The following is a 54,594-nucleotide window of genomic DNA, read 5'->3' as shown; positions in this document are numbered from 1 at the left end:
TATCAAATTAATGAAAAAGTGTTAAATTTAATATGGATAGGTGTTTTATATATGTCTCATTTGGCTAGGTCAGTTCATTCCTTAGCTTTCTTTTTATTAGCAAGCGAACTATCTCTTTACATATGGTATTTGAAAACGGGAGTATGGGATCCAGTAGATTCATTGCCATTTCAGCTATGCTCAATCTCATTGTTTTTAAGTATCATCATGTTGTTAACACGAAAGTTTTTTTTATTTGAAATTACGTATTTCCTAGGCATTGGTGGTGCTCTACAAGCAATGCTTACACCAGAGCTTGCTTATGATTTTCCACATTATCGCTATTTTCATTTTTTTCTAGCACATATCGCCATCATACTAGCGAGCTTGTACATGATTTGGTATGAGAATTGTAGGCCGGCTTTCACATCTATTTGGAAGGCATTTGCTGCTTTAAATGTTATTGCAATAGTTGTCTTTTTTATTAACAAAGCAACAGGTGGAAATTATATGTTTCTCGCACGAAAGCCAATAAATCCAAGCCTAATCGATTTTTTGGGTCCGTACCCTTGGTATATTTTATCCTTGGAAATAGTCGCATTGTTTATGTTTTTTATTCTCTATCTCCCATTTATACGAAAAAAGAATTAAAATGGGTTTGATTTGTACAACAAAGATACGTATAATATAATTTATATGCTTACATAAAATCTGTGTTTTAAAAAGTCGATGCTTATCATTTGGTGACTTTTTAAACATCCTTATATCGTAAAAACAGTGATAGAGACCAGTAACTTTCCACTCACTATCTAGGGAGAAAATGCCGAGACTGCAAGCATTTTTATAGAAGAAGAAAGTGAATTCACCTCTTGAGTTGGCACTGGGACCGTTTTGTCATTCAAAACGTAAAGGTGTACCGGCATTTGCCGTTATCGAAACGAAGTGAACAATTAGTATTTGATAATTGTTAACAAGGGTGGTACCACGAATCTAAACCTCGTCCCTTTTTTGGGATTGAGGTTTTTTATTTTGTCTTGATGTCTAGCTCCAGGCGCCATCGGCTCGAGGTCACAAGCCCATGCCAGGATGGCTAGGATTCCAGTGCTATGCACAGGACGTGTATACTTTTAGCTGGAATTGGGGCGCCTTGTGCTTTTCTAAGAAAAAAGGAGGAATTATGAATGCAAGAAAGATTACTTGAGCTGAAAGAAGAAGCTCTGGCAAAAGTCGAAGCTTCAACGAATCTTAAAGAATTAAACGATATTCGTGTTGCGTATTTAGGAAAAAAAGGACCTATCACTGAAGTACTAAGAGGGATGGGCAAGCTTTCTGCCGAAGAGCGTCCTAAAATGGGTGCGCTTGTGAATGAAGTAAGAGAGCAAATTACTGAAAAATTAACTGCAAAGCAGGAGTTACTTGAAAAAGAAGAAGTTGAAAAAAGACTTGCTTCTGAAACAATCGATGTGACCTTACCTGGAAGACCGATTAAGGTAGGTGGACCTCATCCACTTACTAAGGTAATTGAAGAAATTGAAGATCTTTTCCTTGGTATGGGTTATTCAATCGCTGAGGGGCCAGAAGTCGAGAAAGATTATTACAATTTTGAGGCCTTAAATTTACCGAAGGACCACCCAGCAAGGGACATGCAGGATTCATTTTACATCACTGAGGATATTTTACTTCGTACCCAAACGTCTCCTGTTCAAGCAAGAACAATGGAAAAGCATAAAGGAAAAGGACCTGTAAAAATCATCTGTCCTGGTAAAGTATACCGCCGAGACAACGATGATGCGACACATTCCCATCAATTCACTCAAATTGAAGGATTGGTTGTGGATGAAAACATTCGTATGAGTGACCTTAAAGGTACTTTAAATACGTTTGCAAAGAAAATGTTTGGTGAAGATCGTGAAATCCGTCTACGTCCAAGCTTCTTCCCATTCACTGAGCCTTCAGTAGAGATGGACATCTCATGCTTTAAATGTGGTGGAGATGGCTGTAATGTTTGTAAGAAAACAGGCTGGATTGAAATTTTAGGTGCTGGTATGGTTCATCCAAATGTACTTGAAATGTCTGGATTTGATTCAAAGAAATATACAGGCTTCGCGTTCGGAATGGGCCCAGAGCGTATTGCAATGTTAAAATACGGAATTGATGATATTCGTCATTTATACACAAATGATAATCGTTTCATCAAACAATTTAATCGGGCTTAAGGAGGGAAAAAACATGTTTGTTTCATATAAATGGTTACAAGAATACGTTGATTTATCAGGTGTAACTGCTGAAGAATTAGCAGAGAAAATCACTAGAAGTGGAATTGAAGTTGAAGGTGTCGATCATTTAGGGGAAGGCATTAGCGGAATTGTTGTCGGTCATGTATTAGAATGTGAGCAACATCCCAATGCTGATAAATTAAATAAATGTCAAGTCGATTTAGGTGAAGGTGAACCTGTTCAAATTATTTGTGGTGCACCAAATGTTGCAAAAGGCCAAAAGGTGGTCGTGGCAAAGGTAGGAGCTGTACTTCCAGGTAACTTCAAAATCAAAAAGGCGAAGCTTCGAGGTGAAGAATCAAATGGTATGATTTGTTCCCTACAAGAGCTTGGCATTGAATCAAAACTTGTTTCAAAAGAATATTCAGAAGGTATCTTTGTATTTCCACATGATGTTGAGCCAGGAGCGGACGCGATTGCCCAACTAAATCTTGATGACAAAGTTCTTGAGTTAGGACTAACACCTAATCGTTCTGATGCTATGAGCATGTTGGGGGTTGCTTATGAAGTTGCAGCTATTCTAGGCAGAGAAGTTAAACTTCCACAACCAAAAGTAATAACCTCAGAGGAAAAAGCGGAGGATTATATTTCAATTGCTGTTGATGCAAAGGAAGATAATCCATTATATGTGGCGCGAGTTATAAAGAACGTTAAAATCGGTCCATCACCATTGTGGCTTCAAGCACGCCTGATGGCAGAAGGAATTCGACCACACAATAATGTAGTTGATATTACAAATTATATTTTATTAGAATATGGCCAACCTTTACATGCCTTTGATTATGATCGACTAGGCTCTAATGAAATTCTTGTAAGACGTGCAAATAACGGAGAAAAGATTACAACATTAGACGATGTAGAGCGTACATTAACGAACGAACACCTTGTTATTACAAATGGAACGGTGCCAGTTGCCCTTGCAGGTGTAATGGGTGGAGCAAATTCTGAAGTAAAAAATGACACAACAACAGTATTAATAGAGTCTGCTTATTTTACAGGAAGTACAATCCGTAAGTCTTCTAAGGATCACGGATTACGCAGTGAGGCAAGTGCTCGCTTTGAAAAAGGAATTGATGCAAATCGTACTCGTGAAGCAGCTGACCGTGCTGCTGAGCTAATGGCAGAGCTTGCTGGCGGTGTGGTTCTTGATGGTGTTGTAGCAGTGGATACTCTTGATATTCAACCTGTAGAAGTATCGGTTTCACTAGAGAGAATTAATAAAGTGTTAGGAACTGAGATAACAAAAGAAAAAGTAGAAGAGATTTTTACAAACCTACAATTCCCATTTACTGTGGATAACAATACGTTCCATGTTACTGCACCAACTCGCAGACCTGACATTACGATTGAAGAGGATTTAATCGAAGAAGTTGCGCGGTTATTCGTTTATGATGAGCTACCAACAACACTCCCAGTTGGCGAATCAAATCCTGGCAGATTAACGGATTACCAAGCTAAGCGTCGTTTAGTTAGAAGATATCTAGAAGGTGTAGGCTTATATCAAAGCACCACATATTCACTTACTAGTGCTGAAAAAGTTACTAAATACGCACTTGAAAAAAGCGAACCTATACGTTTAGCAATGCCAATGAGCGAGGAACGTAGTCTTTTAAGACTTAGTCTTCTTCCTCATTTATTAGAAGTTGTTTCACATAACCTCGCTCGCCAGATTGACAGTGTAGCTACTTATGAAACTGGTGCGGTATTCATTACTAGACCTGGCCAGGAACTACCTGAAGAGAGAGAACATCTTGCGATAGCTCTTACAGGTTCGTGGTTATCACCAACATGGCAGGGTGAGAAAAAAGCAGTGGACTTCTATGTGGTTAAAGGTATTGTAGAAGGTCTATTTGAAAAGTTAGGTCTTGGAAATAGAACATCATTCCTTCAAGCAAGAGTGGAAGATATGCATCCTGGTCGTACAGCTACTGTATTATTAGACAATAAGGAAATCGGATTTATTGGTCAAATTCATCCAAATGTCCAAAAAGACTTAGATTTAACACCGACTTATGTGGTTGAATTATCATTAAAGGATGTCTTGGAAGCAGATGTAGAAGAAATACTCTACCAGCCAATTCCAAGATACCCATCAATGACTCGTGACATCGCACTTGTCGTGGACAATTCAGTTGCTGCAGGTGATATGAAGCAGGTCATTATTGAAGCGGGTGGAAAGTTACTCCGCGATGTTACGATCTTTGACCTATATGAAGGAGAGCGTATGGAGCCTGGTAAAAAATCAGTTGCATACTCGATCAAATACTTTGATCCAGAACGTACTCTAACAGAGGAAGAAGTAACAAAAGCACATGAAAAAGTACTAAAGGCAGTTGCAGAGAAATTTGATGCAACATTGCGTTCATAAAAAAATGGAGTGGGTATTTTATCCCACTCCATTTTTAATTTGTCTAGCTTCAGACGTCGTCGGTTCTATGATCTAAGCCTAATATTTCGGAAGGTTGGGGGCATCTTATGCTTGTCGACCAAAGTTGCCCTCCTTTCTTATCTTATATCCCAGCTATTTTCTTCGCTTTTCCTGTGTTTGCAAAATGTAGTTTGGTATACGTGCGCAGTGCACCAACACCATGCTTTTTTATTAGCTTAGCTGCAACAACATCAACCTGAGCACCGGCCCCTTTTTTTAACTCCAAACCGCACTTCTCACTTAATTTATCAAATTCTTTTATGAATGCATAACGAGCGATAATTGAAGCAGCAGCGACTGATAGGTGTACGCCCTCAGCCTTTGTGCTGAAATAAACCTTATCCTTAATTATTTCCTTTTGACCAGAAAGATGTCTAAAATACACGTCTGGAACAGCGAACTGATCGATTAGAATACCATCGGGTGTGGAGGGTGCAATTTTTTTCAAGACATGTGCGATTGCTTGGTTATGTAATAAGGCCTTCATCTTTCCTTGAGTCATCCCTTTAGCTTGAAGTTCATTGTATTTTTCATTATGTAAAATTAACAGACTATAAGGGATGACATGAATAATCGATTCGGCAATCTCACAAATTTGTTTGTCGTTTAAATCCTTTGAATCTTTAACCCCAAGTTCCTTCAATAGCTCGAACTTATCATTGGAAACAAATGCAGCAACGACTGTCATCGGTCCAAAGTAGTCACCTGTCCCAACTTCATCCGAACCAACCATTGATAATGTTCCGATATTTGCTGGCAAGCCACTATTCTTTGGAACTGGTTTGTTAGTTGTGGTCGTTTTACTGGACGTAACAGAGCTGTCCCATTTTGCAGCTTCACTTAAAGCACTATTTCCTTGAAACAATACTTTCCCAGATTTATAAGCTGTAATTGTACAGCTAGGGAGTTTGGCGACAAATAATCCTCCCTGTGGGACCTTATCTTGCAATTGACTTTTATAATCCGTCTTCATTTTTTCTATCGTTTCGAGGGTACATTTTAATACAGTATTAGACAAAAATAACATCTCCTACTATTTTTGGATAAAATTCTACATGTTCTATCATAACGTTTGTTGAGATTTCTTTCCATAAATATCACGTTCATGGTATTATTATCTGTAGGATTGACTAGAATGGAGGCCAAATACTTGTCACAGCCACAAAAAACAAGAACCACTGTAGATATATATGGACAGCAATACTCAATTATCGGGTCTGAGAGCACAAGTCATATTCGCCTTGTGGCCTCAATTGTCGATGATAAAATGAGAGAAATTAGCGGAAAAAACCCGACACTTGATATTAATAAACTAGCAGTATTAACAGCAGTTAATATTGTTCATGAACATCTAAAGTTAAAAGAAGACTATGAAAACCTTGAAAAACTCTTAGAACAAGCAAAAAATGAAAAGGATTGAAGTGATATGTTCGATTTAGTTTTGATTATTATCCTCTTAATGGGATTCTTAGTTGGTTTAAGAAGAGGGTTTATCCTTCAAATCGTTCATCTTACTGGCTTTATTGTTGCATTTATCGTCGCATATCTCTATTATGATGAACTTATGCCAAAATTAGTATTATGGATTCCATATCCATCATTCGGCGACGCCGAGACAATGAAATTTTTATTTGAAAGTACAAATTTAGAAACGTCTTATTATCGTGCTATTGCTTTTGCAATTATTTTCTTTGTTACAAAGTTCCTATGGCAGATTATAGGATCGATGTTAGATTTCCTTGCAAATCTACCAATTTTAAAACAAATTAACGGGTGGGCTGGCGGCCTACTAGGATTTGTTGAGGTATACCTCATTGTTTTTATTGTGCTTTATATCGGAGCTTTACTACCAGTTGAAATGGTTCAGTCTAATCTCAATGATTCATTTATGGCGAAAATGATCGTACAACACACACCATTCTTCACTGGAAAAATTAAGGACATGTGGATTTGACAAGTAATTAGTAACTGACTCCTCTATTTAGTTAGAGGAGTTTTTTTTGTCAAAAATGAAAAAGCTGATACATTAAGTGACTTTTTTGCAAAAAATCTGTATCATTTTGGATAGTTAATCGTATGGAATGATAGGTAGGTGCTAACAGTGACTATTAATAAAAAAGATGTAATCCGTCTATTAGAGACAATTGCAATATATATGGAGCTAAAAGGGGATAACCCATTTAAAATTTCAGCTTTTCGTAAAGCAGCAGCTGCATTGGAAAATGATGATCGAAGTTTATCTACCATTGAAGACTTCACAACACTCCCTGGTATAGGAAAAGGAACCGCAGCTGTGATTACAGAGTACATAGAAACTGGCAGCTCAAACGTACTAACTGAATTAAAAGAAAAAGTGCCAGAAGGACTCATCCCTTTGTTAGACCTGCCAGGTCTTGGCGGCAAAAAAATAGCTAAGCTTTATCAAGAACTGGCTATTGAAGATATGGAAATGTTAAAACAAGCATGCTTAAACGAAAAAATTCAAAATCTTGCAGGTTTTGGTAAGAAAACAGAAGAAAAAATACTCGCTTCCATCGAGGAATATGGCAAACGACCAGAGCGCTTGCCAATTGCTCTCATGCTAGCGCTCGCTGAAGAAATCGAGGAACAATTAAGTAAGATGGACGGAATCTCAACTTTCTCTCGAGCAGGTAGTCTGCGCAGAATGAGAGAAACGATAAAGGACCTTGATTTCATTATTGCAACAAATGAACCTGAAAAAGTACGGGAACAACTATTAAGTCTTAATGGCATAAGTGGTGTCATTGCAAGCGGAGATACAAAGGTTTCCGTTCAAATTTCGTATAGTTATGATATTTCGGTTGATTTTCGTCTTGTGAAACCACATGAATTTGCAACTACCCTTCATCATTTTACAGGCAGTAAAGATCATAATGTGAGGATGCGGCAATTGGCAAAAGACCGTGGTGAAAAAATAAGTGAATATGGCGTTGAAAATAGTGAAACAGGTGAAATGAAAACTTTTGAAACGGAAGAAGAGTTTTATCAATATTTCGGACTCACCTTTATCCCGCCAGAGCTAAGAGAAGATGGCTCAGAGGTAGAAGCCTTTCAACAGAAAGTTGAACACATACGACTTGAAGATATAAAAGGCGACCTCCATATGCACACATCATGGAGTGACGGGGCTTTCACGATTGAAGAAATGGTCGAAGCATGCAGGAAAAAAGGCTACCGCTATATGGCTATAACAGACCATTCACAATATCTTCGTGTTGCAAACGGGCTTACCCCCGAGCGATTAATAGAACAACACAAAGAAATAAAACGATTAAATGAAAAATATGATGATTTTATGATTTTTACAGGTGTTGAAATGGACATCCTTCCTGATGGTAGACTAGATTATGATGATGAACTTATTCGAGAAGTAGATGTTGTAATTGCATCCATTCATTCAAGCTTTTCACAACCAAGGGAGAAAATCATGCAACGCTTAAAAACAGCATTAGAAAACCTTCATGTTGATATCATCGCACACCCTACTGGAAGAATACTTGGGCGCAGAAAAGGATATGACGTAGACGTTGATATGCTAATTGAGCTAGCCAAAGAAACGAATACAGCTTTGGAATTAAATGCGAACTTGAATAGATTGGACCTTTCTTCAGATTATATTAGAAAGGCACAAGATGCAGGTGTCAAACTAGTGATTAACACAGATGCACATAATATAGACATGCTAGAAGATATGGGTTATGGCATTTCTGCTGCAACAAAAGGTTGGATCAAAAAAGAAAGTGTTATTAACACCTGGGAAAAGGATGAACTATTGGCTTATTTAAAAAGAAATTTATAATTCTATTTATTCTCCTCCTGTAGGGAGATACGTCCATATTAAAGTAGTGGGTAGCAAGAAGGGAGTAACAGCATGCAGCCACGAGTTTTAAAGGTTTTAGAATTTGATAAAGTGAAAGAACTGCTAAAACAGCACGTCTCATCCTCATTAGGAAGAGAAAAAGTTGATCAAATGATTCCTTCTACGAATGTAGAGGAGGTTGTTTTTCTACAAGAGCAAACGGATGAAGCATCGAAGGTATTACGGTTAAAAGGAAATGTTCCTCTTGGGGGATTAACGGATATCCGAGCGGCGGTTAAGCGCGCAAGCATTGGCGGTGGCTTAAATACAATGGAGCTCTTAGACATTGCAGGCACTATCTATGCTGGTAGACAAATGAAGAAGTTTGTTGAAGGCATGATTGAGGACGCGATCGAAGTTCCGATTCTCGGTGAATTAGTTGAACGTATTACCCCTTTATTTGAACTAGAACAAAAAATAAAAAACTGCATCGATGATAATGGAGTTGTCATGGATGGAGCGAGTGACAAATTGCGTGGAATTCGCACCCAACTTCGTAGCAGTGAAGCGAGAATTAGGGAGAAGCTAGAACATATTATTCGCTCTTCTTCCGCTCAAAAAACACTTTCAGATGCAATCATTACAATTCGTAATGATCGTTACGTAATTCCCGTTAAACAGGAATACCGTGGGACTTACGGTGGAATCGTTCATGACCAATCCTCTTCGGGGGCTACATTGTTTATTGAACCACAATCAGTGGTTGACCTTAACAATGTATTACAGGAAGCTAGGGTTAGAGAAAAACAAGAAATTGACCGTATTTTACTAGAACTTTCAAATGCAGTAGCAGAGGAATATGAGCCACTCTATCAAAATGTGGACACGCTTGGGGAACTTGATTTTATGTTCACAAAAGCGAGCTACAGTAAAAAGGTAAAGGGGACAAAGCCGAAAATCAACGGGAATGGCTATGTGTTTATTAAAAAAGGTCGTCATCCTCTAATTGACCCACAAGAAGTAGTGCCAAATGATATTGAGCTTGGCAAAGACTACACTTCTATTGTGATCACGGGTCCAAATACAGGGGGAAAAACAGTCACATTAAAAACAATCGGGTTATTAACGATTATGGCTCAAGCGGGCCTACAAATACCGGCACAGGAAGAGTCAGAGATTGCTGTATTTGAATCGGTATACGCTGATATTGGTGATGAGCAATCTATTGAACAAAGCTTAAGTACGTTTTCTTCCCACATGGTTAACATTGTAGATATTTTAAAACAAGTTGACGAAAACAGTTTAGTTCTTTTCGATGAACTAGGAGCAGGAACTGACCCTCAAGAAGGGGCTGCCCTTGCTATTTCAATTCTTGATGAAGTGTATAGTAGAGGTGCAAGAGTTATTGCTACAACCCATTACCCAGAGTTAAAAGCGTATGGATACAACAGAGAAGGAGTAATCAATGCAAGTGTCGAATTTGATATCGAAACCTTAAGTCCAACATATAAGCTTTTAATCGGAGTTCCTGGACGAAGTAATGCATTTGAAATTTCAAAACGATTGGGGTTATCTGATAGCATTATTCACACTGCCAAAAATCATATTAGTTCTGAAACGAATACGGTCGAAAATATGATCGCCTCCTTGGAGAAAAGTAAAAAGGATGCTGAACAGGAGCTTGAGGAAGCTGAAGATATCCGAAGACAGGCAGAGAAACTTCATAAACAACTTCAAGAGCAAATCATTGAATTTAATGAACAACGTAACAAACTATATGAAAAAGCGGAACAAAAAGCAGCTGAAACAATCAAAAGTGCAACGAGCGAAGCAGAAGAAGTCATTCGAGATTTACGTAAAATGAAGCTTGAACAACAAACCCTTGTTAAGGAACATCAATTGATAGATGCGAAAAAGCGTTTGGAAAATGCAGTACCTCAACTTTCGAACAAGACGAATAAACAATCTGTTTCAACTAAAGCAAAAAGAAATTTCGTACCTGGTGATGAAGTAAAGGTAATTAGCTTAAACCAAAAGGGCCATTTAATCGATAAGGCAGGTAATAACGAATGGCAGGTTCAAATTGGGATCTTAAAAATGAAGGTTAAAGAAAAAGACCTCGAGTTTGTTAGCAGTCCGAAACCAGTAGAAACTAAGCCACTAGCGACAGTAAGGGGTAGAGATTATCACGTAAGTCTAGAATTAGACTTACGAGGTGAACGATACGAAAACGCTTTGGTTCGAGTGGAAAAATACATCGATGATGCTTTACTTGCAGGTTATCCACGTGTATCTATTATCCATGGAAAAGGAACAGGTGCTTTGCGTCAAGGAGTTCAAGAATACTTGAAAAATCACCGCTCCGTAAAATCTACAAGATTTGGGGAAGCCGGAGAAGGTGGAACAGGCGTTACAGTAGTAGAATTAAAATAAATTTGCAAAGAAATGTAATCTCTAACAGGGAGAGAAGATAATGGATCAATTTTGGGATAATGAATTTGTGTTAACGGCTGCTAATTACAGTGTTGTTATTCTGTGTTTAGTTCTGTTTATGGCCATATTTGAATTGGTCACCAAATACAAAAATTGGGAAGAAATCCAAAAAGGAAATCTCTCAGTCGCAATGGCAACCGGAGGGAAAATTTTCGGGATTGCAAATATATTCCGCTATTCCATCCAAAACCACGATACATTATTTGTCATGATTGGCTGGGGAGTATTTGGATTCTTCCTTCTTCTAATTGGCTATTTTATTTTTGAATTCTTAACCCCGAAATTCGACATAGATGTTGAAATACAACAAGATAATCGCGCAGTAGGATTTATATCCATGATTATATCGGTGGGACTCTCATATGTAATCGGCGCAGGGATTGGAAATGGTGGTTTTTAATATGGAAAAGCTAGCTAAAATACTGTTAGTTGTAAGTGGAGTATTTGTTATTGTTGGTATCCTTTATTTAGTGTTATAAGATAATGAGCTGTTGGGAATTAACCAACAGCCTTTTTTATTTGTCATTTGGTAATTTGTCGTAAAACGACATAAACTTCCGCAACAATTCATGAATCTAATTGTCACCGAATATTCTATATAATATAATGAATATAAATGGTTTGAAAATTCAAACTGGTCTTTGGATACGTCTTCGTATTCTTTAGAATGATTTAAAGGGAGGTTATTAGATGGAGTTAGAAAGGCCGTGGTTAGCAAATTATCCTGAGGAAATTCCGCATCAGCTCGAGTATGAAAACATCCCGATTCAAGCATATTTGAAAAGAACTGCTAGTGAATTTCCTCAAAAAATCGCTGTTCATTTTCAAGGAAAAGAATTAACTTTTTCACAAGTGTATGAAGAATCTTTAAAACTTGCAAACTATTTAGTGTCTCAAGGCATCAAAAAAGGTGACCGAGTTGCCATTATGTTGCCAAACTGCCCACAAGGTGTAATTGCTTATTATGGTGTCCTGTTTTCAGGTGCAATCGTGGTACAAACAAATCCATTGTATACAGAAAGAGAACTAGAATATCATTTAAAGGATTCAGGTTCAAAAGCGATTATTACATTAGATATTCTTTTTCCGCGTGTCTCAAAAGTGAAAGCGCTAACAGAACTTGAACATGTTATTGTAACCGAAATTAAAGATTATCTCCCATTCCCAAAAAATTTGATTTATCCTTTTATCCAAAAGAAACAATATGGTATTGTAGTCAAAGTGGAACATGAAGGAACAAATCATTTACTAAGGGAAATCATAAACACATCTGAAGCTAAAGAAATCGATATTGACATTGACCCAGTCGAAGACCTTGCCTTGTTACAATATACAGGTGGAACAACAGGATTTCCAAAAGGAGTAATGCTAACACATCGAAATTTAGTTGCTAATACGATAATGTGTTCAAAATGGATGTATAAATGTAATAAAGGAGAAGAATCCATTTTAGCCATTCTGCCATTTTTCCATGTGTACGGAATGACAACCGTATTAAACTTATCCATTATGATGGCTGCAAAAATGATCCTTATGCCGAAATTCAACGCAGGAGATACACTGAAAACGATTCATAAACAGAAGCCAACCCTGTTTCCAGGTGCACCAACTATGTACATTGGTCTGTTGAATCATCCTGACCTAATGAAATATGATTTATCTTCGATTGAGTCTTGTATAAGTGGTTCGGCGGCTTTGCCACTTGAAGTACAAGAACAATTTGAAAAAGTGACTGGTGGAAAGCTTGTAGAAGGATATGGTTTATCGGAAGCTTCCCCTGTAACACATGCTAATTTAATTTGGGGACATCGCGTGAATGGAAGTATTGGATTACCATGGCCGGATACAGATGCTACGGTGCTTTCAATGGAAACAGGTGAACCTGCAGATATAGGGGAAATTGGAGAAATCGTCGTAAAAGGTCCTCAAGTTATGAAAGGATATTGGAATAAGCCTGAAGAAACTGAAAATACATTACGTGATGGTTGGTTATTAACAGGAGACTTAGGCTACATGGATGAAGATGGATATTTCTATGTGGTGGACCGCAAAAAAGATATGATAATTGCTGGCGGATTTAATGTTTATCCCAGAGAAATTGAGGAAGTATTGTTCGAACACGAAAAAGTACAAGAGGCTGTCGTCGCAGGGATTCCAGATCCGTATCGTGGGGAAACGGTTAAGGCTTATGTCGTCTTAAAAGATGGCCAACAACTCACAGAGGAAGAGCTTGATAAACATTGTCGAAAACATTTAGCAGCATATAAAGTTCCAAGAGTATATGAATTTAGAAAAGAATTACCGAAGACCATTGTAGGCAAAGTTTTGCGCAGGGTATTAGTTGAAGAGGAAAAGGAAAAACTAACAAAAATAAATTAAGCAAAGTAGGATCGATCAGCTCTAAATACATCATTAGCGTTAACATCAGTGAGGAGCCATGATATGAGCCTGTGGCTCTTTTTCTTTCCCTTAATAGAGCAAATGAGAAATTAAGAAGATAATCTTGACAGTATATTGATTAGGTTTTATTATAGAAATATGAATGACTATTCATTCATTTTTCTGAAAGGACGTAAGAACTTGAAAAATACAAAACCAAAATATAAGCAAATCATAGACGCAGCGGTAGTTGTTATCGCGGAGAATGGGTATCATCAATCTCAAGTCTCAAGAATTGCTAAGCAAGCAGGCGTGGCAGACGGAACAATATATCTATATTTTAAAAACAAAGAAGATATTCTTGTATCTTTATTCCACGAAAAAATGGGCGAATTTATTGAAAAAATTGAAGCTGAAATAGCAGGAAAATCGAGTGCGGCAGAGAAGTTATTAACATTGGTAGAAAAACATTTCGAACTTTTAGCAGCTGATCATCATCTTGCAACCGTAACTCAGCTTGAATTAAGACAATCAAATAAAGAATTACGTCATCGGATTAATGAAGTACTTAAAGGGTATTTAGGAACCATCGATTCCATCATTCAATTTGGGAAAGAAAATGGTGAGTTTAATCCAGCCCTGGATGTCCGTTTAGCAAGACAGATGATATTCGGCTCAATCGATGAAACTGCAACCACTTGGGTCATGAACGAACAAAAATATGACTTGCCATCCTTGGCAAAAGAAGTCCATGCTCTATTAGTAAATGGTTGTGGATTGACACACATCTAGTAATTTTTAACTTTATTCAGCGGGTTTCTCATAACATTTTAAGTGGTAGCATAGTGTAAAAGGGTAAACAATCTAATTGAGGAGTCAAACCTTGGCTGAATAAAGTTAAAGCCTCCGGCTGATGCCACGATTTTTCAAACGAAACTTTTCGAGCAATAAAATAAGTTTAAAGACTAAGAACAACGCACATCCTGTGGCAACGTCTTAATGACCCACTTCCTGTGGACCTAAAAATCGGGCTCAAATACGCCGAGGCGCATTTGATTGAGGTGTGTTACATACATATTCTTAATTAGGAGGATGCAGATGGAGTTTTTTAAAGTAAAGATTGCTGAGTACATTGCTACTATTAGCATTAATCGACCTCCAGCGAACGCATTATCAACTGCTGTTTTGAAAGAGCTTACAAGTTTACTAGATGACATTGAGAAGGATGATAATGTAAGAGTTCTAGTAATCCATGGGGAAGGTCGCTTTTTCTCTGCAGGGGCTGATATAAAAGAGTTTACAACCATAAACTCTGGTGAAGAATTTTCAAATCTTGCAAGACAAGGGCAATCTCTATTCGAAAGAATGGAACGATTCCCAAAACCTATTATAGCTAGTATTCACGGTGCTGCCTTAGGTGGCGGTCTTGAACTGGCAATGGCTTGCCATTTCCGCCTCGTTAGCAATAAGGCAAAACTCGGGTTACCTGAGCTACAGCTTGGACTAATCCCTGGATTTGCTGGGACAGCACGCTTGCCTCGCTATGTTGGTGTTGCTAAAGCTGCTCAAATGCTTTGGACAAGTGACCCAATTAGCGGTGATGAGGCTGTACAGTACGGATTAGCAAATCAAGCTTTCCCGGAAGAAAATCTTCACGAAGAAACAATGACAATTGCTAGGAAGATCGCTCAAAAAAGCCCTTTATCTATACAAGCGACCATTGAATTATTAAATTCAATGAAAAATGAACAATATATAGAAACTGTCAAAAGAGAAGCGGTTTTATTTGGAGAAATGTTCATTTCAGAGGATGGACAAGAAGGAATATCAGCCTTCATAGAAAAACGTTCGCCGACATTTAAAGGGAAATAATACTAGATTTGAAGAAAATTAATAGTTTACAAGAAATTGCACAATACCTTTAGGAGGGAAACTCATGAACATCTTTGTTATTTTGAAAAGGACATTTGATACTGAAGAAAAAATTGTAGTAAGCAATGGACAAATCAGTGAAGATGGGGCTGAATTTATTATTAACCCTTATGATGAATATGCGGTTGAAGAAGCAATCCAACTCCGTGATGCGCATGGTGGCGAAGTAACTGTTGTCACAGTTGCCACAACTGATGAAGCTGATAAAGAGTTACGCACCGCTTTAGCAATGGGTGCTGATAAAGCAGTTTTGATTAATACAGAAGATGAACTAGAAGAAGGAGACCAGTTCACAACTGCAAAAATTTTGGCTGAATACCTAAAAGATAAAGAAGCCGATATTATTTTAGGCGGAAATGTTGCAATTGATGGTGGTTCAGGTCAAGTTGGCCCGCGTGTAGCAGAAATTCTAGATATTCCTTATGTAACGACAATTACAAAACTTGATATCGATGGTTCTACAGTAACAGTAGTAAGAGACGTTGAGGGTGACTCTGAAGTTATTGAAACGACTTTACCATTACTTGTTACATGTCAACAAGGGTTGAATGAACCACGCTATCCATCTTTACCTGGAATAATGAAAGCGAAGAAAAAGCCGCTTGATGAGCTTGAGTTAGATGATCTAGATTTGGAAGAAGATGATGTACAAGCAAAAACAAAAACAATTGAAATCTATCTTCCACCAAAAAAAGAGGCTGGACGTGTACTTGAAGGCGATTTAGAAGATCAGGTAAAAGAGTTAGTTTCACTCCTTCATAACGAAGCTAAGGTGGTATAAGTTTTCGGGTAATCTTGTATGCGATTTCAAAATTTTACTAAGGCGAATCTAGGGGGTTACGCATAATGTCAAGAAAAGTAGTAGTTCTAGGAGAAACACGTGATGGTGCTTTACGAAACGTATCTTTTGAAGCAATTGCAGCGGGTAAAATTGTAGCAGAAGGCGGCGAGGTTGTAGCCGTGTTAGTTGGTGAATCTGTAGGTGCGCTAACAAATGATTTAATTCATTACGGAGCAGACCGAGTTGTAACGGTTGAAGATGCAAAATTAGCATCATATACACCAGACGGCTTCTCACAAGCCATTCTTGCAGCAATTGATGCTGAGTCACCAGAAGCTTTAGTTTTTGGTCACACATCATTAGGTAAAGACCTTTCACCTAAAATTGCGAGTAAATTGAATTCTGGTCTAATCTCAGACGTAACAGCAATTGAGGCTGCAGGTGGAAATATTGTCTTTACTCGTCCAATCTATTCAGGAAAAGCATTTGAAAAGAAAATTGTGACAGATGGTTTAATCTTTGCAACCGTACGTCCTAACAATATTACACCACTTGAAAAAGACGAATCACGAACTGGTGAAGTTTCATCACTATCTGTTGAAATTAAAGATTTACGAACAATTGTAAAAGAAGTTGTGCGTAAGGCAACTGAAGGTGTAGATTTATCCGAAGCGAAAGTTGTAATTGCAGGTGGCCGTGGGGTAAAGAGTGCAGATGGTTTTGAACCATTAAAAGAATTAGCGAATGTTCTTGGTGGTGCTGTAGGTGCATCGCGTGGAGCATGTGATGCTGATTATTGTGACTACTCCCTACAAATTGGTCAAACAGGTAAGGTTGTTACGCCAGACCTATATATTGCTTGTGGGATCTCAGGAGCAATCCAGCACTTAGCAGGAATGTCTAACTCGAAAGTAATCGTAGCCATCAACAAAGACCCTGAAGCAAACATCTTCAAGGTTGCAGACTATGGAATCGTTGGTGACTTATTTGATGTAGTTCCAATGCTTACTGAAGAGTTCAAAAAACTAAAAGTAAATGCATAATAGGTTGTCAAATTAATTTATAGAGATTTTTCCATTTTACCTTTGAAAAATTTATGGTATACTAATCAAGCGATGAGCTGAATTGCATAAGTCGAGTTGACACGCCTTTTGGCAAGGCACTATGTGGAGTGCTGTCCTCGCCGCAATACGCAAAAAGACGTCCTTCTGGACGTCTTTTTTTATATGCTACATTTAAAATTAATGTCTATAACCTCTATTAATTTACATACATAACAGCTTAAAAAGTTGGGGAAGATGACTATGTATGAAGTACAGTGTTTAATCTTATCATTTCTAAATTAGTTAACTGTTTTTTTTGAAGCAAAACATTCGTAAAATGACATCTCAGATGGTATACTCTTGGTAGAATTTCAATGTTGTTACTTATTAGGAGGGGTTAAAATGGCTATTACAAATGTAACAGACCAAAATTTCGATTCAGAAACAAAAGATGGATTAGTACTTGCAGACTTCTGGGCACCTTGGTGCGGACCATGTAAAATGATTGCTCCAGTACTAGAAGAATTAGACACTGAGATTGGTGACAAAGTGAAAATCGTGAAACTCGATGTAGATGAAAACCAAGAAACTGCAGCGAAGTTTGGCGTAATGAGCATCCCAACTTTACTTGTAATTAAAAACGGTGAAGTTGTAGATAAAGTAGTCGGTTACCAACCAAAAGAAGCTCTTGCTGACAGACTTGCAAACCACTATTAATCCAAATTTTAAACAGCCTTAATAGGCTGTTTTTTTTGTTTGAACTCATTTCTAAGTGACTTCCTATTTTTACTCGTACAACTTCTTCGTAAAAATGTTACAATATAAGATACGTCAAAATAAAAGAAAAGATTACTTAGACGAATTGATTTTATAGTAGATGGAGTGATTACTATGCACGATCATCTTAAGGAAAAATTATCGATTTTACCAGACCAGCCTGGTTGTTACTTAATGAAAGACAGGCAAGGTACTGTAATATATGTGGGTAAAGCGAAAGTGTTGAAAAACCGTGTTCGATCTTATTTTACAGGGTCACACGATGGTAAAACCTTAAGGCTTGTCAATGAGATTGAGGACTTTGAGTATATTGTAACTTCTTCAAATATTGAAGCACTTCTTCTTGAGATCAATCTTATTAAAAAATATGATCCAAAATACAATATCATGTTAAAGGATGACAAGACGTATCCTTTTATCAAAATTACTGCTGAAAAACATCCACGCTTATTGATTACTCGAAAAGTAAAAAAGGATAAGGGAAAATATTTTGGACCATATCCTAATGTACAAGCAGCAACTGAAACAAAAAAACTATTAGACCGGATATATCCTTTAAGAAAATGTTCAACATTACCAGATAAGGTTTGTTTATATTATCATATCGGTCAATGTCTAGCCCCTTGTGTCAATGATGTTACCGATGAAACCAATAAAAAAATGGTAGACGATATTATCCGCTTTTTAAATGGTGGATATAAAGAAATCAAAGGCGAGTTGACTGAAAAAATGTTAAAGGCCTCTGAAGAACTCGATTTTGAGAGAGCAAAAGAATACCGTGACCAAATCTCAAATATTGAAACGACAATGGAAAAGCAAAAGATGACAATGACAGACTTTATTGATCGTGATGTATTTGGTTATTCCTATGATAAGGGGTGGATGTGTGTTCAAGTCTTTTTTATCCGTCAAGGAAAATTAATAGAGCGGGATGTTTCTTTATTTCCTTTTTATAACGAGCCTGAACAAGACTTCTTAACCTACCTTGGTCAATTTTATTTAAAAGATAATCATTTTAAACCAAAGGAAGTGTTGCTTCCTAGTTCGATAGACCGTCACATTGTTGAGCAATTATTAGAAGTAGCTGTTCAACAGCCTAGTAGAGGGAAGAAAAAACAATTAATTGACCTAGCTACTAAAAATGCAAAAATTGCGCTAAAGGAAAAATTCGCTTTAATTGAACGAGATGAAGAACGTACAATTAAGGCTGTTGAAAATTTAGGACAGAAGTTAGGGATTTATACACCTCATCGAATCGAAGCATTTGATAATTCAAATATTCAAGGAACAGATCCTGTTTCTGCCATGATTGTGTTTACTGATGGAAAACCTGACAAAAAAGAATATCGAAAGTACAAAATTAAGTCAGTTCAAGGTCCGGATGATTATGAATCGATGAGGGAGGTTGTTCGGAGGAGATATAGCCGTGCATTAAAAGAGAACCTTCCATTGCCAGATTTAATCATTATTGACGGAGGTAAAGGTCATCTTGCTGCAGTAAGGGATATTCTTGAAAATGAATTAGGTTTAGAAATTCCACTAGCAGGACTTGCAAAGGATGATAAACACAGAACGTCCGAGCTCTTAATTGGAGACCCACCTGAGATTGTAGAACTACCTAGAAATAGTCAGGAATTTTATCTTCTACAACGAATTCAAGATGAGGTTCACCGTTTTGCGATTACCTTCCATCGTCAAATCCGTGGAAAAAACGCATTTCAATCTGTGCTCGACGATATTCCTGGAGTTGGGGAAAAACGTAAAAAAGCACTATTAAAGCACTTTGGTTCTATCAAGAAGTTGAGAGAAGCAAGTGTTGAGGATATCCTAAAAGCTAATATTCCTAGACCAACAGCTGAAGCAATTTACGAAAAATTAAAAGAATAGTCGTTGCTATTATAAAAATAGTCTGATATAATGCTTAATAATATAATATTACACTTCAATACGTTGAAGTGAAGATAGAGGTGCGATCTTTATCAGTATGCAATTGGAGGGGTATGAGCCCTAATGATCATTGCAAAAAGGAAAGTTCGCCGAAGTGTAAAAAGGCTCATACTTTTTTATGCTGGTCTTATGTTTAAGAGACATAGGATTGTCAAGATGGATGAATCTTGGAGGGCTATCTCACGAAGTGACACGTAGTACGTTTACGTATATCACAGCAATGAGAATCTCTCATTGCTGTTTTTTATTATTCTAAGAGAGGGTTGAGGGCATGGGGATCATCGTTCAAAAGTTTGGAGGCACCTCTGTTGGGTCACCAGATAGAATTAAAAATGTTGCAAGTCGAGTTATTCAAGAGGTGCAAGCGGGAAATCAAGTTGTTGTTGTTGTTTCGGCAATGGGGAAGACAACCGATCAGCTAGTAAGCTTAGCTAATGAAATTACAAGCGCGCCAAGTAAGCGCGAGATGGATATGTTGTTAAGTACAGGTGAACAAGTAACAATTGCATTATTATCTATGGCTTTACAAGAAAAAGGGTATGAATCCGTTTCGTATACAGGCTGGCAGGCTGGTATTGAAACAGAGGCAATACATAGCAATGCCCGAATTGAAAACATTGAGGTATCAAGAGTATATAAAAGCTTAAAAGAAGGAAAAATCGTTGTCGTTGCTGGATTCCAAGGAGTCAGCAGTTCAGGAGACATTACTACTCTTGGTCGTGGAGGTTCCGATACAACTGCTGTCGCACTTGCAGCGGCGTTAAAGGCGGATAAATGTGACATCTACACAGATGTAACAGGTGTATACACAACTGATCCTCGCGTAGTTCCAACTGCACGAAAACTTCATTCCATTTCTTATGATGAAATGCTGGAGCTTGCAAATCTTGGTGCTGGAGTACTTCACCCACGTGCAGTGGAATTTGCGAAAAACTTCGAATTGCCGCTTGAAGTTCGTTCAAGCTTAGAGCTAGAAAATGGAACCATTATTGAGGAGGAAGTTTCAATGGAAAAGAATCTTGTTGTTAGGGGAATTGCTTTTGAAGACCAAATTACAAGGGTAACAGTATCAGGTTTACCAAATGAATTGCACACACTATCAACTATATTTGGCACACTAGCAAAAAATGGTTTAAATGTAGATATCATTATTCAAAATATGACAGATCATAATCATACAAATATTTCATTCTCCGTAAAAACACCTGATTTACGTGACACACTTGCTGTTTTAGAAAATAACAAGGATTTATTGAAATATGAAAGTATCGAACATGAGGATAGATTAGCAAAGGTTTCAATTGTAGGTTCTGGAATGGTTTCAAACCCAGGTGTAGCCGCTGATATGTTCCAAGTGCTTGCAAATGAAAATATTGAAGTAAAAATGGTAAGTACATCTGAAATTAAAGTATCTACAGTTCTTGAACAAGGCAATATGGTTCGAGCAGTTGAAGCTTTGCATGATTCATTTAATTTAGCTGCTGTTGAAGAAGAAAGAGCGAAAGTCAAACTATAATTTTAGTTAAATGGGTGGTTCAAAGGAATTTGGACACCCTTTTTTTTAAATAGAAGGCTCTTTTCTAAAAAAGATTATTGCTTTCTGATAATAAAGGCAAAACTAGTTGATTAGAGCGTAAGGTGGGGACTCCTTGAAAATGTATTCACAATTTCTTCGTGCGTGGGTTATTTCAAAGAAGCAAATTCAATGTCCAGCGGGAAAAGCGTGAGACTTGAGACCCCGCAGGAGCGGTAGCGACGTGTCCGGTTTCAGCGGCTAGAAACTGAGAAATTTCAACTCCTCCCTCAGAGGCAAAATACGCCTCTTTGTCGTAGTCTCCGACGCACAGGACGTGGCGCTTTAGTCGGCCAATTTACTCGTTTCTGTGCAAGCCGCCTCCACATTTCGTTGAGGAGGCTCAAGCCACGCCCGCGAAAAGCGTCCACCTGAAGCGGAAGTCAACGATATAAAAACAACAAAGTTTGCGAAAACAGCCTAATAAAAAAACTGCACGAAATGTGCAGGCTTTTATTCTTCGGTGATGTCTTTTGGGTCCCATTTTACCGTGAATATTATTTTTTGTGCTCTTCTTTTTTGTTGTTCAAAGCTTTCGGTGATTCGATTTTTCTGTTGTTGAATTTGTTGGGCAAGAAAGCCAGATTCAAGCTGGAATGTACAAATATCTTTCCGTTTAAAGCGAGTAGTTACGATCGAACCCTCCAAATGAAATTCAATGGAGTTTTTATCCAAACGTTCTACCTTAAGGTCTCCCCATCCAGCATCGTGAAAGAATGAAATGATTTCTTCCGTCGTAGGTAAGGGGAATTTTCGGGCAAGATTTTTTCCAGCCCAATATAGAATCTGTGGCGTTTCTTTCCCGAGAATATCAGGAATTAAAATTTCTCGTAATAGTTCGTACCCAAATACGGGAACAGACTGTTCACTTGTATTTACATTTTGTTCATTGATGTTAACGTTCTTCACTGCATTCCCCTCTTTCTCCATTCTTTATTATATAACATGAGGGTATAAGAAAAACATGAATTTTTTTGTTTCTTTTTGTCAGGGAGATTTGATTTTTATTTCGTATGACTACAATCATATGTGTACAATTATTATTATTTTTATGAATAAATTGTGGACTTGTTTCCTTGACGCTCTTGCTTTATGGGAGTAAAATGAATTTGTTACATTATACTGATAAAAGAAAATCAGTTGCAGTATTTGTCTATTTATCTACAATAAATAAATTTGTAGATTCCTGCAAAGGTTTTCAGTTGTCAGTTTTTATATCGTCCTTTTACATAATTATACAGGATGAAACATTATAACGGAGTGCCATGTGGGCACGTTTAATTACTAAGGGGGGTTAAAGTATGGCTGGTAATCGTGAATTTTTAAATCGCAGACTTCATTCATTATTAGGTGTAATTCCTGTAGGTTTATTTTTAGTGATGCATTTAGTTGTGAATAATTTTGCGACAAGAGGAGAAGAGGTTTATAACGGTGCTACTCACTTTATGGAAAGTCTTCCGTTTAAACTTTTCTTAGAAATTTTTGTTATTTATTTACCATTATTATTTCATGCAATTTACGGTCTCTATATTGCCTTTACAGCAAAAAACAATGTGAGCAATTATAGCTTTTTCCGTAACTGGATGTTCGCACTACAACGTGTGTCCGGTATAATTACTCTAATTTTTGTTGCATGGCATGTATGGGAAACGAGAATTGCCGCAGCTCTTGGTGCGGAAGTTAACTTTAATATGATGGAGAATATCTTGAGTTCACCTTGGATGATTACATTCTACCTAGTTGGGATAATCTCTACCATCTTCCACTTTGCTAATGGTCTTTGGTCATTTGCAGTAAGTTGGGGATTAACGGTAACTCCTCGTTCTCAAAAAATTGCAACATATGTAACAATGATTATTTTTGTAGCGTTAACATACGTAGGTGTGTCTACAATCCTTGCATTCGTTTAATTTTTCAAAGAAAACTTTCAAGTAAGCTCGATAAAATCGAGCGCAAATATGTCAATGCGTAATTGATCTTTTAAAATTTGACCGTTCACTAGTATGACATTTGAACGATCTCTTTATTGGGGAGTGAGTAACTTTGAGTAAAGGAAAAGTTATCGTAGTTGGTGGTGGACTAGCTGGGTTAATGGCTACCATCAAGGCTGCTGAAGAAGGAACACAAGTTGATTTATTTTCACTCGTACCTGTAAAACGATCTCACTCTGTTTGTGCACAAGGTGGGATAAACGGTGCAGTTAATACAAAAGGTGAAGGGGATTCTCCGTGGATCCACTTTGATGATACAGTATATGGTGGAGACTTCTTAGCTAACCAAAAGCCAGTTAAGGCGATGTGTGAAGCAGCACCTGGAATTATTCACTTAATGGACCGTATGGGTGTTATGTTTAACCGTACACCAGAAGGTTTACTTGATTTCCGTCGTTTCGGGGGAACTCAACACCATCGTACTGCATTCGCTGGTGCAACAACTGGTCAACAATTGCTTTATGCATTAGATGAGCAAGTTCGACGTCACGAAGTAGCAGGATTAGTTACAAAATACGAAGGTTGGGAATTCTTAGGAATTATCCAAGATGACGAAGGAATTTGTCGTGGTGTCGTAGCGCAAAATCTTCAATCAATGGAAATTAAATCATTCCCTGCTGATGCTGTTATTATGGCATCTGGAGGCCCTGGAATTATTTTTGGTAAAACTACAAACTCAGTTATCAACACTGGATCTGCTGCATCAATCGTGTACCAACAAGGTGCATATTATGCGAACGGTGAATTTATCCAAATCCACCCAACAGCAATTCCTGGAGACGACAAACTTCGTCTAATGAGTGAATCCGCTCGTGGTGAAGGTGGACGAGTATGGACATATAAAGATGGAAAGCCTTGGTACTTCTTAGAAGAGAAATATCCTGCATACGGAAACTTAGTTCCTCGTGATATTGCAACACGTGAAATTTTCCATGTATGTGTAGATATGAAACTAGGTATCAATGGTGAAAACATGGTTTATCTAGATCTTTCTCATAAAGATCCAAAAGAACTTGATATTAAATTAGGTGGAATTATTGAGATCTATGAAAAATTCATGGGTGATGATCCACGTAAAGTTCCAATGAAAATCTTCCCTGCAGTTCACTACTCAATGGGTGGATTATGGGTTGATGATCATCAACAAACGAATATCCCTGGATTATTTGCTGCAGGAGAGTGTGATTTTTCACAGCACGGAGCAAACCGCTTAGGTGCTAACTCCCTATTATCAGCTATTTACGGTGGTATGGTTGCTGGTCCAAATGCAGTTAATTACATCAAGGGACTTAAAAAAGGTACAGATTCCATTTCTTCAACTGTTTTCGATAACCATGTAAAACAAGAGCAAGAAAAATGGGATAACATCATGTCAATGGATGGTACTGAAAATGCATACATCCTTCACAAAGAACTTGGTGAGTGGATGACAGATAACGTAACAGTTGTTCGTTACAATGACAAGCTATTAAAGACTGATGAAAAGATTCAAGAGCTTATGGAACGTTACAAAAACATCAACATCAATGACACATCTAAATGGAGCAACCAAGGTGCTACATTTACTCGTCAATTACAAAATATGCTACAACTAGCACGTGTAATTACAATTGGTGCATATAACCGTAACGAGAGCCGTGGAGCACACTATAAACCTGATTTCCCTGATCGTAATGATGAGGACTTCTTAAAAACTACGATGGCTAAATTTACTGGGAAGGATACTGCGCCTGCATTCCATTATGAAGACGTAGATACTTCATTAATCGCACCTCGTAAACGTGACTATACTAAGAATAAGGAGGCAAAGTAAGATGAGTGAAAAAACAGTTGAATTTCATGTAACTCGTCAGGATACTCCAGATTCTGAACCATATGTAATTAAATTCAAGGTTCCTTACCGTAAAAATATGAACGTAATTTCTGCATTAATGGAATTCCGTCGTAATCCGGTAGATATTAATGGAAATCAAGTTGCCCCAATTACTTGGGATATGAACTGTTTGGAAGAGGTTTGTGGTGCATGTTCAATGGTTATCAACGGTAAACCTCGCCAATCATGTTCAGCACTTATTGACCAACTTGAACAACCAATTAAACTTGAACCAATGAAGACATTCCCTATCGTTCGTGACCTACAAATTGACCGTAGTAGAATGTTTGATTCATTGAAAAAAGTAAAAGCTTGGATTCCAATCGATGGAACATACGACTTGGGCCCTGGACCTCGTATGCCAGAGAAAAAGCGTCAATGGGCATATGAATTATCAAAATGCATGACATGTGGTGTTTGTCTTGAAGCATGTCCAAATGTTAACAGCAAATCTGATTTCATTGGTCCAGCACCATTATCACAAGTACGTTTATTCAACGCACATCCAACTGGTGAAATGAATAAAGCTGAACGTTTAGAAACAATTATGGGAGATGGAGGCCTTGCAAACTGCGGTAACTCACAAAACTGTGTACAGTCTTGTCCAAAAGGTATTCCACTCACTACTTCAATTGCAGCACTAAACAGAGATACATCTATCCAAGCATTCAGAAATATGTTTGGTAGTGACCAAGTCTAATAGAAATATTGAAAGCACTCCCTCATGTCATATGGAGGGGTGCTTTTTTTACGAAGAGTTTTTAGAAGTATACCTCTTAATCAGGCATAAAATTTCCCCATTAGAATAACGCACCACTTAACTGCAATTTGAATAATCTTATGTAAGGGAGCTATTGGAATGAAGCATATTACGTATATCGATGAATTTGAGTCTTGGGAGAATACATTTGAATTTTATCAACCAATTCAGGTACGCTTTTCAGAAACAGATATGTTTGGACATTTAAACAACACAGTCCCCTTTGCTTACTTTGAGGAAGCAAGAATTCAATATTTTAACCATGTAGGGTTTATGCAAAGGTGGACTGACAAATCCAGCGACACAATCCCGGTAGTTGCAAACCAACAATGTGATTACTTGAAACAAGTCTATTTCGGAGAACAGCTTAAACTTTATGTAAAAATAAATCAATTAGGCAATTCCTCAATGGATATCCATTATATGGCTAAAGATAAGGAAGGAGCCGTTTGTTTTGTCGGCAGAAGTACGCTTGTTCAAATGTCAAAGCGAACGGGAAAAGGAGAGCCTTGGTCTGAAGAGATGAAACAAATGTTAAATCCAATTAACCTATAATATATGAGTCAAATTAATCAAAAATACCAATATATCTAAAAATAGACGCAAAAAAGTCTACATATCGGCCTTTTAACAGTCACAGCAACACTCTCCTTCTCATATTATATGGTGACTAAATATATACCCATCCAGTAGTTCAGCTCGAACCTTAGCAAGGAGGGTTACAATACTTGAAGGAGAAAGAGTTTCAACCAAAACCGCTACTAACAAAAAGAGAGAGAGAAGTTTTTGAATTACTAGTTCAAGACAAAACAACGAAAGATATCGCAAGTGAACTATTCATAAGCGAAAAAACAGTTCGTAACCACATATCGAATGCGATGCAGAAGCTGGGAGTAAAGGGGCGTTCTCAAGCAGTTGTAGAGCTCCTTCGTATGGGAGAACTTGAACTTTAAGTATGACCGGCTACCCTTTACTCTTGTAAGGTAGCCGGTTACTTATTTAGGGCATTTTACATAATTCCTAAATAACTTCAACTTGCTTTTTACGCGAAAAAAGTAGAAAATAAGAATAATATAGATTTTTTTCTTAAGCGATACGTCTTTACATTTTGCATACAATGAAGCAACTGTAATAGAAGAAAAATCGGTTGGATTTTACCACTAACATTTTACTAGGAGAGGATGTAATGACTGTTAAGGAGAGCAATGAAACAAAAGACTACCAAGTAATCGCAGATATCGAAAAATCACTTCGTTTTATCTCGGGCTTACTTAAACAAAAGGGCCGAGAAATCTTAAGTAACTTTACAATTACAACACCCCAATTTATAGCTCTTCAATGGTTACTTGAACTTGGAGACATGACAATTGGTGAATTATCAAATAAAATGTACTTAGCATGCAGCACGACGACAGATCTTGTAGATCGCATGGAAAAAAATTCGCTAGTAATGCGCGTAAAAGACCCAAAAGATCGTCGTGTCGTTCGAATTCATTTACTTGAAGAAGGTGAACGTATTATCGAAGAGGTAATCAAGAAAAGACAAGATTACCTACATGAAATCATGGAAAACTTCTCTGCTGAAGAAGTTACCCAACTCGAAAAGAGTCTTAGAAAATTACATCAAGAAATGCGAGTAGAATGAGGCGAATCTTTTGAACAGACCAATCGGAGTTATCGATTCAGGGGTTGGCGGTTTAACCGTTGCTCGGGAAATAATTAGACAATTACCAAATGAAGAAATTATATATTTAGGTGATAATGCCCGGTGTCCATATGGACCAAGACCTATAGACGAAGTTCGTCAGTTTACATGGGAGCTGACGAACTATTTATTGTCACATAAAATTAAAATGCTTGTCATAGCATGCAATACGGCGACTGCGCTCGTGTTGGATGAAATTCAAGCTGAACTTTCAATTCCAGTAATCGGTGTCGTTTACCCAGGAGCAAGAACCGCCCTAAAGGTTACAAAAAATAATTATGTAGGAGTTATCGGCACTGTCAACACGATCGAAAGTGGTGCCTATGTTGACGCTCTAAAATCAATCAACAATCAAATCAATGTCGAAAGTCTCGCGTGCCCACGATTTGTTCCAATCGTCGAAGCAGGAGAATTCGCTGGTCCCCATGCCGAACAAATTGTGGCCGAATCCCTAGAGGTCTTAAGGGGGAAAGAAATCGACACCTTGATTCTTGGTTGTACCCATTATCCATTACTTCATAAAACCATTCAGAACTATTTGGGAAATGGAATCAAACTAATTGATTCAGGCGCAGAGACAGCCCGTGAAGTGAGTACCGTGCTATTCTATAGTGGACTACTGAACAAAAAAACGTCAAAAAATGGCCACCTGTTCCTCACAACAGGGGAAAAAGAAATCTTCCAACAAATCGCCAGCAACTGGTTTGAAGAACCAGTGTATAATGTGAAATCGGTGAAATTGTAGGAGTAGAGAAAAAAGTCCCGGATGGGGCTTTTTTTGTTTCATAAAAATAAGGAGATGTACTGGATTTTATTTTAATGTGAAGATATTGAAGGTAGTTTCGGGAACAAAAAATATTAGAGGTTAATCATACCCTCTGGCAGAGGTCATCGTCCAAGTGAGGGTAAGCAAAGAGGATAATCGTACCCTCAGGCAAAGGTTCGCGACCGAGTGAGGGTACGCAAAGAGGATAATCGTACCCTCACGCAAAGATCATCGTCCAAGTGAGGGTAAGCAAAGAGGATAATCGTACCCTCAGACAAAGGTCATCGTCCAAGTGGGGGGAAGCAAAGAGGTTAATCATACCCTCACGCAAAGGTCATCGTCTAAGTGAGGGTAAGCAAAGAGGTAATCGTACCCTCACACAAAGTCCATCGTCCAAGTGGGGGTAAGCAAAGGGGATAATCGTACCCTCACGCAAAGGTCATCGTCCAAGTGAGGGTAAGCAAAGGGGATAATCGTACCCTCACGCAAAGGTTATCGTCTAAGTGAGGGTAAGCAAAGAGGATAATCGTATCATCACACAAAGGTCCGCTACTAAGTGTGGTAAGTAAAATCTTAAATACCTTTAAGCATAATCAAAAAACGAATAAGTGTAAGAAAAGAAAATTTAATAATGAAAGTCAATCCCATCCAACAAAATTATTATTAATAATAGAAACTAAAGCTTCACATAAAAAGACGATCTTCCAAACTGGATTAGTTTGTACCTTTTTGAAAGTATTTTTCTTATTGTCTTTTTGCTTTTAATTACCTGACACCAATCAAATATTGTACTAACCGTAATCTTCATATGAGGAAAAAGATGCTCGAATTCTTCAATACATCTAATAATAGCAGTTTCCTTATCTTCCCATTTGTTGCATTTAGGACATTTTAATTTATGTTGATTCCCAATCTCCATAAACCCATTCCAACACTCTCCACACAAAATCCCTTTTTCTAACTCATCAAAATCATACGCTGGTAGCAATGAGAAAGGGGACTTTTTTATATGTATCGAAAGCAACTTTTTTGCTAACGTATGATGTGTATCATAGATTTTGGACGATTGTGCATTTAAGGAGCGTATAAAACGATTAAGTTGAGGCTGAAATACAATCGGTAGATTTGGTGGAGCTTCGTACAGATAAAATTCTGGATTTATAAAAATGAGGTGGCCTTCGACGGTTAGGTTGGAACCGAGTTGTTGGAGCAATTGTCTAAGTAGAGAGGTACTTCGGGATAGCTGTAGAAGGGGATTTTTGATCTCTTTCCCAGTTGATAAGCTTTTCCATTGGTCTCCTTTTACTATGAAATCACCTTCAAAGTTCTTTACTTCAAATATGTGAATTTTGGGAGGGGAAATAAGTAGTGAATCAATTTGATAATGAGCTCTGTTTGTTTCTAGAAGCAAGTCATTGATGGTGAGGGAGTCAAGTGAAAGACTTTCCATACGCTGGTCAAATATAGTTTCCCCAATGAAGCCTTTTTCGAGGGTAATGATTTGATGCTCGATTTTTTCAGGCACTTTCTTTCTTGCTCGATTAGACTTTAGGAGCTGTAATTCAAGAGGTACGGTACGTTTTTTAATAATCAAACACAACACTTCCTTTCGATAAACCTAAATCTTACCCCTTTATTTTACATTTTGTTTCCTTCTAAAATCAAAACATTTTGTCCATATTTTTCAACAAAAAGCGGTCTAATTTGTATAGAGGGCTCGTATACATAGTAGTACAAACTGCCTTAGGAGGGAAAAGAATGCGTAAAATAACTAAATCTGCAATAGCTGCAACAGTTGTTACTTCTACAGTTCTACTTTCAGGATGCGGCTTATTTGGTGGAGAGGAAGAAGTTAAACAAATGGATCCACCTAAAAACGAAGCGGTGGATGAGACAGTAGCAAAAGGGGATAACTCAGAAACTGATGCTACTGAGGCTACTGACCAAGAGGAAGCTACAACTGAAACAGTAAAACGAGACCTGTATCTGATTGATAATAGTGGTCTTGTAGTACCATATACTGTAGATCTTCCGAAGACAGATGCTGCGGCAAGACAAGTGCTTGAATACCTGGTAGCGGGTGGACCTTTAAATGAAATTCTTCCAGATGGATTTAGAGCGGTTATTCCACAAGATACGGTTGTGGATGTGAAATTGGAGGATGGCACAATTACAGCTGACTTCTCGAAGGAATTTGGCACATATAATCCTGAGGATGAAGCAAAAATCTTACAAGCCATTACTTGGACATTAACCCAATTTGATAATGTCAATAACGTTGTAATTAGCGTAAATGGATATAAATTAGATGAAATGCCTGTTAATAGTACACCAATTCCAACGGATTTAAGTAGAGCGGATGGAATTAACATTGATAACAGCGGTGTAGTAGATATTACAAATAGCCGCCCTGTGACACTCTATTTCTATGTGCAAAATGAAGACGCGGAATACTATGTGCCTGTAACAAAGCGAATTGAAAATACCGGGGATGACAAAGTTTCAGCAGTGGTTAATGCACTAATTGACGGACCAAATTTGTCATCGAATTTAATAAGCGAAATTCATCAAGATGTAAAACTACTAGGTGCGAAAGTGGAAGATGGCAAAGTTACTTTAGATTTTAATGAAGCTATCTTTGGTAGCTTTAACGAGAAGATGATCTCTAAGCATGTTATTAACTCCTTAGTATTATCTTTAACTGAGCAGCCTGATGTAAAGAGTGTTGCTATCACGGTAAATGGAAATGAAGATATTGTTACGGAAGATGGGAAATCCCTAACTGAACCAGTAACACGTCCAGCAAATGTGAATACAGGTAGTTTCTAAAAAGAGTAGGGGTGTGGACTATGTTCACACCTTTTTCCTATGGAAGACGATAGAAAAACAAAATTTTGCTATACTATATAAAGGATAGTAGGTAGGCAGTGTTTAGCCTACTTTTAAGGAAGGACAGGGGGTTTTTAGTTTTTGAGAGTTGATGGACGAGTACATAATCAGATAAGGCCGATTCAGTTTGAAGTGAATTATATCAAGCACCCTGAGGGGTCGGTATTAATTACGATTGGGGATACAAAGGTTATTTGTAATGCGAGTATTGATGATAGGGTGCCTCCTTTTATAAGGGGGTCTGGTAAGGGGTGGATTACAGCGGAATATTCTATGCTTCCAAGAGCAACTGAGCAACGGAATATGAGAGAGTCCACTAAAGGAAAAATCTCTGGACGAACGATGGAAATTCAGCGTTTAATTGGGCGTGCATTAAGATCAGTGGTTAATCTTGAACAGCTCGGTGAAAAAACAATATGGATTGATTGTGACGTTATTCAAGCGGATGGTGGTACAAGGACTGCTTCGATAACGGGTGCTTTCGTAGCGATGGTCCTTGCTGTACATAAAATCTATAAAGATAAAAAAATGGGTGTATTTCCAATCACAGACTATTTAGCAGCTATTTCAGTGGGAATTGATCCTGAAAAAGGGGCAATCCTTGATTTAAATTACATAGAAGACTCGGCTGCAAATGTTGATATGAATGTTGTGATGACAGGAGCGGGGGAGTATGTTGAGCTTCAAGGAACGGGAGAAGAATCCACCTTTTCAAGACAGCAGTTACAAACATTATTAGAATTAGCCGAAATAGGGATTACTGAGTTGATTCAGGCCCAGAGAGCTGCATTAGGAGATTTAGTAGACTTAATTGGAAAGAAGGAGTCTTAACGTGAAGGAAATAATGATTGCTACTAAAAATAAAGGAAAAGTTAAGGAATTTAGGGATTTATTTGCAAGCAAAGGAATAGACGTAAAATCACTGGTCGACTATCCTAATATAGAGGATATAGAAGAAACGGGCACTACATTTGCAGAAAATGCTCAAATAAAAGCAGAAGCTATTACTAAAAAGCTCCACATACCTGTTATAGCAGATGATTCTGGACTTGCTATTGACTATCTTGATGGCAGACCGGGCGTCTATTCAGCAAGATATGCTGGTGAGCATAAAAATGATGTGGATAATCTTAATAAAGTATTAGAAGAATTAAAAGGAGTTCCCGATGAAAAAAGATCGGCTAGATTCCATTGTGCACTAGCTTTGGCAATTCCTGGAGAAAAAACGGAAATTGTAGAGGGGACCTGTGAGGGTGTTATTACAGATAAGCCTGTTGGGGAAAATGGATTCGGCTATGACCCAATCTTTTTTGTGCCTGTTAAGGGCAAAACAATGGCTGAATTATCAAAAGATGAGAAAAACCTTATCAGCCATCGTGGGAATGCACTTAGAAAGCTAGACGAGCTTTTAAAAGATCGTGAGGAGTTTCAAAGATGAAGGTATTAATTTTGAGTGACAGCCATGGATTAACAAAGGAATTACTCGACATTAAGGAGAGGCATAAGAATGATGTTGAGTTTATGTTCCATCTCGGGGATTCTGAGTTGTCATCTCAATCAGAAGAAATGAGTGGATTTTCAGTAGTCAGAGGAAATTGTGATTTTGACTCTAACTATCCGAACGATATGATTGTTCTTTTAAATGGGCTAAAGGTATACTTGACACATGGTCATTTGTATAATGTAAAGATGTCATTAATGAATTTATCCTATCGTGCTAGAGAAGTCGGCGCATCTATTGTTTGCTTCGGACATTCACATATTGCAGGAACTGAATTAATTGATGGTGTTTTATTTATTAATCCAGGTAGTTTCCGATTGCCAAGAATGCGTAAAGAAAGAACATATGTAATAGTAGAGGTTGATAATAATCAAGCTGATGTTGTCTTTTATGATTGTGAAGGAAATATTGTTGAGGAGTTATCAACCAAGGTAAACTTATGATACAATAGCGTAGGGAGTAAAAAAATACTCCCTTTTAAAACTTTTTCTTCAAAATGTGTTGACATCTGATTCCTATCTGACTATAATAAAAAATGTCGCTAATAACTTAGCGGAAAAATTTAAAATGTCCCAGTAGCTCAGCAGGATAGAGCAACGGCCTTCAAGAAAATAGGAGCCTCTATAAGGAAAGAAGAACTTATAGAGTGGACGACACTATATCGGTGAAGCCTTAACAGTTTTTAGCTGATGGTAATACCGAGGAAACTTATGTCTTGCATTAGACTGAGGAGATTCGAATGATCATGTAAATTGATGGTAGAAACTCCAAAGAATAATCTTCAAGTGATTATCATGAGGTTCCGTAGAGACTACACGTGTCGCACCTGAAATGGTGAAGATATAGTCCAGACTACAAACAACTATTGTTGGTGGCGAAAGTCATAGTGGTAAGCTAAGCCGTCGGTCGGGAGTTCGAATCTCTCCTGGGACGCTAATAGGTAAAATTGGATACGATAAGATATCCGGAAAACACGTTAAATCGTTGATATTTCAAGCGATTAGCGTGTTTTTTATTTTTCTAGAAATACGATAGAAAAAGGTGAGTTATCAAACCGTTTAACACATTTTTTACGCAAGAATAAACCCAAAATTACATGAAAGTATATATTAAGGTTTAATTAGGTGGCATAACCATTCAGATTTTAATCCTCCTCAGTTTTTTTAAGTGATATCCCCAGGACCTATTGATGTACGGTTCAATAAGAAAGTTAACAAAAAAGTGGTTAATCCTTCTTAGAACAACGCACCTTTTCGTATGCACAAATATGCTTAGTTCCGCCTACAAATACAACAAACACATTAAGTAGACCAAAGCTTGTAAACACTTTAGTAAACTTTTACCGAAAATCTTTTAATCTTTCAGATCAACAAACAAATAACCAATCGGCAAAAGAAATGTATCAAAAAAATAGTGAGAAACTCCAGGAGGCACTTGAAAAAGTGACACCGTTTTTAAGCAATTAAAAGGGATAGGTTTCGCATTCTACCTTTTTATGCAGAAAGGACTTTGAAAGTAATAAATTTGACTTACATCAATTCTATGCCTTCTCTTTGGTCCAAAAAATGAAGCCTCCATGCCAAATGTACGAAAATATTAATGGAAATAGCTTTTTTCTATCTAAAAAGTGACTAAAAATTGCAAAGTCCTTCATATGTATATAACTGATTATTAACAAAGTTATGTATCGCATGTACAGCAGCAGGTTAGGAGACCTCTCTAAATTCCGATATACTGTTGACCTTGATAAACAAATAAACAAGAAATTGATATTTATTGTGTATATTTTCCCGACACCGATGAATGTTACTACTTGGACCCAAAGTTCTGCAATAAATCGTTAACTATAAGAGTAAAACATCCTAAGAATAATCAGGAAAAGAATGTTCACTTTGTTAAGGATTTTCGTAACCTCCCTTAGGCTAATTACCTAGCATAGCCATTTTACATACTTAATCACAAACACTTCTTTTCATGTAAATGAATTGAAGTGTTTTTTTATTTGTCCAATGGACTCATCTACAAACAAAAATTTTAGTATTACGTGCGATCAGATATTAAAGATTGACCTTGAAAGATTCCTACCTATATCGCATCCGAATCAATCATTTTCAGTCACGAAAATTTCAACAAATTCTTTCAATTCTAAAAACCGCGTCACTTCTGAGTTGTAAGCGGATTCAGATAGTTTATCAAATCAAAATAATCTAACAATTCTTTAAAATGGTGTTGACTCCGATAAAAAATGGGCGTAATATAGGCTCTAATATCAAATATTTTCTAGCAAAAAAAAATGAATAAGCAAATTATCAACTTAGAAAAGTCCTATCATAACTAACCCATCCTTTTACTAAAAAGGTGGAAGGTCATGGATTTGGATTATTTTTTGAACCTAAGTTTTCAATCATGTAAAGCGTTTATGTTTTTAGGTATTAAAGAAATACCTGTGGCATAAAGCTAATAGAAATGTAATTTAAAAATATTGAATATTCATAAACGTTGAAGAGGATAAGTAGTCTAACGTAAAGATATCAACAGAGAGCCGGTAATGCTGGAAGCCGGTGTTATCCCGTTGGATGAACTCACCTCAGAGTGTTAGCTTGAAACATTTGTAGTAGAGTTAACCGGGTGTTTGGTAACAGCTCACCCGTTATCAAAATGAACAACAAAAGTTGTTCCTGAGGTGGTCTTTTTTAGATCGCGAACAAGGGTGGTACCGTGAAAAGTGATAAATGCCTTTTCACCCCTTCGACCAAGAAATTGGTCTAGTGGGTGGATTGGCATTTTATTTTTTTAACATAATTAAGACCCGGTCTTAATTATGTTAAAAGCCTCTGGGAGGATGTCACGATTTTTCAAAGGGAATTTTTAGAGCAGTAAGATTCAAAGACAAAGTGCGCCACATCATGTGGCAACGTCTTTATGACCCACTTCCTGTGGGCCTAAAATCTGGCGATAATATGCCAAGGCATATTTGATTAAGAAAATTTAATTACTATAGGGAAGGGATGTAAGAAAAAATGGGCGTAAATGCAAAAGTGGAAGAAAAAACTAAAGCTTCTACAAAAATGAATGGTTCCCAAATGCTAATCGAAGCATTGAAACGGGAAAACGTAGAAGTCATTTTTGGATATCCTGGCGGTGCTGTACTAAACATTTATGATAGTTTATATGATTCAGGAATTTTTCATGTATTAACCAGACATGAACAAGGTGGTATACATGCAGCTGAAGGGTATGCGAGAATTTCAGGAAAACCAGGTGTCGTCATTGCAACTTCTGGACCGGGTGCAACAAATATTGTGACGGGATTAGCAGACGCGATGATTGATTCAATTCCACTTGTTGTATTTACAGGTCAGGTTGCTTCATCAGTCATTGGTTCAGATGCATTCCAGGAAGCAGATGTTCTTGGAATCACGATGCCAATTACAAAACATAGCTACCAGGTAAGGGAAGTAAAGGACTTACCAAAAATAATTAAAGAAGCATTTTATATTGCTACTTCTGGAAGACCAGGTCCTGTATTAATTGATATTCCAAAAGACATGACAGCAAATGAAGCGGTATTTGATTATGATCAAGAAATTCAGTTGCCAGGTTATCAGCCGACAATTCACCCAAATCATCTGCAAATTCGTAAGCTAGTTGAAGCAGTTAGTCAAGCGAAAAAACCGGTCATTCTTGCTGGTGCTGGGGTTATACATGCAAAAGCTGCAGACGAATTAAGAGAATATGTTGAACAACAAAATATTCCTTTAGCACATACACTTTTAGGTTTAGGTGGATTCCCAGCTGATCATCCATTATATCTAGGCATGGCAGGAATGCATGGAACATACTCAGCGAATATGGCTTTACATGAATGTGATCTATTAATCAGTATTGGAGCAAGATTCGATGACCGGGTAACTGGAAACCTGGAACACTTTGCTCCAAATGCAATAGTAGCACATATTGATATTGATCCTGCTGAGATTGGGAAAAACGTACCTACTAAGATTCCAGTGGTAGGGGATGCAAAAGAGGTTCTTAAAGCTCTAGTTCACCAAGATGGTAAACCTGGAGATTCCCGAGAATGGAGAGAAAAACTAGCTGGATGGAAAGAAGAATATCCACTTGTTTATAAACCATCAGAAGATGAATTAAAACCACAAAAATTAATAGAACTTATCTATAAATATACAGATGGGGAAGCAATTGTTACAACTGACGTTGGCCAGCATCAAATGTGGGCTGCCCAATACTATCAGTTTACAAAACCAAATCGTTGGGTAACATCAGGCGGACTTGGAACAATGGGCTTTGGCTTACCATCTAGTATCGGAGCACAGTTAGCTGAAAGGTCATCAACTGTGGTTGCCATCCTAGGAGACGGTGGATTCCAAATGACTTCCCAAGAACTTTCAGTCATTCATGAATTAAACCTACCAATCAAAATCATCATTCTTAACAACAAAGCTTTGGGAATGGTTAGACAATGGCAACAACTTTTCTATAAAGAGAGATACTCACATTCTCTGATTCCTAATCAGCCAGATTTTATGAAACTAGCTGATGCATATGGAATTAAAGGTTTGAGAGCTACAAATGAACAAGAAGCAGAGCAAGTGTTAAAAGAAGCTATCGAATACGCTGGACCGGTCCTTATGGACTTTAATGTGACGCCTTTCGAAAATGTATACCCAATGGTAGCCACAGGAAAGGGTCATCATGAAATGGTAGGTGTTAAACTGTGAAAAGAATCATCACATTACTAGTAAATAACCGCGCTGGTGTACTTAACCGAATCACTGGCCTGTTAACTAAACGTCATTACAATATTGAGAGTATTACAGTGGGACATTCCGAAACAGAGGGACTCTCACGAATGACATTTGTAATACATCTCGATGAAGAAACCGTTGTTGAACAAATCACAAAACAGCTAAATAAACAAATTGATGTTATAAAGGTCGTGGATATTACGAATCAAGCCATTGTGGCTAGGGAGCTTGCTCTCATTAAAGTAGCATCCAGTCCATCAAATAGAAATGAGATTTATAGCTTAATAGATCCTTTCCGGGCATCGATTATTGATGTAAGTAAGGAAAGCCTGGTTATCCAAGTTACAGGTGAATCAGAAAAAGTCGAAGCTTTAATTAACCTCTTAAAGCCATACGGAATTAAAGAAGTAGCCCGTACAGGCACAACTGCTTTCACAAGGGGTAACCAAAAGACAGCTTCAAATCCAAAGAATATTTCTATTGTTTAAATACGTTTCATCAACTAAAGGGTTTAATCACATTAACATACAAAACTTAATTCTAATAAGGGAGAGATTTTAAAATGACAAAGGTATATTATAACGGAGATGTAAATGATTCAGTTTTACAAAATAAGAAGGTTGCTATCATTGGTTACGGTTCACAAGGACACGCACATGCACTGAACTTACGTGAAAGTGGTGTTGATGTAATTGTTGGTCTACGTCAAGGAAAATCTTTTGAACAAGCAAAAAATGATGGACTACAAGTTTATTCAGTTCGAGAAGCTGCTGAGCAAGCGGATGTAATTATGGTATTACTACCAGATGAAAATCAACCAAAGGTATATAAAGAAGAAATCGAACCAGGATTAGAGCCAGGAAATGCATTAGTATTTGCTCATGGTTTTAACATTCACTTTAGCCAAATCGTACCACCAAACTTCGTAGATGTTTTCCTAGTAGCTCCAAAAGGCCCGGGACATTTAGTACGTCGTACATTCACTGAAGGTGCAGGGGTTCCAGCATTAATTGCGGTTGAACAAGACGTAACTGGAAATGCAAAAGAGGTTGCACTAGCATATGCGAAAGGAATTGGAGCAGCTAGAGCGGGTGTTCTTGAAACGACATTTAAAGAAGAAACTGAAACAGATCTATTTGGTGAACAGGCGGTATTATGTGGTGGTACCACTGCATTAGTTAAAGCAGGATTCGAAACATTAGTAGAAGCTGGATACCAACCAGAAGTTGCTTACTTTGAGTGTCTACATGAATTAAAACTAATCGTTGATTTAATGTACGAAGAAGGTTTAGCTGGAATGAGATATTCAATCTCTGACACAGCTCAGTGGGGCGATTTCGTAACTGGACCACGTATTGTAAATGACAGTGTGAAAGCTGAAATGAAGGAAGTATTAAAGGATATTCAAACAGGTAAGTTTGCAAAAGGTTGGATCCTTGAAAATCAGGCGAATCGTCCAGAATTTAACGCAATTAACAAAATTGAAGCTGAACATCAAATTGAAGTAGTTGGTAAGAAGCTTCGTGCAATGATGCCATTCGTCAAACAAAGACAAGTGAAAGAAGTGGTGGGTGCCCGTGCGGAAAATTAATATTTTTGACACTACATTAAGAGATGGAGAACAGTCTGCTGGAGTAAACTTAAACCTACATGAAAAACTTGAAATTGCTAAGCAACTGGAACGACTCAATGTGGATGTTATGGAGGCCGGATTTCCAGCTGCCTCTGAAGGTGATTTCCAGTCAGTTAAACAAATTGCTGATATCATCAAAAATGTTTCCGTAACAGGACTTGCACGAGCTGTACAAAGTGATATTGATGCAGCTTGGGGAGCATTGAAGGGAGGAGCGGAGCCTCGTCTCCACACCTTCCTTGCAACTTCCCCGATTCATAGAAAATATAAGCTTAAGCAGACAAAAGAACAAGTAATTCAAACAGCTGTGGATAGTGTTAAATATGCTTCTCAATTCTTCCCAATTATCCAATGGTCTGCGGAAGATGCGAGCAGAACAGAATTAGACTTCTTAGCAAAAATCATCAAAGAAGTAATAGATGCTGGAGCAAATGTGATTAATCTACCGGATACAGTTGGGTATGGTACTCCAGAAGAATACGGCAAAATGTTTACCTATGTACTAGAAAACGTACCGAATATAGATAAAGTTATTTTATCAACTCACTGTCATGATGATCTTGGAATGGCAGTTTCCAATTCATTATCAGCTATTGAACATGGTGTGTTACAAGTAGAAGGAACCATTAATGGAATTGGGGAAAGGGCAGGTAATGCCTCATTAGAAGAGGTTGCAGTTGCACTCCATATTCGTCAGGACTTCTACCAAGCACATACTCGATTAAAGTTGGATGAAATCAAGCGTACAAGTGATTTAGTTAGTAAATTAACAGGTATGATTGTTCCTCCAAACAAAGCTGTTATTGGTAGAAATGCTTATGCACACGAATCAGGTATTCACCAAGATGGTGTGTTAAAGGAAAAAACGACCTATGAAATTATCACTCCAGAGTTAGTAGGGGTGAAATCAAATTCAATGGTGCTAGGAAAGCATTCAGGTAGACACGCATTTCGTAATCGTATTTTAGAATTAGGCTACACATTAGATGACCAAGAAATTAATCGCGTATTTAAGCTATTTAAAGATTTAGCAGATAAAAAGAAAGAAATTACTGATGATGATTTAGTTACATTATTAGTTAATGAAAAGGTAGCAAACGTGGAGGATACGTATCAATTAACCTCTATGCAGGTTCAATACGGTACAAACCAAATCCCTACTGCAACCATCACCTTAACAGATCGTGAAGGTAACCAAATCCAAGAGGCTGCTACAGGATCAGGAAGTGTTGAAGCACTTTACAATACACTCGAACGCTGCTTCGGTATTTCAATAACATTAGATGATTACCGAATCCAATCTGTTGGCGCAGGGCGTGACGCACTTGCAGAGGTATTTGTAAAAGTAAAACATGAGAATGTTGAAAGCAGTGGAAGAGGCTCTGCACAAGACGTGTTAGAAGCTTCTGCAAGAGCATATGTGAATGCAGTAAATAGACTTATAACAGTTGAAAAGAATAAGAAGCTACTTGAAAAAGTTGGAGTTTAAACTTTTAAATTTACTATTTTCAGTGTAGATAAGATAAAAGAGGAGGAGTCAATATGAAGAAGAGTATTGCCGTACTTCGTGGAGATGGCGTTGGCAAAGAAGTGACTAAAGGGGCAATCGAAGTGTTGAAGGCTGTCGCCGGACAATACAATCATGAGTTTACATTTCAACACGCTTTAATAGGTGGTTCAGCAATAGACGCTGAAGGCACTCCTCTTCCGGCGGAAACACTGGAAGTATGTAAACAAAGTGATGCAGTATTGCTAGGGGCTGTAGGGGGTCCGAAGTGGGATTCTAACCCTCCACACTTACGTCCTGAAAAAGGATTATTACAAATTCGAAAAGCCTTAAACTTGTATGCGAATGTAAGACCGGTAACTTGTTTTAATAGCTTACTAGACGCTTCTCCACTTAAACAAGAAGTGATTGAAAATGCGGATTTCGTAATTGTCAGAGAGCTTACTGGTGGTCTTTACTTTGGAAAGCCAAGTGGTAGAAAGATTGAAGATGGCGAAGAAGAAGCTGTTGATACTCTTTCCTACAAACGCTCTGAAATGAAAAGAATCATTGAAAAAGCATTTGAAATGGCTATGACAAGAAGGAATAAAGTGACATCTGTAGACAAAGCTAATGTCTTGGAATCTAGCAGAATGTGGCGCGAGGTTGCTGAAGAAGTAGCTACTTCTTATCCAGAGGTTACATTAGAGCATATGCTAGTGGATAACGCGGCAATGCAACTAATCCGAAACCCTAGACAATTTGATGTAGTCGTTACTGAGAATATGTTTGGAGATATTTTAAGTGATGAAGCATCCATGTTAACAGGATCACTTGGCATGCTTCCTTCAGCAAGTTTATCGACGGATGGACCGAGTCTATTTGAACCAATCCATGGTTCTGCACCAGATATCGCTGGAAAGGATATTGCAAATCCAATTGCAACCATATTATCTGCTGCTATGCTTTTACGCTTATCTTTTGGATTAGAAGAAGAGGCAAAAGCTATAGAAAAAGCCGTGGATGATGTATTAGCTGCTGGTTATCGTACTGCAGATGTTGTTCAACCACAAGGAAATGCAATTTCAACAACAGAAATGGTAGAAAAAATTAAAGAGGCCTTAGTTGAGGACGGGGCGATTTCAAATATTATGTCTTGCTATGCATAGATTTATAAATTGCAAAGCTAGACCTGCTGATAGCTCGGTATATACCGAGCTTATCTTTTCAAAAAAAGTGAAAAAGGAGGATGAAGATACTAATGGCACCGAAAACGATTATAGAAAAAATATGGGATCAGCACGTTATCAATCATGAAGAGGGGAAACCAAACCTATTATACATTGACCTACATCTTGTCCATGAAGTAACTTCTCCGCAAGCCTTTGAAGGTTTACGTATAAAAAATAGAAAAGTCAGAAGGCCTGATTTAACATTTGCGACAATGGACCACAACGTACCTACTACAAGCGATCGCTTCCAAACAAAGGATGAGATAGCTGCTAAACAAATGAGTGCATTGGAGAAAAACTGTAAGGAATTTAACGTACCATTAGCAGATTTACACAGCCCAGAACAGGGAATTGTTCACGTTATTGGACCTGAGCTTGGATTAACACAACCAGGAAAAACAATTGTATGTGGGGATAGCCATACATCTACACATGGAGCATTTGGAGCATTAGCGTTTGGAATTGGGACAAGTGAAGTAGAACATGTTCTTGCAACCCAGACATTATGGCAACAAAAACCTAAAACCATGCAGGTAAATGTAGTTGGAACATTATCACCTGGCGTCTATGCGAAGGACGTTATTTTATCCATTATCCGTAAGTTTGGGATTGATTTCGGAACAGGACATGTAATCGAATATACAGGAGAAGCAATTCGAAACATGTCAATGGAAGAAAGAATGACCATTTGTAATATGTCAATTGAAGGTGGAGCGAAAGCTGGCTTAATAAGCCCAGATGAAACAACATTCTCCTATTTAAAGGGAAGAAAGCATAGCCCTTCAGGTGCAGCTTTTGATGCAGCTGTTGAAAGATGGAGAGCTCTTGCAACTGATGAGGGTGCTACTTTCGATGAAATTCTAGAAATTCATGCAGATGAAATCTTACCTACTGTTACATGGGGTACTAACCCATCTATGAGTATAACTATTGAGGATACAGTTCCATATCCAGAGGATTTTGATAAAGAAGTTGACAAGAAGTCTGCTCAGCGTGCTTATGAATATATGGAGCTTGCTCCTGGAACGCCGATTAATGAAGTAGAAATTCAACATGTATTTATTGGATCATGTACAAATTCACGAATTGGTGACTTACGCGAAGCGGCTGAAATTATCCGTGGTCAAAAGATATCTCCTAATGTACGGGCTTTAGTCGTTCCAGGATCTCAACAAGTGAAACAACAAGCGGAAAAAGAAGGTCTTGCTGATGTATTCCGTGACGCTGGCTTTGAATGGCGTGATGCTGGATGCAGCATGTGCTTAAGTATGAACCCAGACGTAGTTCCTGCTGGTGAAAGATGTGCTTCAACTTCAAACCGTAACTTCGAGGGACGACAAGGTAAGGGTGCACGTACACACTTAGTAAGTCCAGCAATGGCAGCTGCTGCAGCTATTTATGGGAAATTCGTAGATGTTCGTAAAATTCAAAAGGTAACAGCTGGGGAGGAGGCATAATTATGGAACCATTTATCACACATCAAGGTAAAGTTGCAGGAATGGATCGAAACAATGTGGATACCGACCAAATCATTCCGAAGCAATTTTTGAAAAGTATCGAAAGAACTGGGTTTGGAAAATATGCCTTTTTTGATTGGCGCTTCGAAGCTGACGGAAGCCCGAATCCAGATTTTGAATTAAATCGAAAAGAAAATGAGGGTGCGACGATTCTTGTTGTAAATGAAAACTTTGGTTGTGGTTCTTCTCGTGAGCATGCTCCATGGGCATTACAAGACTATGGATTTAAGGCAATCCTAGCTCCATCATTTGCAGATATTTTCTATAATAACTGCTTGAAGAATGGTATTTTGCCTATTGTATTAGAAAAAAGCGTGATCGAGTATCTTCTAAAAGAAGCGAATGCTGCTGACTATCAATGCACTATCTCATTAGAGGAACAAACAATAGTTGATTCAAAAGGCTTCAAAACAGAATTTTCAATTGATGCATACTGGAAGGAAATGTTGATCAATGGTTGGGATGAGATTGACAAGACTCTTTCCTATGAACAACAAATTAAAGAGTATGAAGTTAAAACTGCGAACTAATAATTCTAGACAAAGTCCATCAGACTTTGTCTTTTTTTGTATCCTATCATGGTATCACTATTGTTTTCTCTTTTTTTCATTGGTACACTAATAACTCAAGTAGAAAACGAGTTTGGGGTTGGAAAAACTCTATGGAAAAAAAGTTTAATGGTAAGAAGCAGGATAAAGTTGTTCCCTTTCCTCATCTAAAGGAAAGATTAATGGAAAAAGGTCTTGATGCATTAACCAATAAGCAATTTAAAGAAGCTTTAACTTTATTAATACAAGCTCAGGAACTTGAAGAGGGCAATCATGAAATAGAGCTTGGAATTGTCATCTGCCTTTTTGAACTAGGAGAATTAGAGCAAGCAAAAGAAAATTGTTTAGTTATGATGAAAGAAGATGTTGGGGACTATTTTCATGTCCTTCAAATCTACTTAACCATTCTCATTCAACTCGGACAATATAATGAAGTAAAAACAACAATAGAAGCTGTGCTTGATGAAGATTCAGTTCCTCCCGAGTATTTAGACAATCTGTCCCAGCTCTTAGAACTGAGTAAAAGAATGCTTTATTCTGATGAGGTGGAAAGAGAAGCTGAGAACACGAATCAGGATGTTATGGAACATCTACAACATGTTTTATATAATGAAGAATTTATCGGGAATCAAATAGCTACCATACAATCCATGAAGGAACTCAATGTACGGAAATACTTAGATATGCTGGTTCCATTTTTAGCTAATCCTAAAAAACATCCTGTTGTAAAAACGATGATATTGCAGTTGCTTGCAATGAATCAGGTGGATCGTGAGACAGAGGTTGAGAAGCTTGGGGAGACCCTTAAAGTTATCCCTTCAAAGTTAATTGATCCATCCATGTCACCTTTTGCAATTCAGGTTTTATCGATCTTGGAGGAACAATTGCAAAATGAGAATCCGACTCTATATGAAACAGCAAAAGAGATTTGGCTTCAGCATCTTTTTGTAATTTTTCCTTTTACATTAGATGATGAGAATCCAGCAACGTATGCTGCTGCTCTTCATTTATATAGTGCTGAACTTCACGGAATGGAGATTGAGAATCGAACACTTGAGCAAATCTATGGGATAAGTTTGTTTGAACTAAAACATGCTCTAGATATGCTAGAAAAGGTAGAGCGTTTTTCGTATATCGAATAAAAAATGGTAATCGAAGATATTATAATTTTGATTAGTTGGTTAAACTTTCTAACAATATAAAAATATTCTATATGTTGAAAGGTGACTATTCTATGTTATAATGTAATGGTTGTAAAATGCTAGTTTACCGACATATGGTAATAGTTATGAAATTTACATATCGGAAAAAATAGTTAGTAAATAGATAGTTGGAGGGAAAGAATTATGTCCGCAAAGTTTGAAAAATTAGAAGGAAACCAAGGTGTCTTAACTGTAGAGGTTGACGCAGAAACATTTAACCAAGGACTTGACGAAGCTTTCAAAAAGGTAGTAAAGCAAGTTAACGTACCTGGGTTCCGTAAAGGTAAAATGCCTCGTGGAATGTTCGAAAAGCGTTTTGGTGTTGAATCACTTTACCAAGATGCATTAGATATTATTCTTCCAGATGCATATGAAAATGCAATCAAAGAAACTGGTATTGAGCCAGTTGATCGTCCAGAAGTTGACGTTGAACAAATCGAAAAAGGTAAAAACCTTATTTTCACTGCTAAAGTAACTGTTAAGCCAGAAGTTAAACTTGGTGACTACAAAGGTCTAGAAGTTGAAAAGCTTGAAGAAACTGTTACAGATGAAGAAGTTGATGCAGAAATCAAACAATTACAAGAGCGCAATGCAGAACTTGTTGTTAAAGAAGAAGGTACTGTAGAAAATGGCGACACTGTTGTAATTGATTTCGAAGGTTTCGTTGATGGAGAAGCATTCGAAGGTGGAAAAGCTGAGAACTATTCATTAGAAATTGGTTCTGGTTCATTCATTCCTGGATTCGAAGAACAATTAGTTGGTATTGCTACAGGTGAAGAAAAAGACGTTGAAGTTAGTTTCCCTGAAGAATACCATGCTGAAAACCTAGCAGGTAAGCCAGCAACTTTTAAAGTGAAAGTTCACGAAATCAAAGCAAAAGAACTTCCAGAGCTTGATGATGAGTTTGCAAAAGATGTAGACGATGAAGTTGAAACATTAGATGAATTAAAAGCTAAAACTAGAACTCGTTTAGAAGAGACTAAGAAGCGTGACGCTGAAAATAGCCTTAAAGATACATTAATCGAAAAAGCATCAGAAAATGCTGAAATCGATATTCCAGAGGCAATGGTTAATACTGAATTAGACCGCATGCTACGTGAATTTGAACAACGTTTACAAATGCAAGGCATGAACCTTGACCTATACTTCCAATTCTCTGGTCAAGACGAAAATGCTTTACGTGAACAAATGAAAGAAGATGCTGGCAAGCGCGTTCGTGATAACTTAACTTTAGAAGCGATCGCAAAAGCTGAAAACATTGAAGTGACTGAAGAGGAAATCAATGCAGAGTTAGAAAATATGGCAACAATGTATGGCGTTTCTGCTGATGAGATTAAGTCAATGCTTGGTGGCTTAGATGGAATTACAGAAGATTTAAAAATTAGAAAAGCAATCGATTTTCTTGTAGAAAATAGCAAAAGTGTTGCATAATAATAAATAAGGGAATATCAAGGCGCGATATGATCGTGCCTTGTTTTATACCCAAAACTAAAAAGTTGTACATATGAATGCTTGTTCAAAAAGCAGGATGAAGAGGACCGAGATTTTCAAGGCGGTGCAGCTTTGAGTACCGGAGCGAGGCAACTGCTTGAGTTAACTCCCTTGCAGCCTTGTGCTGAGGAATTGACTTCGTGAATAAACTAGTAGACGCAAGCGCATAACCGAGTTATTCACCGTATTCTCGGAACAATGTACTCAGAAAATCGATGCGTCATATTCACCGCACTTTTTGAACTACCTAACAATAAGCATTTTGTAGTAGTTTTAATCTAAAGAAAAAGGGAACACTGAAAAAGGAGGGGCGAAGTCAGCACATATTTCACTAGTTGTTTTTAAGACCACACATAACTTACATAATGAGCGCGAGAGTTATTATTACCATTCTGAAGAAGAAATATGGTACAATGTGCATTACATAATTAGATAATGGAACTGACGGTAATGGCCAAAGTTCAAACAAGATTGCCTATGTAATAGGTGTACGAGAAGCGAGAAGATCGAGGAAACAATTGAGGAAGCACCGGTGCGTATTTAAATGTACGTGAGGATGCTGACGACTAGTGGTGACGATGAGATCCGACGCTTATCGAAGCCGTAGGGGCTTAGTGTAGAGAGAAAGAAACAAATAAGGGGTGACATGATGTTTAAATTTAATGATGAAAAAGGGCAACTTAAGTGTTCTTTTTGCGGGAAAACCCAAGATCAAGTTCGAAAGTTAGTTGCAGGTCCTGGCGTTTATATATGCGATGAATGTATTGAATTATGTACTGAAATCGTTGAAGAGGAACTAGGTACAGAGGAAGAAGTTGAATTTAAAGATGTACCTAAACCAAAAGAAATAAGAGAAATCCTAGATGAATATGTGATAGGTCAAGATGCAGCGAAAAAGTCATTAGCTGTCGCTGTATATAACCACTATAAGCGTATTAATTCAAACAGCAAAATTGATGATGTTGAATTATCAAAAAGTAATATCTGTATGATTGGGCCAACTGGTAGTGGTAAAACATTATTAGCGCAAACTTTGGCTCGTATTTTAAATGTACCATTTGCGATTGCGGATGCTACTTCATTGACAGAAGCTGGATATGTTGGAGAAGACGTAGAGAATATTCTATTAAAACTTATTCAAGCAGCTGATTATGATGTGGAGAAAGCTGAAAAGGGAATCATTTATATCGATGAAATTGATAAGGTTGCACGTAAATCCGAAAATCCATCAATTACTCGTGACGTTTCGGGTGAAGGTGTACAGCAAGCATTATTGAAAATTCTTGAAGGCACAGTGGCAAGTGTACCTCCACAAGGTGGAAGAAAGCACCCTCATCAAGAATTTATTCAAATTGACACTTCAAATATCCTATTTATTTGTGGTGGAGCTTTTGATGGAATTGAACAAATCATCAAGCGCCGTCTTGGTAAAAAAGTAATTGGATTTGGTTCTAACGTTGTGGAAGAAGAATTAGACCAAAAATCACTACTTTCTAGATCATTACCAGAAGATTTATTAAAGTTTGGTTTAATTCCTGAATTTATTGGCCGTCTTCCGGTTATTGCGAGCCTTGAACCTTTAGATGAGGACGCGTTGGTAGAGATTCTAACGAAACCAAAAAATGCTTTAGTTAAGCAATATCAAAAAATGCTTGAGCTAGATGAAGTCGAATTGGATTTCGAAGAGGATGCTCTCAAGGAAATTGCAAAAAAGGCAATTGAACGTAAAACAGGAGCACGTGGTTTGCGTTCCATTATCGAAGGAATTATGCTCGATGTGATGTTTGATCTTCCTTCAAGAGACGATATTAAGAAATGCATCATTACTGCGGAAACTGTATCAAAAAATACCTCTCCAAAGCTTTTATTGGATGATGGAACGGTTGTTGAAAACACAGAAATCTCCGCATAAGAAAAAATCCCGAGGCAACTCGGGATTTTTTTATTGAGTAATTTCCATTTTAATATTTAGATTTTTAGCATCCCTTTCATCAACCTGAGTGATTGTTTAAGTGCTTTTGTTTGGATCTGTTTCGTTTTCCGTTTTATTTACTTTCTGTTCTTGTGATTTTTTTGCTGACTGCTTCTCTTTTTCTGCTGAGCATCCTCCGAAAATAAGAATAGATGCTGAAAGAAAGGCTAGTAACTACCTTTTCTTCATATTTTCACACCTTCCATACTTACATATCTTACAGATAGTCAACTTTTATAAAATAGTCCTAAATAACCGGACCAATTTGTATAATATGTACTAATTTGATTTTATTCAGTACGTTATTTTAAGAGTTACGTAATAAATATAACGAAATGACCATTCAAAAATCCGTCAAATTTGGTTTATTCCACCTATACTCAGGAGATAATAGCAGATAGTAGTCTATCTTTGCGAGCAGGAGGAATAATATGAGTTGGACAGGTATTGTTTTATTCGTACAGCTATTTTTTGGAGTGATCATCGGACTTTACTTTTGGAATCTCCTTAAAAACCAGCGAACTCAAAAGGTATCTATAGATAAAGAGTCTAGAAAAGAAATGGAACAACTCCGTAAAATGAGGTCCATTTCCTTAACAGAACCTCTAGCTGAGCGAGTAAGACCAACTAGTTTTTCAGATATTGTTGGACAAGAGGATGGAATAAAATCATTAAAAGCAGCGCTTTGTGGACCAAATCCTCAGCACGTCATTATTTATGGACCACCCGGAGTAGGTAAAACTGCGGCAGCACGTCTTGTAATGGAGGAAGCAAAACGCAATGCAAAGTCTCCTTTTAAGCAATCAGCTGTTTTTGTAGAATTAGACGCGACAACCGCACGATTTGATGAACGTGGAATAGCGGACCCCTTAATAGGTTCTGTTCATGATCCGATTTATCAAGGAGCAGGTGCGATGGGGCAAGCAGGTATTCCTCAACCAAAACCAGGGGCTGTAACACATGCACATGGAGGCGTTTTATTCATCGATGAAATTGGAGAGCTGCATCCCATTCAAATGAATAAAATGTTAAAGGTATTAGAGGATCGCAAAGTATTTCTTGAAAGTGCTTATTATAGCGAGGAAAACACACAAATTCCTACACATATTCATGATATTTTTAAGAATGGATTGCCAGCTGATTTTCGAATGATTGGCGCGACAACACGCACACCTAATGAAATACCACCAGCGATTCGTTCCCGTTGCTTAGAGGTATTTTTCCGTGATTTAGATCAGGATGAATTAGCAATTGTAACAAGAAAAGCACTTGAGAAAGTTAAAATGCAGGCGACTGAAAAAGGGATTGCTACACTTGCCTCATATGCAAGGAATGGACGTGAAGTGGTGAATATGGTTCAAATCGCCGCTGGAATTGCAATTTCCGAGGATCGCGATTTTATTAAGGATGAAGATATAGAGTGGGTACTTCATTCAAGTCAGTTAACACCTCGTTATGATAAGAAGATATATCCAAGTGCAAGGGTGGGACTTGTTAACGGCTTAGCTGTATATGGACCTAACACTGGAGCATTGTTAGAAATCGAGGTCACCGTTATCCCTGCTAAAGATAAAGGAACGATCAATATAACTGGTATCGTTGAAGAAGAAAGTATTGGGGACCGTGGAAAGTCTGTTCGAAGAAAAAGTATGGCGAAGGGCTCCATTGAAAATGTCATTACTGTACTTCGTTCAATGGGCGTTCCTGCACATGATTATGACATCCATGTTAATTTCCCTGGGGGGATTCCAATTGATGGACCTTCTGCAGGGATTGCAATGGCTACCGGTATCTATTCTGCCATTCATAAATTCCCAGTCGATCATAAAGTTGCCATGACAGGCGAAATTAGTATTCATGGGAATGTAAAGCCAATTGGTGGAGTTGTGCCGAAAATTAAAGCAGCAAAACAAGCAGGAGCAAAAAAGGTCATCATCCCTCAAGAAAATATGCAATCAATCTTAAAGGAAATTGAGGGAATTGAAATTATTCCAGTTACCAATTTGGAAGAAGTCTTTGAGATTGCAATTGAAACACCTGAACGGCAAAAGCAATCCAAGCAATCAATCATTCCGGCTTCAACTAACTTTTCAAAAACAGAATCTGTCTAAATGTAAAACAGTTTAAAATAGAAAGACTTCGACATACTATAAAAAGAACGTCGAAGTCTTTTTATGTTTTTCATCTTTAATATAAAAATGAAAAATCCTCCAAAATAGACACTAGCTATCAAATAAGATAAAATTTACATTTAAGAACGTGTTCAAAAAGGAGGATGAAAAGGACCGAGAATTTCAAGGCGGCGCAGCTTTGAGTACCGGAGCGTATGCAGTTAATACGTGAGGAACGGAGAAGCAAGCCAACGCAGAAATTCGATGTGTCATTTTCACCGGACTTTTTGAACATCAACTTTAAGAACTATATTCAATTTTGAGGTGTATGCAATGACAAGAAAAAAAGAAATCATTGTTCCTCTTTTACCACTTCGCGGATTGCTTGTCTATCCAACTATGGTTTTGCATTTAGATGTTGGCCGTGAAAAATCAGTGCAAGCATTGGAAAAAGCAATGGTAGAAGACCATATCATTTTTTTAACAACCCAAAAAGATGTGGCTATTGACAATCCTACAGAGGATGATATCTATAATATAGGAACATTAACGCAAGTAAAACAAATGCTTAAATTACCAAATGGAACAATACGTGTATTGGTTGAAGGACTTTATCGCGCGGAAATTAAAGAAATATTTGACAAAGATACGTATTATTCGGTTAAAGTAAGAACATTTGAGGAAGACGAAACAAAGGATGTAGAATCTGAAGCACTTATGCGGATGATGCTTGAGTATTTCGAACAGTACATAAAGCTTTCTAAAAAGATATCGACTGAAACATATACGTCTGTTACTGATATTGAGGAACCAGGTCGAATGGCAGATATTATTGCCTCCCATATCCCTCTCAAACTGAAAGAAAAACAAGAAATTCTTGAAACGATTGATGTTCGAGCCAGAATGAATAAGGTCATTACTATCATCAATAATGAAAAAGAAGTCTTAAGTCTTGAAAAGAAAATTGGCCAACGTGTAAAGCATTCAATGGAAAGAACTCAGAAGGAATACTATCTGCGTGAACAAATGAAAGCTATTCAAAAAGAATTAGGAGATAAAGAGGGAAAAACAGGTGAGGTAACTACACTAAAGGATAAAATTGAAACAGCAGGAATGCCTGACCATATCGAGCAAGTCGCTTTGAAAGAACTTGACCGCTACGAAAAAATCCCACAAACTTCGGCAGAGAGCGCTGTAATACGGAATTATATAGAATGGCTTTTGTCATTGCCATGGACAAATGCAACGGAAGATCGACTAGATATTCACCATGCAGAGGAAATCCTTGAAAAAGACCATTTTGGGCTTGATAAGGTAAAGGAAAGAGTACTTGAATATTTAGCTGTTCAACAATTAACAAACTCTTTAAAAGGGCCAATTCTATGTTTAGCTGGACCTCCAGGAGTTGGTAAAACATCGTTAGCAAAATCAGTGGCAAAATCACTTGGTAGAAATTTTGTGCGGATTTCTCTAGGTGGTGTTCGTGATGAATCTGAAATCAGGGGGCACCGTAGAACATATGTAGGAGCAATGCCAGGGCGTATTATCCAAGGAATGAAAAAGGCCGGTACAATTAATCCTGTCTTTTTATTAGATGAAATAGATAAAATGTCCAACGATTTTAGAGGCGACCCATCAGCAGCCTTGCTTGAAGTATTGGATCCTGAACAGAACTTCAACTTTAGTGATCATTTTATTGAAGAGCCTTATGATTTATCGAAGGTTATGTTCATTGCTACTGCTAATAACTTGGCAACCATTCCAGGACCACTACGTGACCGAATGGAAATTATCACAATCGCTGGGTATACTGAGCTTGAAAAAGTCAATATCGCCAAAGATCATTTATTACCAAAACAACTTGAAGAGCATGGTTTGACAAAAGGTAAATTACAAATAAGAGAAGATGCTCTATTGAATATTATTCGTCATTACACAAGAGAAGCGGGAGTCCGTAGTCTAGAGCGTCAAATCGCGAAAATTTGTCGTAAGGTGGCTAAGATAATCGTTTCTGGTGAAAAGAAACGAGTTGTCATTACCGAAAAAAATGTAGTTGAATTTTTAGGGAAACCGATATTCCGTTATGGCCAAGCAGAAATCGAAGACCAGGTTGGAGTTGCTACTGGACTTGCGTATACAGCTTTTGGCGGAGACACTCTTTCAATCGAAGTATCGCTAGCACCTGGTAAAGGAAAGCTTGTCCTCACTGGGAAGCTAGGGGATGTCATGAAGGAGTCTGCTCAAGCAGCTTTTAGTTATATTCGATCTAAAGCACAAGAATTAAAGATTGATCCTGACTTTAATGAAAAAAATGATATCCATATTCATGTTCCAGAAGGTGCTGTTCCAAAGGACGGACCTTCAGCTGGGATTACAATCGCGACCGCACTAATTTCTGCTTTAACTGGTAAAGCTGTCAGCAAGGAAGTTGGGATGACTGGTGAAATTACCTTAAGAGGCCGTGTTCTCCCGATAGGTGGTTTAAAAGAAAAATCATTAAGTGCCCATCGTGCCGGTTTAACGAAGATTTTATTTCCAAAGGAAAACGAAAAGGATTTAGAGGACATCCCTGATAGTGTAAGAAATGATGTCGAATTTATTCCGGTTTCACATTTAGATGAAGTATTAAAACATGCGTTAATAGAGGAGAAAAAATGAAAGTTACAAGTGCAGAAATCGTTATAAGTGCTGTAAAGCCAGAGCAATATCCAGAAGGAGATCTTCCTGAATTTGCGCTGGCCGGACGCTCGAATGTTGGAAAATCTTCGTTTATTAATAAAATGATTAATCGTAAAGCGTTGGCACGTACATCATCAAAGCCTGGAAAGACGCAAACTTTAAACTTTTACCTGATTAATGAATTATTGCATTTTGTGGATGTTCCAGGGTATGGGTATGCAAAGGTTTCAAAAACAGAAAGAGCGGCATGGGGTAAAATGATTGAGAAGTATTTAACAACACGTGAACAGCTAAAAGCGGTTGTTTTGATTGTTGATTTACGTCACCCTCCAACCAATGATGATGTGTTAATGTATGATTTTGCGAAACATTACGAAATCCCTGTTATTGTTATTGCAACAAAGGCAGATAAAATTCCAAAAGGAAAATGGGATAAACACTTGAAGGTCGTTCGTGAAACATTAGAACTTGAGCCTGATGACCATATCATCAAGTTCTCATCAGAAACGGGATTAGGAAAAGAGCAGGCATGGACCGTCCTACAATCATATATGAACAATGAAAACAGTTAAAGCATATGCTTTAGCTGTTTTTTATTGATTAAACCAAGCTTGGCGAAACAAAGGACATTATGGAGAATTGGGGAGATATTAAGGCGATTTTACCGATTCGGTTATAAGCAAGGGATTGGCCTAATAAGATAGAAGAAATGTTAGGTACACTTTACTAGCCGGATTTTGGTAGCCGTTTTTAGTAGAAGTAGAAAAAGGGGGAAACAAAAATTGAAAACGAAACTCATTTCTTTTTTAGTTCTGATGTTGACGGTTGGTGTTTTGAGTGCTTGTGGAAGTGAAAAGTCATCTCAAACAGGGATGAAATTAGTTGAAGACGGAAAATTTACGTTTGCATCATCTGGAGAATACAATCCTTTTAGTGTTACAGATGGAGACGGTGTTATGACTGGGTTTGATATTGAAGTAGCAGAAGCAATTGCAAAAGAGCTAGGTTTAGAACCAGATCAAAAAAGATTTAAATTTAACAGTA

General features: G+C 37.6%; 45 protein-coding genes, 1 riboswitch and 2 other annotated features (1 of these 48 cut by a window edge). Of the genes, 42 read left to right on the top strand and 3 right to left on the bottom strand.

Features of this window, described 5'->3' with window-relative positions; all coding sequences use genetic code 11:
• From ACR65M_RS00770 to pheT, 3 genes are all read left to right on the top strand, one after another.
• A partial coding sequence (locus ACR65M_RS00770) for a YwaF family protein (RefSeq protein ID WP_440272287.1) occupies positions 1-630 on the top strand: 630 nt, incomplete at its 5' end.
• Positions 631-747: 117 nt separating this feature from the next.
• Positions 748-987: a binding site (T-box leader), on the top strand.
• A 173-nt stretch (positions 988-1,160) separates the two neighbouring features.
• Entirely contained in the window at positions 1,161-2,195 is a 1,035-nt protein-coding gene (pheS, locus tag ACR65M_RS00765) for a phenylalanine--tRNA ligase subunit alpha (RefSeq protein WP_121447642.1), read from the top strand.
• A 13-nt stretch (positions 2,196-2,208) separates the two neighbouring features.
• Entirely contained in the window at positions 2,209-4,623 is a 2,415-nt protein-coding gene (gene pheT, locus ACR65M_RS00760; RefSeq protein WP_440272286.1) for a phenylalanine--tRNA ligase subunit beta, read from the top strand.
• Positions 4,624-4,765: 142 nt separating this feature from the next.
• On the opposite strand, the gene rnhC is transcribed toward pheT, so the two are convergent.
• On the bottom strand, positions 4,766-5,701 hold the full coding sequence (gene rnhC / locus ACR65M_RS00755; protein ID WP_341330679.1) for a ribonuclease HIII: 936 nt from the start codon (positions 5,699-5,701) through the stop codon (positions 4,766-4,768).
• Between the two features lie 132 nt (positions 5,702-5,833).
• Between rnhC and zapA the strand changes: the two genes are divergently transcribed.
• The 13 genes from zapA to ACR65M_RS00690 all read left to right on the top strand — a co-directional run bounded on the left by zapA (position 5,834) and on the right by ACR65M_RS00690 (position 21,371).
• Entirely contained in the window at positions 5,834-6,103 is a 270-nt protein-coding gene (gene zapA / locus ACR65M_RS00750; protein WP_121447645.1) for a cell division protein ZapA, read from the top strand.
• 6 nt (positions 6,104-6,109) lie between these two features.
• Entirely contained in the window at positions 6,110-6,637 is a 528-nt protein-coding gene (locus ACR65M_RS00745) for a CvpA family protein (RefSeq protein ID WP_121447646.1), read from the top strand.
• Between the two features lie 147 nt (positions 6,638-6,784).
• On the top strand, positions 6,785-8,503 hold the full coding sequence (gene polX, locus ACR65M_RS00740; protein ID WP_440272285.1) for a DNA polymerase/3'-5' exonuclease PolX: 1,719 nt from the start codon (positions 6,785-6,787) through the stop codon (positions 8,501-8,503).
• A 72-nt stretch (positions 8,504-8,575) separates the two neighbouring features.
• Positions 8,576-10,936 carry an endonuclease MutS2 gene (locus ACR65M_RS00735; RefSeq protein ID WP_440272284.1) on the top strand — a complete coding sequence of 787 codons (2,361 nt, stop codon included), beginning with the start codon at positions 8,576-8,578 and terminating at the stop codon, positions 10,934-10,936.
• 40 nt (positions 10,937-10,976) lie between these two features.
• Complete coding sequence (locus ACR65M_RS00730) at positions 10,977-11,396, top strand: DUF350 domain-containing protein (RefSeq protein ID WP_341330682.1); 420 nt, start codon at positions 10,977-10,979, stop codon at positions 11,394-11,396.
• A 290-nt stretch (positions 11,397-11,686) separates the two neighbouring features.
• Positions 11,687-13,375 carry a long-chain-fatty-acid--CoA ligase gene (locus tag ACR65M_RS00725; RefSeq protein ID WP_341330683.1) on the top strand — a complete coding sequence of 563 codons (1,689 nt, stop codon included), beginning with the start codon at positions 11,687-11,689 and terminating at the stop codon, positions 13,373-13,375.
• A gap of 201 nt (positions 13,376-13,576) precedes the next feature.
• Entirely contained in the window at positions 13,577-14,167 is a 591-nt protein-coding gene (fadR, locus tag ACR65M_RS00720; protein ID WP_121447651.1) for a fatty acid metabolism transcriptional regulator FadR, read from the top strand.
• Positions 14,168-14,473: 306 nt separating this feature from the next.
• Complete coding sequence (locus tag ACR65M_RS00715) at positions 14,474-15,247, top strand: enoyl-CoA hydratase (RefSeq protein WP_440272283.1); 774 nt, start codon at positions 14,474-14,476, stop codon at positions 15,245-15,247.
• A gap of 64 nt (positions 15,248-15,311) precedes the next feature.
• Positions 15,312-16,088, top strand: a complete 777-nt coding sequence (locus ACR65M_RS00710; protein WP_440272282.1) for an electron transfer flavoprotein subunit beta/FixA family protein — start codon at positions 15,312-15,314, stop codon at positions 16,086-16,088.
• A gap of 65 nt (positions 16,089-16,153) precedes the next feature.
• Positions 16,154-17,131: an electron transfer flavoprotein subunit alpha/FixB family protein gene (locus ACR65M_RS00705; RefSeq protein ID WP_341330686.1), complete on the top strand. Its 978-nt coding sequence runs from the start codon at positions 16,154-16,156 to the stop codon at positions 17,129-17,131.
• A 402-nt stretch (positions 17,132-17,533) separates the two neighbouring features.
• Positions 17,534-17,848 carry a thioredoxin gene (trxA, locus tag ACR65M_RS00700; RefSeq protein WP_121447655.1) on the top strand — a complete coding sequence of 105 codons (315 nt, stop codon included), beginning with the start codon at positions 17,534-17,536 and terminating at the stop codon, positions 17,846-17,848.
• A gap of 174 nt (positions 17,849-18,022) precedes the next feature.
• Complete coding sequence (gene uvrC, locus ACR65M_RS00695) at positions 18,023-19,795, top strand: excinuclease ABC subunit UvrC (RefSeq protein WP_341330687.1); 1,773 nt, start codon at positions 18,023-18,025, stop codon at positions 19,793-19,795.
• A 67-nt stretch (positions 19,796-19,862) separates the two neighbouring features.
• Positions 19,863-20,041, top strand: a riboswitch (Lysine riboswitch).
• Between the two features lie 85 nt (positions 20,042-20,126).
• The gene (locus ACR65M_RS00690; RefSeq protein WP_440272281.1) at positions 20,127-21,371 is read left to right on the top strand and encodes an aspartate kinase; all 1,245 of its coding nucleotides are present in this window, start codon (positions 20,127-20,129) and stop codon (positions 21,369-21,371) included.
• Between the two features lie 510 nt (positions 21,372-21,881).
• On the opposite strand, the gene ACR65M_RS00685 is transcribed toward ACR65M_RS00690, so the two are convergent.
• A complete protein-coding gene (locus ACR65M_RS00685) occupies positions 21,882-22,337 on the bottom strand; it encodes a YslB family protein (RefSeq protein WP_341330689.1) in 456 nt (151 codons plus the stop codon).
• 392 nt (positions 22,338-22,729) lie between these two features.
• On the opposite strand from ACR65M_RS00685, the gene ACR65M_RS00680 reads away from it, so the two are divergent.
• The 7 genes from ACR65M_RS00680 (at position 22,730) to racE (ending at position 28,502) form a co-directional block, all read left to right on the top strand.
• Entirely contained in the window at positions 22,730-23,338 is a 609-nt protein-coding gene (locus ACR65M_RS00680) for a succinate dehydrogenase cytochrome b558 subunit (protein WP_121447659.1), read from the top strand.
• Between the two features lie 133 nt (positions 23,339-23,471).
• On the top strand, positions 23,472-25,232 hold the full coding sequence (sdhA, locus tag ACR65M_RS00675) for a succinate dehydrogenase flavoprotein subunit (RefSeq protein WP_341330691.1): 1,761 nt from the start codon (positions 23,472-23,474) through the stop codon (positions 25,230-25,232).
• A gap of 1 nt (position 25,233) precedes the next feature.
• The gene (gene sdhB, locus ACR65M_RS00670) at positions 25,234-25,992 is read left to right on the top strand and encodes a succinate dehydrogenase iron-sulfur subunit (RefSeq protein ID WP_341330692.1); all 759 of its coding nucleotides are present in this window, start codon (positions 25,234-25,236) and stop codon (positions 25,990-25,992) included.
• A 159-nt stretch (positions 25,993-26,151) separates the two neighbouring features.
• Positions 26,152-26,607: an acyl-CoA thioesterase gene (locus tag ACR65M_RS00665; protein ID WP_440272280.1), complete on the top strand. Its 456-nt coding sequence runs from the start codon at positions 26,152-26,154 to the stop codon at positions 26,605-26,607.
• A gap of 173 nt (positions 26,608-26,780) precedes the next feature.
• On the top strand, positions 26,781-27,005 hold the full coding sequence (gerE, locus tag ACR65M_RS00660; protein ID WP_010678342.1) for a spore germination transcription factor GerE: 225 nt from the start codon (positions 26,781-26,783) through the stop codon (positions 27,003-27,005).
• 233 nt (positions 27,006-27,238) lie between these two features.
• Positions 27,239-27,697: a MarR family transcriptional regulator gene (locus ACR65M_RS00655; RefSeq protein WP_121447663.1), complete on the top strand. Its 459-nt coding sequence runs from the start codon at positions 27,239-27,241 to the stop codon at positions 27,695-27,697.
• 10 nt (positions 27,698-27,707) lie between these two features.
• Complete coding sequence (gene racE, locus ACR65M_RS00650; protein WP_341330694.1) at positions 27,708-28,502, top strand: glutamate racemase; 795 nt, start codon at positions 27,708-27,710, stop codon at positions 28,500-28,502.
• Positions 28,503-29,199: 697 nt separating this feature from the next.
• Here racE and ACR65M_RS00645 read toward each other — a convergent pair.
• On the bottom strand, positions 29,200-30,117 hold the full coding sequence (locus ACR65M_RS00645; RefSeq protein ID WP_440272279.1) for a nuclease-related domain-containing protein: 918 nt from the start codon (positions 30,115-30,117) through the stop codon (positions 29,200-29,202).
• Between the two features lie 164 nt (positions 30,118-30,281).
• On the opposite strand from ACR65M_RS00645, the gene ACR65M_RS00640 reads away from it, so the two are divergent.
• The 19 genes from ACR65M_RS00640 to ACR65M_RS00550 form a co-directional block, all read left to right on the top strand.
• Positions 30,282-31,352, top strand: coding sequence for a GerMN domain-containing protein (locus ACR65M_RS00640; protein WP_440272278.1), 1,071 nt, complete (start codon positions 30,282-30,284; stop codon positions 31,350-31,352).
• A gap of 141 nt (positions 31,353-31,493) precedes the next feature.
• On the top strand, positions 31,494-32,243 hold the full coding sequence (gene rph / locus ACR65M_RS00635; RefSeq protein ID WP_341330697.1) for a ribonuclease PH: 750 nt from the start codon (positions 31,494-31,496) through the stop codon (positions 32,241-32,243).
• A gap of 1 nt (position 32,244) precedes the next feature.
• The gene (locus ACR65M_RS00630) at positions 32,245-32,850 is read left to right on the top strand and encodes an XTP/dITP diphosphatase (RefSeq protein WP_341330698.1); all 606 of its coding nucleotides are present in this window, start codon (positions 32,245-32,247) and stop codon (positions 32,848-32,850) included.
• The gene (locus ACR65M_RS00625) at positions 32,847-33,356 is read left to right on the top strand and encodes a metallophosphoesterase family protein (protein ID WP_440272277.1); all 510 of its coding nucleotides are present in this window, start codon (positions 32,847-32,849) and stop codon (positions 33,354-33,356) included. The genes ACR65M_RS00630 and ACR65M_RS00625 overlap by 4 nt, the downstream gene beginning before the upstream one ends.
• A gap of 1,322 nt (positions 33,357-34,678) precedes the next feature.
• Complete coding sequence (locus ACR65M_RS00620; protein WP_341333511.1) at positions 34,679-34,834, top strand: group I intron-associated PD-(D/E)XK endonuclease; 156 nt, start codon at positions 34,679-34,681, stop codon at positions 34,832-34,834.
• Between the two features lie 569 nt (positions 34,835-35,403).
• Positions 35,404-35,664, top strand: a binding site (T-box leader).
• Positions 35,665-35,933: 269 nt separating this feature from the next.
• Positions 35,934-37,652: an acetolactate synthase large subunit gene (gene ilvB, locus ACR65M_RS00615; protein WP_440272276.1), complete on the top strand. Its 1,719-nt coding sequence runs from the start codon at positions 35,934-35,936 to the stop codon at positions 37,650-37,652.
• Positions 37,649-38,167, top strand: a complete 519-nt coding sequence (ilvN, locus tag ACR65M_RS00610; RefSeq protein WP_121447671.1) for an acetolactate synthase small subunit — start codon at positions 37,649-37,651, stop codon at positions 38,165-38,167. Before ilvB ends, ilvN begins: the two co-directional genes overlap by 4 nt.
• A gap of 74 nt (positions 38,168-38,241) precedes the next feature.
• A complete protein-coding gene (gene ilvC, locus ACR65M_RS00605) occupies positions 38,242-39,270 on the top strand; it encodes a ketol-acid reductoisomerase (RefSeq protein WP_440272275.1) in 1,029 nt (342 codons plus the stop codon).
• Positions 39,257-40,801, top strand: a complete 1,545-nt coding sequence (locus ACR65M_RS00600) for a 2-isopropylmalate synthase (RefSeq protein WP_121447673.1) — start codon at positions 39,257-39,259, stop codon at positions 40,799-40,801. Before ilvC ends, ACR65M_RS00600 begins: the two co-directional genes overlap by 14 nt.
• A 53-nt stretch (positions 40,802-40,854) precedes the next feature.
• Entirely contained in the window at positions 40,855-41,967 is a 1,113-nt protein-coding gene (gene leuB / locus ACR65M_RS00595) for a 3-isopropylmalate dehydrogenase (protein ID WP_440272274.1), read from the top strand.
• A 92-nt stretch (positions 41,968-42,059) separates the two neighbouring features.
• The gene (gene leuC, locus ACR65M_RS00590) at positions 42,060-43,487 is read left to right on the top strand and encodes a 3-isopropylmalate dehydratase large subunit (protein ID WP_440272293.1); all 1,428 of its coding nucleotides are present in this window, start codon (positions 42,060-42,062) and stop codon (positions 43,485-43,487) included.
• A 2-nt stretch (positions 43,488-43,489) separates the two neighbouring features.
• Complete coding sequence (gene leuD, locus ACR65M_RS00585) at positions 43,490-44,077, top strand: 3-isopropylmalate dehydratase small subunit (RefSeq protein ID WP_121447676.1); 588 nt, start codon at positions 43,490-43,492, stop codon at positions 44,075-44,077.
• A 131-nt stretch (positions 44,078-44,208) separates the two neighbouring features.
• Positions 44,209-45,237 (top strand): tetratricopeptide repeat protein, encoded by a 1,029-nt coding sequence (locus ACR65M_RS00580; protein WP_440272273.1) that lies wholly within the window; start codon positions 44,209-44,211, stop codon positions 45,235-45,237.
• 204 nt (positions 45,238-45,441) lie between these two features.
• The gene (gene tig, locus ACR65M_RS00575; RefSeq protein ID WP_440272272.1) at positions 45,442-46,728 is read left to right on the top strand and encodes a trigger factor; all 1,287 of its coding nucleotides are present in this window, start codon (positions 45,442-45,444) and stop codon (positions 46,726-46,728) included.
• A gap of 709 nt (positions 46,729-47,437) precedes the next feature.
• Positions 47,438-48,700 (top strand): ATP-dependent protease ATP-binding subunit ClpX, encoded by a 1,263-nt coding sequence (clpX, locus tag ACR65M_RS00570; RefSeq protein ID WP_099352083.1) that lies wholly within the window; start codon positions 47,438-47,440, stop codon positions 48,698-48,700.
• 491 nt (positions 48,701-49,191) lie between these two features.
• Entirely contained in the window at positions 49,192-50,871 is a 1,680-nt protein-coding gene (gene lonB, locus ACR65M_RS00565; RefSeq protein ID WP_121447680.1) for an ATP-dependent protease LonB, read from the top strand.
• Positions 50,872-51,204: 333 nt separating this feature from the next.
• Complete coding sequence (lon, locus tag ACR65M_RS00560; protein ID WP_440272271.1) at positions 51,205-53,529, top strand: endopeptidase La; 2,325 nt, start codon at positions 51,205-51,207, stop codon at positions 53,527-53,529.
• Positions 53,526-54,122: a ribosome biogenesis GTP-binding protein YihA/YsxC gene (gene yihA / locus ACR65M_RS00555; RefSeq protein ID WP_440272270.1), complete on the top strand. Its 597-nt coding sequence runs from the start codon at positions 53,526-53,528 to the stop codon at positions 54,120-54,122. The genes lon and yihA overlap by 4 nt, the downstream gene beginning before the upstream one ends.
• Positions 54,123-54,365: 243 nt before the next feature.
• A protein-coding gene (locus tag ACR65M_RS00550; RefSeq protein ID WP_440272292.1) for a transporter substrate-binding domain-containing protein crosses the window boundary here: on the top strand, positions 54,366-54,594 show its 5' end (the start). Its footprint extends 521 nt past the window's final position; 229 of the gene's 750 nt are visible here — the first part of the coding sequence; it begins with the start codon at positions 54,366-54,368; the stop codon falls past the right edge of the window.

It is taken from the genome of Ferdinandcohnia sp. SAFN-114 (genome assembly GCF_059415045.1).
The sequence above is the reverse complement of the archived record's forward strand: the minus strand, read 5'-3'. Positions and strand labels throughout refer to the sequence as shown.

Excerpts from the sequence above, each read along its gene's own strand:
- pheS (WP_121447642.1), top strand. The coding sequence starts at position 1,161 with ATGCAAGAAAGATTACTTGAGCTGAAAGAAGAAGCTCTGGCAAAAGTC.
- pheT (WP_440272286.1), top strand. The coding sequence starts at position 2,209 with ATGTTTGTTTCATATAAATGGTTACAAGAATACGTTGATTTATCAGGT.
- ACR65M_RS00745 (WP_121447646.1), top strand. The coding sequence starts at position 6,110 with ATGTTCGATTTAGTTTTGATTATTATCCTCTTAATGGGATTCTTAGTT.
- ACR65M_RS00735 (WP_440272284.1), top strand. The coding sequence starts at position 8,576 with ATGCAGCCACGAGTTTTAAAGGTTTTAGAATTTGATAAAGTGAAAGAA.
- ACR65M_RS00730 (WP_341330682.1), top strand. The coding sequence starts at position 10,977 with ATGGATCAATTTTGGGATAATGAATTTGTGTTAACGGCTGCTAATTAC.
- ACR65M_RS00725 (WP_341330683.1), top strand. The coding sequence starts at position 11,687 with ATGGAGTTAGAAAGGCCGTGGTTAGCAAATTATCCTGAGGAAATTCCG.
- ACR65M_RS00715 (WP_440272283.1), top strand. The coding sequence starts at position 14,474 with ATGGAGTTTTTTAAAGTAAAGATTGCTGAGTACATTGCTACTATTAGC.
- ACR65M_RS00710 (WP_440272282.1), top strand. The coding sequence starts at position 15,312 with ATGAACATCTTTGTTATTTTGAAAAGGACATTTGATACTGAAGAAAAA.
- ACR65M_RS00705 (WP_341330686.1), top strand. The coding sequence starts at position 16,154 with ATGTCAAGAAAAGTAGTAGTTCTAGGAGAAACACGTGATGGTGCTTTA.
- trxA (WP_121447655.1), top strand. The coding sequence starts at position 17,534 with ATGGCTATTACAAATGTAACAGACCAAAATTTCGATTCAGAAACAAAA.
- uvrC (WP_341330687.1), top strand. The coding sequence starts at position 18,023 with ATGCACGATCATCTTAAGGAAAAATTATCGATTTTACCAGACCAGCCT.
- ACR65M_RS00690 (WP_440272281.1), top strand. The coding sequence starts at position 20,127 with ATGGGGATCATCGTTCAAAAGTTTGGAGGCACCTCTGTTGGGTCACCA.
- ACR65M_RS00680 (WP_121447659.1), top strand. The coding sequence starts at position 22,730 with ATGGCTGGTAATCGTGAATTTTTAAATCGCAGACTTCATTCATTATTA.
- sdhB (WP_341330692.1), top strand. The coding sequence starts at position 25,234 with ATGAGTGAAAAAACAGTTGAATTTCATGTAACTCGTCAGGATACTCCA.
- ACR65M_RS00665 (WP_440272280.1), top strand. The coding sequence starts at position 26,152 with ATGAAGCATATTACGTATATCGATGAATTTGAGTCTTGGGAGAATACA.
- ACR65M_RS00655 (WP_121447663.1), top strand. The coding sequence starts at position 27,239 with ATGACTGTTAAGGAGAGCAATGAAACAAAAGACTACCAAGTAATCGCA.
- ACR65M_RS00640 (WP_440272278.1), top strand. The coding sequence starts at position 30,282 with ATGCGTAAAATAACTAAATCTGCAATAGCTGCAACAGTTGTTACTTCT.
- ACR65M_RS00625 (WP_440272277.1), top strand. The coding sequence starts at position 32,847 with ATGAAGGTATTAATTTTGAGTGACAGCCATGGATTAACAAAGGAATTA.
- ilvB (WP_440272276.1), top strand. The coding sequence starts at position 35,934 with ATGGGCGTAAATGCAAAAGTGGAAGAAAAAACTAAAGCTTCTACAAAA.
- ilvC (WP_440272275.1), top strand. The coding sequence starts at position 38,242 with ATGACAAAGGTATATTATAACGGAGATGTAAATGATTCAGTTTTACAA.
- leuB (WP_440272274.1), top strand. The coding sequence starts at position 40,855 with ATGAAGAAGAGTATTGCCGTACTTCGTGGAGATGGCGTTGGCAAAGAA.
- leuC (WP_440272293.1), top strand. The coding sequence starts at position 42,060 with ATGGCACCGAAAACGATTATAGAAAAAATATGGGATCAGCACGTTATC.
- leuD (WP_121447676.1), top strand. The coding sequence starts at position 43,490 with ATGGAACCATTTATCACACATCAAGGTAAAGTTGCAGGAATGGATCGA.
- ACR65M_RS00580 (WP_440272273.1), top strand. The coding sequence starts at position 44,209 with ATGGAAAAAAAGTTTAATGGTAAGAAGCAGGATAAAGTTGTTCCCTTT.
- tig (WP_440272272.1), top strand. The coding sequence starts at position 45,442 with ATGTCCGCAAAGTTTGAAAAATTAGAAGGAAACCAAGGTGTCTTAACT.
- clpX (WP_099352083.1), top strand. The coding sequence starts at position 47,438 with ATGTTTAAATTTAATGATGAAAAAGGGCAACTTAAGTGTTCTTTTTGC.
- lonB (WP_121447680.1), top strand. The coding sequence starts at position 49,192 with ATGAGTTGGACAGGTATTGTTTTATTCGTACAGCTATTTTTTGGAGTG.
- lon (WP_440272271.1), top strand. The coding sequence starts at position 51,205 with ATGACAAGAAAAAAAGAAATCATTGTTCCTCTTTTACCACTTCGCGGA.
- yihA (WP_440272270.1), top strand. The coding sequence starts at position 53,526 with ATGAAAGTTACAAGTGCAGAAATCGTTATAAGTGCTGTAAAGCCAGAG.